The following is a 41,618-nucleotide window of genomic DNA, read 5'->3' as shown; positions in this document are numbered from 1 at the left end:
AATTTAGGGGAACGATTATTAGTAGTCACTACATTTTCATTCCCCTTTGTGTCTTCAAGTCATGATGGTTAGTAAGTTAGTGCCGGGGATGGATATTTAAGTGGCGGGGGTGGATATTTATTTATCTTTGTTGGGGAAAGGTTCAATTATTGATGATTATGTTGTATAATTGATATATTGTATTTTTATTAAATTGCAATTAATTAAAGTAAAAGATTGGAGGATTCAAAGATGATGGAAAGGTTTAAAAAACGAAACATCCACAAGTATGTATTATTAGGGATGCTTTTAGTATTGGTTATGGGCATGACAGGATGCAAGGATAAGGATGAGGAAATTGTTGCTAAGGTAGATGACCAAGTAATAACCAAGGACGATTTATATGATGTGTTAGTGGAACAAAGTGGCCAACAAGTACTTAATACTATGATATCTGAAAAAATTATCAATTTAGAGGCTAAAAAGCAGAATATCGAAGTTAGTGAAGAGGATGTTCAAGAGAAAATTGATAAGATGAAGGATAGTTATGGTGGAGAAGAAGCATTAAATCAAGCTATAGCCTATTATGGATATACTCTAGATGATTTAAAAGAGGGTATGGAAATGAACATTAAGATTAAGAAGCTTCTTGAACCTAGCATTTCTATATCAGAGGAAGAGATGAAAGATTATTTTGAAACAAACAAAGAAATGTTTAATCAAGAAGAAGAGGTAAAAGCTCGTCATATATTAGTTGAAACAGAAGGAGAGGCTAATGAAGTTTTAGAAAAGTTAAATGCTGGAGAAGATTTTTCTGAATTAGCGAAGGAATATTCCTTAGATGAGGGTAGTAAGGAATCTGGTGGAGAATTAGGTTTCTTTGGAAGAGGAAGGATGGTTAAAGAGTTTGAAGATGCTGCCTTTGCATTAAAAACAGACGAAATTAGTGAGCCCATCAAGTCAAGCCATGGATATCATATAATCCAAGTGTTGGACAAAAAGGAAGCTAAAGAAGCTAAATATGAAGACAATAAGGATAAAGTAAAGGATATAATATTAGAAGGGAAAATTCCAGAGGAATATGAAAAATGGTATCAAGAGAAATTAGAGGAATATGAAGTAAAAAACTATATCACAGGAGAATAAGGAGTGAAAAAAGTTGATAACATATGTTATCAACTTTTTTCCACTTGATTATACTTTTTCTACTCTTACACTTCTTTCCCTTGGATATTCAAGTTTATATTTGTTGTCAAAATCATCTACAGCTTTAACTACTAATCCTGAAAGTCCTACCAGAGCAATCAAGTTTGGAATTACCATAAGGGCATTAAAGGTATCTGCCAATTCCCATACAAGTTCAACCTCTAAGGTTGTACCTAAAATGAGGAGAACAGGTACTATCATCCTATAGTACTTAACAGCATCTCGCCCAAATAGATATTTTATGTTCATTTCGCCAAAATAATACCATCCTATAATAGTGGAAAAGGCAAAGAAGAATAATGATATAGCTACGAAGTAACTGCCCATATTTCCAAAATTACTAAGACCTACTTCGAAGGCCTTTTGAGTAAGCTCAGCTCCAGTTAAGCCCGTATCTATTACGCCTGTAGTCAATATAACCAATGCAGTCAAGGTACATACTACACCAGTATCCACTATAACACCTAGTATAGCCACTAATCCTTGTTGAACTGGGTCATCAACTTTTGCAACGGCGTGAGCGTGAGGAGTAGAACCCATTCCTGCTTCGTTAGAAAACAATCCCCTAGCAACACCATATCGTATAGATTCTTTCACGGTGGCACCAATAAACCCACCAGCTATTGCCTTAGGATTAAAAGCTCCATATATGATCATCTTAAAGGCAGGTATGATGTTTTCATGATGAAGAGAGACTATAACAAGAGTCCCGAGGATATAAAGAGCTGCCATAAAAGGCACGATCTTTTCTGTAAAGGAACCTATACGCTCTACGCCACCTGAAAATATCATATAAGCTAGTACTGCAACGACTATGCCTACGATAATCTTTGGTATGTGGAAAGCATTATTTACTACCAATGCCATAGAATTTGATTGAACCATATTGCCCATGAACCCTAGGGCGAGAATTATGGATACAGCGAAAAATCCTGCTAAAAATTTGTTTTTAAGGCCGTATTTTATATAGTATGCAGGTCCACCAACCAATTCTCCATTATCGGTTTTTCTAAATAGCTGACCTAGTACAGCCTCAGCAAATATGGTTGCCATGCCAAAGAATGCACTTATCCACATCCAAAATATAGCTCCAGGGCCTCCAGAAGCAATTGCAGTTGCAACACCGGCAAGATTTCCCGTTCCTACCTGGGCAGCTATTGCAGTAGCTAGAGATTGAAAAGATGACAATCCTACTTCGTCGGTTTCCTTTTCTGGTTTACTAAATATTTGTTTTACAGCGGTTTTCAGCTTTGTTAATTGTATTCCTTTAAGTTTTATCGTAAACAAAACTCCTGTACCTAACAAAGCTATAAGTAATACCGGTCCCCATAAGACCCCATTAATGCTTTTGACGAAACTTAAAGCTGTATTACTATCCATTTTGTAACCTCCTTTTATAAGATTAGATTGATTAAAGACTAGATTAATTAGTTCCATAGATAAATGCTTATGCAGTAAAAGATGATTAGCTTAAGCCATAAATAGCAATGGTATGATAATTATTATTTATAGCTATTAGCTCTTTGTTTTGTTGATTATTCTCTACTTTTTGCTCAGTTAGAGTATACAAGGTAGGTTACATAAAGTTTCAAAAAGTATCAAATAAGTATTTATAATTATTTATCAATTTTTAACTTTGTCTATTATGAAATAAAAAAAAGGAGCCCAAGGCTCCACGAGATTTACTCTCTTATACTATAAAATACCATTCCATCAATAAACTTTTTTAAATTTACCCCTCCTCTTCTATTGGACTTACCCCTTATATAATCCATATCAATTTTTACTTGTTCAAAGCTATATAGTCCATTGGAGTATTCTACGAATATCTCATTCATATAATCCTCAATGCCTATATTAGCAAGATTGGTTAATCCGACAGCTGCTGTCCTACGAATTCTTTGTTCCATGGATTTTGTCTGGTCTGTAAACTTGGATAGTAGTTCTGTAATGGTAAAATCATTCATGGTCTTATTATTTTTAATTAGATAAGAAACCACATCTACTATATCCTGGCTTCCTACCTCTCCAATAATGCCTATCTTTTGCATTATCTTATTTATTTTTATCTCTATATCTTTTTCATTATCACTGGCCTTTTCAGAGTCTATATTGCTTATGTTTACAAGCCTTTGAATCTCACCTATAGCCCTTTCCATATTAATTCTTTCAGTGACTTTTTTTATTACATTATCTATTTCCAAAGCGTTTATTGGTTTACTTATATAGTATTCAACACCGTATTCATAAGCTTTGCCGATCATATCCTTAGAGGATACTTGGGAAATCATAATGAATTGGATAGAAGGTCTTAAATTTTTTATCTCTTTAACTAAATTGATTCCATCTTTACCAGGCATCAATAGATCAACTAGTACTATATCGGGATTTAATTCCAATATTTCTCTTTCTCCAGTCATTCCATCTCGGGAAAATCCAATTAGATTGCCTAAATTTCTATCTTCTATGATTTTCCCCAGTATATTTATGACATTTATATCATCTTCAACTATGTATATTTTCATTATTTATTCACCTCCAAAGTGTCTCTAGGAATCTGTATTCGAAAGTTTGTCCCTTTCTCCAAAGCTGAATAAACCCTTATAGTTCCATCTAATCTATTTTCAACAATATCCTTTGCAATACTAAGACCTAGGCCTCTATTAACATTGCCTGTACTGTAGTCTATTTTGGTAGAAAACCCAGGAGAAAATATATAATCTAAATCTCCTTTGCTAATGCCTGTCCCATTATCTATCACGTCAAATATATGATATTGTTCATTGGAACTATGGATTAATATAATTTCTCCTTCCTTACCTCTTTCAGATACCGCATCTAATGCATTCATCAAAAGATTCCTAAGTATAGACATGAGATAGAAATGGGAAGTGGTCAAGAAATTTTCACCTGCTTCAATTTGAAGTTTTACTTTTATATTATTATTTTTGATTAGATTACCTATACTTTCCTCCAATATGTCTAGGATATCATGAAGATATATATCTTTATCATCACTACTTACTTCGGTTACTTCCTTTACGCCATGGAGAACCAAATAATAATCTTTTTTAATTTCATGAACATCTTTGGCTATATTCATAGCATCTTCTTCCCAACTATCTTGTTCCCTATTACTGCTAATTTTATCGTACAATCCATAGGCTCTAGACATAACTTTTTCGATATAGTCCATATTTTTTTCCATCAAATACATTTCGGCTTTGAGCTTTGAAGATATTATCAAAAACTTCCTATACCTGTCCACATGTTCTTTATTAATAATCAATATCCTATAGTATTTCAAAGCGTTTAATATAGTCCAGACGATAAGAGCTCTGATTATTGCTACCATGATCAGTGTCCATACTATTTTGAAGTTAAGATTAATAAGCCCTATTTGGGAGCGAATAAACATTTCCGTTCCATTAGAGAGAATATCACTTATAAGAACGGCAACGAACATTTTATTTAAGTTTGAAAGAAAGCCTCTATTTGTAAATAAATTAATAGATAGGCCAAATACTATATAGAAGAACACTTCAGGAAAAAAGGATATTAATCCTTGGGCTAGTGTACCTTCACCTACAATGAATACTAGTATCCTAAATAGGTAGACCAATATGCCTGTAATTATACCTGTTAATATGGCATTTAAATCCCTATAGAAATAATAGATAATTGAAAAGGCAATAATTCCTCCAGAAATCATAAAATCATGGGTAAATAAAGCCAAGTCTATTTGTGAAGCAATGGCTATTATAATTATAGATAAAATGTGTTTTTTATTACTTTCCATATTAACTCCTTCTTAATATCTTATACTGTGTAAACTTACACCTACTATTATACCATTTTTTATACCACTATTTTATTCTAATATATCCGTAATGAATATACACCCGTAGCTAGCTTTAAAAGCTAACTACGGGTGTATAAGTGAATTTAACCCCATTTTGGTTCATTGAAATTACTAGGATCTTTTATTCTTTTAGCTTCCTCTTCCGATACGATGTACCCCACTATGCCTTTGCTATCATAATCTTTAACTGCCTTGATAGCTTCATCTTTAGACATAGGTTCGGAAAAATTATTATCCGTTACAACAATATATCTTTGACTCATAGGCTTCTTCCTTTCATATTTATGTGTAATTAGTATATACCTAATTACTGAAAATAATTCAAAGGAAACAAATGCCTATTAACTAGTAGGCCCAGGTAGGGTTTATATAGGTATATTTTTCCTCCAAGGGTTCTATGGATTTAATAATGGCTCCACCAAGGCATATTTCCCCTTCATAAAGAACAGCTACCTGACCAGGAGTTACTGCTTTCACTGGATTATCATATTTTATGTGGATATTCCCATCTTCTAATAGATCCACAGTTACTGGTATATCCTGTTGTCTATATCTAAATTTGGCAGTACACTTTAAAGGCATTTGAGGTGCTTTTTCCAATATCCATTTTGGGGATTCGCCAATTAAGGAGGTAGAATATAGAGCTGGATGATTTTCTCCTTGAGCTACATATAGTATATTCTTCTTTAAATCTTTTCCTGCCACAAACCAAGGTTCTCCCGTTCCTATGCCACCTATACCTATTCCCCTTCTTTGACCTAGGGTATAGTGGATAAGGCCAGTATGTTTACCTATTTTGTCTCCGTCTACATTTACTATATCCCCATCTTTGGTCAGTAGATATTTGTCTAAGAATTTATCAAAATCATCTCTTTCTCCAATAAAACATATACCGGTAGAATCCTTTTTCCTAGCAGTATATAGATTGTGTTTCTCAGCTAACTCTCGGACCCGTTTTTTCTCTAAATGACCTATAGGAAACAAGGTCTTAGAAAGAGCTTTCTGATCTATTCTTGATAAAAAGTAGCTTTGATCTTTATTTTTATCTTTTCCCCTGAGTAAGTAGTAGTCTCCATCTTTTTCTTCTACCTGGGCATAATGCCCCATAGCTATATAATCTGCATCTAGTTTCAACGCATAATCTAAAAAAGCATTAAACTTAATCTCTTGATTACACATTACATCTGGATTAGGGGTTCTACCTTTTTTATATTCATCTAAGAAATATGAAAACACCCTATCCCAATATTCTTCTTCAAAGTTTATAGTATAAAAAGGAATATCCAATTGATTGGCTACCCTTCTAGCATCATCGGCATCTTCAGCGGCGGTACATACGCCGAACTCGTCTTTTTCATCCCAGTTTTTCATAAAGAGCCCTATAACTTCATATCCTGCTTCTTTGAGGAGTAGGCCAGAAACCGATGAGTCTACACCTCCACTCATACCTAATATTACTCTTTTTTTCATAAACATCTTCCTTTTCCTTTGAAAAATTTTTAAATACCATCTCTAAATATATTATCATAATTTACTGCTTATATACTAGTCATCTGTATTTTTGGATAAAAAATTTATTAGTAGCTAATATGTGCAGCTTAAATTGGAAATGCTATTTTTATACTAAATAATAATATACGGGGAGATGAAATATGAGCAATCAAAATAATAAAAAGAAAAAAGTTGGATTTCCTACAGCTTTTACGGTTCTATTTATAGTTCTAATACTGGCAGCTTTACTCACCTATATAGTCCCTGCAGGACTATACTCGAAACTCCAGTATGATGGAGAGCAAAATCTTTTTGTAATAGAAGATCATAGGGGAGAGTTGACCACCCTTCCAGCAACTCAGGAAACATTGAATAGTTTAAACATAAGGATGGATGTAGGTAAATTCATAGATGGTAGTATTAGAAAGCCTATTGCAATACCAGATACCTATGAAACTATCGAACAATCCCCTCAAGGATTGCTATCGGTTATTATGTCACCTATCGAAGGAGTAATGGATACTGTGGATATAATGGTCTTTGTACTAATATTAGGTGGGATCATTGGTTTAATCAATAAGACGGGTACCTTCGATGCTGGTATTGCAGCTTTATCCAGGAAAACCAAAGGTAGGGAATTTTTGCTAGTAATATTTGTATCCCTATTAATAGCCTTAGGAGGTACTACCTTTGGATTAGCAGAGGAGACCATAGCTTTATACCCTATATTGATGCCCATATTCCTAGCTAGTGGATATGATGCTATAGTCTGTATTGCTGCTATATACATGGGTTCTTCTATTGGTACCATGTTTTCTACCACAAACCCTTTTTCCGTAGTCATCGCATCTAATGCTGCAGGCATATCCTTCAATGAAGGATTGACCTTTCGTATCATCTCATTGATTTTGGCCATGGTCATAACCCTTATATACATCTATCGTTATGGGAAGAAGGTAAAGGAAAATCCAAAGAATTCTATCATATATGAAGACATGGATAGGATAGAAGAAAGATTTTTAAAGGATTATGATCCAGAAAATGTAATACCCTTCAACTGGAGAAGGATATTAATACTATTGGTATTCTTAGCTGCCTTTCCCATTATGATATGGGGGGTATCTACTGGTGTGTGGTGGTTTCCAGAGATGTCGGGATTGTTTTTGACTGTGGCCATCATAATCATATTTCTATCGGGATTACCTGAAAAAGAAGCGGTCAATACCTTTTTAGAAGGAGCTGCAGATCTAATAGGTGTAGTGCTGATAATCGGAGTGGCTAGGGCTATCAATATCGTAATGGATAAGGGGATGATCTCAGACACACTATTATTCTATTCATCTTCTATTATACAGAACATGAATGCAGGGGTATTTGCAGCAGTTCAGATGATATTGTTTAGTCTTTTAGGTTTCTTTGTACCTTCTTCATCAGGATTAGCCACTTTATCCATGCCTATAATGGCTCCTTTAGCCGATACAGTAGGAATATCTAGGGCAGTGGTAGTTACGGCATACAATTGGGGTCAAGGTTGGATGGCTTTTATTACCCCAACAGGGCTAATACTGGCAACTTTGGAGATGGTAGATGTAACCTATAATAAATGGTTAAAGTTCATACTGCCTTTGATGGGAATCATAGGAGTATTTGCTATATTGATGTTGGTGGTAGAGACCATTATATGATATTGGAAGAATTTGTTTTTAAAGGGGGAAAGGTTTCTAAAGATTTTCACTAATTTTTCTATTTATTAAGCTTATTAGCAACTAAAAACATATAAATTATTTCAATTTAACACATTTTAGATTAAATGTTATACTAGCAAGGCGAAGGAACCATATAGAAAGGGGGCAATGGGATGAAGGGTTATATAGGAAGGCGTATTTTTACTGGAATATTAACTATTATATTTTCCTTTTGTGTGACCTTTTTCTTAATTAGATTAGCTCCTGGAAATCCCATTAAGGTTTTGGCAGGTACTGATAAGCCAAATCCACAGCTAATAGAGCATTTAACTATTAAATATGGATTGGACAAGCCTTTACCAGTTCAATTTGCAAATTATATCAAAAATCTGTTAAAGGGGGATCTGGGTTTTTCCTATATGAGCAATGAGCCAGTAGTAAAGTTAATAAAGGGAAAGATATATCCTACACTTCTATTGGGCCTGACCTCATCTATAATAGCCCTTATAGTAGGGACTATTTTAGGGGTTCAGGCAGCACGAAGGGTAGGTTCAAAGTTTGACAAAATACTATGTGGTATTTCATATGTTTTAGATTCTACCCCTAGTTTTTGGTTAGGTTTAATATTCATACTTATATTTTCATCTACATTGAAACTACTTCCTACATCGGGAATGCGGGATTTAAGGACAGACAATGAAGGGATTTTACATATATTAGATGTTATTAAACATATGGTATTGCCTGTTGGTACCCTCTCCATACTCCAGGCTCCAATATACTTTAGGATTTCTAGATCTTCAGTTTTACATACTATGTCTGAAGATTTTATTATGACTTTTAGGGCTACGGGTATGAAGGAAAGTAGAATATTTAACAAATATGTACTAAAGAATTCTATTATTCCTACGGTTACCATGTTTAGTCTATCCTTAGCATTTACCATAAGCGGGGTAGCCATTATGGAAACGGTTTTTGCTTGGCCTGGTATGGGCAGGTTGATGATGGAAGCTATAGGCAATAGGGATTACCCCTTATTGATGGGAATATATTTGGTGATCTCCATATCTATATGCATATTTATGATAGTTGCAGATATTTTGTATGCAATTATGGATCCTAGAATTAGATTGGAATAAGGAGTTTTGACTATGGGAAAGGATTTTCAAATGGCATTAAAAAAAATAAATTCCATAAAGGAGCTTAAAATTGGACTGGTTTTATTATCTATATTGATATTGGTAGCAATTTTTGCCCCATGGATTGCCACCCATGATCCTTATGCTTTAAATGATGACCTTATTGCTAAACCTTCGTCACAGTACCTATTTGGCACTGATGGCCTTGGTAGAGATGTATTTAGCATGGTAGTCTATGGAGCTAGAACATCTATTAAAGTAGGCGTTATTGCTGCTTTGATATCTTCCGTTGTAGGGACTTTAATAGGAGGAATATCCGGCTATGTAGGAGGAAAAGTAGATAGGCTGATATCAGAGATAATGAATATGTTTTTAATGCTACCAACTTTCTTTTTAATATTGATAATTATTGCCATCTATGGCAGTAGCTTAAGAAATGTGATTATAGTTATAGGATTGACTAGCTGGACGGGGACGGCAAGATTGATGCGGGCTCAAGCCATATCTTTAAAGGAAAGAACTTTTATTAAAAGTGCCAAGACCATAGGAGAAAGCAATGGAAGAATACTGTTTAGACATATTATTCCCAATGGAATCTTCCCCATAATAGCCGATACTACTATGGCTGTATCCTCAGCCATATTATCTGAAGCTGGCCTATCCTTTTTAGGCTTAGGAGATCCTAATGTTATCAGCTGGGGACAGATAATAAGCCATGGGAAGAACTATCTCCCTCGTGGATGGTGGATATGTACTTTTTCAGGAATGGCAATTCTGTTTACAGTTCTATCCTTTTATCTAATAGGGGAAGGAATAAACCGAATACTAGATCCTAAATTAAACAAGGTATACTAGGGTGAGAAAAATGACGCTACTTAGGATAAATAATTTAAATGTAATATATAAAGTTGAAGGGAAAGAGATTAGAGCTGTTAAGGATGTATCCTTAGATGTAAATTCGAGGGATGCTATTGGAATAGTAGGAGAGTCTGGTTCAGGTAAATCCACCCTTGCCATGGCTATCCTTAGATTACTGCCCCATGGAGTATCGGAGACTACTGGTGAGATAATATTTGATGGTGTAGATATATTGAAGATGGATGAAGAACAACTAAGACAGATAAGATGGAAGGATATTGCAGTAGTATTCCAAAAATCTATGAACTCCCTAAGCCCAGTACATAAAATTGGATATCAAATGAAGGACATATATAGGGTACACAGACCAGAAGCAAGGGATGAGGAGATAGGGAAAAGGATATTGGAGCTGTTTGAACTTGTAAACCTGTCTCCTAGAGTATATGATCTTTATCCTCATGAACTATCGGGGGGTATGATGCAAAGGGTTTGTATAGCATTAAGCCTTATCTATTATCCTAGATTATTGATATTAGATGAAGCTACTACAGCTCTGGATGTGGTTACTCAAGGGCAGATACTGGAAGAGATAATGGAGTTGGAAGAAAGATTGAATTTAACTAGAATAATGATTACCCATGATGTTTCCGTAGTGGCATCTACTTGTAATAGGGTAGCAGTTATGTATGCTGGATATCTTTTGGAATCTGGCTATGTAAAGGATGTGTTGATTAAACCCAAGCATCCCTATACTCAAGGGCTACTTAGTTCCTTTCCATCTCTTACAGGGGAAAGGAAGGACCTAAGGGGAATCCCTGGCTTCCTTCCCGATCTAGGTGTTGAACATAAGGGTTGTATATTTGCTGATAGATGTAGAAAGGCCATGGAAAAATGTTTTATAGAGGAGCCAAGGATGGTGGAATTTCCTGGGCATTGGAAGGTGGCCTGTCATCTAGTTGGAGGTGGATGGGATGACTAGCTTATTGGATGTAAGGGATCTAACTAAATGGTATTTTCTCAAAAAGAAAAGCCCCATAGTTAAGGCAGTAGATGGAGTAAGCTTTACCATGAACAAAGGCCAAGTCCTAGGAATAATAGGGGAGTCTGGCTGTGGTAAATCCACCTTGGGAAAGATGTTGGTGGGCATTGAAAAACCAACAGAAGGTACTATTAGATTTAAAAATGAGATAACTGAACATATATTAAAAGAAAACCCATTGCAGTTTAGGAGAAGTTGTCAGATGATATTTCAAAATCCCTTTGATACCTTTGATCCTAGAGATAATGTTCAAAGGATTCTAAATACAGCTTTAAAGATACATGGTATAGGGAATTCAAAGAAGGAAAGGATAGACATCAGCATGAAGGCTATGGAAGATATAGGTATGAAACCAGCGAGGGATTACATATATAGATATCCCCATGAGCTTTCTGGGGGACAGCTTCAGCGAATATCCATAATTAGATCTATGCTATTAAATCCAGAGCTAATAATTGCTGATGAGCCAGTATCCATGTTAGATGTATCTGTTCGAGCGGATATTATTAATCTTCTGCTAGAATTAACCAAAGAACGTGGGGCGGCAATGATATTTATAAGCCATGATATTGCCACTACTCGTTACATATCCGATAGAGTAGGGGTGATGTATTTGGGAAGAATAGTTGAGATGGGAAATACCGATGATGTAATACATAATCCAAAACATCCCTATACTAAGGTTTTGATTTCCAACTGTGCTTCCATAAATCCTCTGGACAAAAAGAAACCAATCAGGATAAAAGGAGAGCCTCCAACTCCTGTAAATACGGGGCCCGGATGTTATTTTTATCCTAGGTGTTATAAAGCTAGGGAAAGGTGTAAAAAGGAATATCCTACTATGACAAATCTAGGGAAAGGGCATTTTGTCAGCTGTTTCTACCTAGAGCAGTAGGGTTTTACACCTTTTAACATACAATAGAACATCAGGAGGTGATAAGGGGAAGGTAAGCTGTTTACCTATATATTATAAATGAAATACTATATTAAATAAGTGGAGGGAATTAAAATGAGAAGGAAATTGTCTTTATTGCTTGTAATCGTCCTATGCTGCAGTTTGTTTGTAGGATGTGGTAAAAATGATGCAGATACTAATGATGCAAAGGATACAAGTACCAATGAAGTAGAAGAGGTAGAAGAAAAGAAAGAAGAAGGTCCTAAAGAGGGAGGAACTTTTGTCGTAGCTATGGCTAGGGAGCCTCAAACCTATAATCCTTGTGCTGTAGCTGATGACGCTGCCTATATGATAATTCAAAATGTATTTAACAAACTTGTAAAGATCAATGGTAATGAGGAAATTGTTCCAGACATTGCTAAAGACTGGGAGTTTTCAGATGATGGTAAGACTCTAACCTTCCATCTTCAAGAAAATGTTAAATGGCATGATGGAGAAGATTTTAGTTCTGAAGACGTAAAATGGACTTTTGATACGATTATAGAAGAAGAAGGCTTTGCATCATCATCTCTTACAGATGTAGAAGAGATTACATGTCCTGATGAAAATACAGTAGAATTTAAACTTTCAGAACCTAATGCTGGCATAATTGGAACTATTGCATGGTTTGGAACCTATATAATGCCAAAACATATATATGAAGGGACTGATTGGCTTGAAAATCCAGCAAATCAAAACCCTATAGGTACTGGTCCATTTAAATTTGTAGAACATAAAAAAGGCGAAACCATAACCATAGAAAAAAATGATGATTTCTGGGGAGAAGGGCCTTATTTAGATAAAGTAGTATTTACTATAATTCCAGATCAAAATACTGCTTACCAAGCATGGTTAAGTGGAGAGGTTGACGAGAACAAACTAGGAGTACCTTTAAGCGAATTAGAGCAATACGAGGATGACCCAGATTATGTAATTAAAAACAAACTATGGCCAAATAAACACTATATAAATTTCAATCTTAGAGAAGGAAATTTTGCTGATCTAAAGGTTAGACAAGCTGTGGCTTATGGTGTAGATAGGGACGAAATATTTGAAAAAGCTTTAAAGGGAGTAGGAGAAAAAGCAGAATACTTCATATCACCCCTTTATGATTGGGCATTAAACAAAGATGTAAAATTACCAGAAAGAGATGTAGAAAAAGCAAGAACATTGTTAGAAGAAGCTGGATATGAAGCTGATGAAAATGGAATATATTTCTCAACAACTATGGACTTATTCCCTGGTAATGATGATGTGGCAGAAGTAGTTAAAGAAAACTTAAAAGAAATAGGAATAGATATGGATATAAATGTCATGGATGATCCTGCTTATGATGAAAAGGTTTGGTTTGGATATGATTATGAAATAACTATGTTTGGTGGTTACCAAGGTCCAGACATATCAGCTATGGAAAGCAGATTTGCTACAGATGCTCCAATGAACATAGGTGGATATAGCAATCCTAGAGTAGATGAATTGTTTAAAGAAGCCTTAAGAGGGACTACAAATGAAGATAGAGCGCCTATGTATCAAGAAATACAGGAAATACTTGCAGAAGATCTCCCAGTAGTATTTTTAAGTGAAAAAGGAGCAAAATTAGTTGTAAAATCCTATATCAAGGGTCATCCAGCTACAGAAGCTAGTGACAAAGCATCAGAAGGCGAATACACCTATATTTGGTTAGATAAATAAATATTCATTAAAACTCCTCTAGCCTACCTTTATTTTTAAAGGTAGGCTAAATTCATGATCTTTTTTATAACAATTCTTTTCTAAGCTCTTCCCCAGACTTAGGTGAAAGGTAAGCCATTGGAATATCAAATACCGTAAAGGCACCTTTTTTTCCTTCGTTAGACAATCTGTAAACAGCTCTAGCAAAGGCAACCAACACGGAAGATGCAAACTCTGGATTGCTCTCCAAGGAAAGGCTAAATTCCATTACTTGTTTGTGATTATTTCTAGTGGTACCAGTACATATTACAGAACCACCGTGGGGCATTTTAGAATGTTTTTCTTTCAATTCCTCTTCGGTGATGAAATGTACAGTAGTATCAAAGCCAAGGAAATAATTGGGCATGGATTTTATCTCCTGTTCAATCCTATCCTTGTCCTTAAAATCATAAGGTACTACATAACAAACCCTTTTATGCCTATCTTCATTTTTCAAATAAGGAGTCTCGCCAGATCTTATCTTTTTCATAGCAGCTTCAGCGGGAATGGTGTATTGGACGGCATTCTTTACCCCTTCTATCCTTCTAATGGCGTCGGAGTGGCCTTGGCTTACTCCTTTGCCCCAGAAGGTATAGTCCTTACCATTGGGAAGTATAGCTTGGGCTAGCAGACGACTTATGGAAAAAAGCCCTGGATCCCAGCCTGCGGAGACTAAACTAACCTTATTGGATTCTATTGCAATCTTATCTACCATTTCAAAGTACTCTGGAATATTTTTGTGATTGTCGTAGCTGTCTACGGTATTAAAATGATATGCCAGGGATGGACATTGTTCTGGCAAATCCTTGGCTGAACCACCACATAAAAACATTACATCTATCTTATCTTTATAATCCAACACCTTGGATAGGTGTATGATATTTGAATCCGAATCGATAGTAGACGCACCTCTTCTACTAAATATGCCTATTAGTTCAAAATCTGGATTCTCCTTTAGAGCTAACTCTACTCCCTTACCTAGATTACCATATCCAACTATTCCTACTCGTATTTTACTATGCATATTTCCACCTCTATTTCGATTTAATTTATAAATAGTTTAGCACAATATTATCTATTTATCCAATATATAAATAGCTTTGACATCTAAAAATTAACATTATAAAATATAGGCAAGGAGGGATAGGGATGAAAAAGGTAGCTTTCTTTGCTTTTCAAGGTGAACAGATGTGTTTCATGCATATATTGTTAAATGCTATTGATATGCATGAAAAAGGAATGGAAGTCAAGATTATCATGGAAGGGGCAGCAACCAAACTGATTAAGGAACTAGAGGAAAGTGAAAACAAGGTATACAAAAAGGCTAAGGAATTAAACTTGTTTGATTCCATTTGCAAGGCTTGTTCTGCAAAGATGGGAGTATTGGAGTACAATGAAAAATGTGGTATTCCTATAAAAGGTGAATTAAATGGACATCCAGCTATGTACCCGTTTATCGAAGAGGGCTATGAGATAATTACATTGTAAAGGAATAAAAAGTCCTAGGAGATATGTCTTCAAACTGACACGCTCCCTTAATAAGGGAGCGTGTTTTTTACTGTTTTTACATTTACATTGGGATGATTTAGTTATATAATTTAATATGTTAAAAATATATTAATAATTAAAATAGTGGAGGCAATTAAATGGAAGAACTCATATTTGGTGTAATCGGTGGAACTGCTCTTCTTATGTATGGAGTAGATATGATGGGAGATGGCTTGGAAAAAGCCTCTGGTGAGACCATGAAGAAGATATTGACGGTTTTAACCGGCAAGGTTTGGAGTGCTTTTCTAGTAGGTATTTTGGTAACTGCGGTTGTCCAAAGTAGTACGGCAGTTACGGTATTAACCGTTGGCTTTGTAAACTCTGGTCTTATGAATCTTCCTCAAGCTGTGGGAATTATTTATGGGGCAAATATTGGTACTACTATAACTGCCCAACTAATGGCCTTTAGTTTTAAATTTAAACTAACGGATATTGCCCTTCCCATATTAGGGATAGGTTTTGCTATTAATAATATATTTAAAAATAAAAAATTGAAAAACATTGGACAGGCTTTAATGGGTTTTGGAATGATGTTTTTAGGATTAAAAATATTAAATGGTGGAATACCCTATATGCAACAGAGTGAATCCCTAAGATATTTCTTTACTCACTATGCATCGATTCCAATAGTAGGAATATTATTGGGAGCATTTGTAACAGCTATGGTACATAGTAGTGCTGCAACTATTGGCCTTGTAATGGTATTAAGCCAAGCGGGACTACTAGATTTACAATCAGCCATATGTATAATGCTAGGAGACAATATAGGGACATGCCTTACTGCTCAGTTGGCAAGTATGACAGGGAATATAAATGCAAGGAGAACTGCCTGGGCTCATACCTTTTATAATCTATTTGGGGTTGTATTGACAGGCATAGCTTTACCCTTATTTATGAAAATTGTAGTAGGAGTTACTTCTCGTTTTCATCCTAACGGGGATATATCCGTATATATTGCTAATTCCCATACACTATTTAATTCCATAAATGCATTAATATTTTTGCCCTTGACGGATTACTATGTTAGATTCTTAAATAGGGTAATAAGGCCTAAGGATGAAACCCATAAGGAAAAGGTATATTTAGACAAATTGCTGTTGGATACACCAGTAGCAGCATTGCAAGCTTCTCGTTCCCAATTGATAAGAGGAACTGAGATATTAAAAGAGATGATTATCGATGTAATGGATATGATATATACCGACGATATGAAGAAGATGTCGACAATAGCTGACAATGAGGATACTATAAATATTATGCAGAAGGATTTAACCAAATACATAGTTGAACTTTCCAGAAAAGAGTTGACAGAAAGTCAATCTATCATGGTACCAGCCATGATAAGTAGTATTAACAATATTGAAAGATCTGGGGATAGGGTCATAGAGATAGCTTCTTTGTATCAAAAGAAGGTAGATGGCAATTTATCCTTTACTGACGATGCCATCGGTGAATTAAAGGAAATAGAAGAGACTATAATTGAAATGTTTGACAACACCATGATAACCCTTAGGGAAAAAGACGAGGAGACTATAAGAAAAATTGTAGACCTGGAAAACAAAGTAGATGATATGAGCGAAGAATTCCAAGAAAACCATATAAGAAGGCTTAACGAAGGAGTATGCAATGTAGATTCAGGAGTACTATTCATAGATATGGTAGGACATCTGGAAAGAATAGCCGATCACATATATAAAATAGCCATGTATACCAAAGATGAACTATTTGGTCAAAAAAGAAAATATCAATAACTTTCAAAAATGGTGCCAGGCACCAAAAAAGAAAGTTATTCAATATTCTGAAAATTCAATGGTTATAATAGGCGGACGTAAAAGTCCGCCTTTATTTAAATTTCTTTTACTAAATGGTATAGTGTTTTGACTGGTACGCCAGTAGCTCCTTTAGGTAGGTATCCTTGACCATCGGAAAGATAGGAAGTTCCTGCAATATCTAGATGAACCCAAGGAGTATTGTCTACGAACTCTTCAAGGAATAGACCTGCTGTTATGGTACCAGCTCCTCTTCCACCGCTGTTTTTCAAATCTGCAAATTTCCCTTTGATATATTCTCTATATTCATCATTGTGAGGAAGTTCCCAAACTGGCTCTCCAGATATTTCACTGGCTTTTTTCACTTGTTCCATCAGATCTTCATCATTGGTAATAGCACCAGAATTTACATTGCCAAGGGCTACTACACATGCACCTGTTAGGGTGGCTATATCGATCACCTTGTTAACCTCAGCTTCCTTAACAGCATACCATAAAGCATCGGCAAGGGTTAGTCTACCCTCGGCATCGGTATTTTGCACTTCTATAGTTTTTCCAGACATGGAGCCTATAATATCTCCTGGCTTATATGCGCTACCAGAAATCATATTTTCACAAGCTGCCACTACACCTACTACATTTTTATCTAACTTAGAACTGGCAATAGCTTTCATAGCTCCTATTACGGAAGCGGAACCAGCCATATCCGAATGCATACCCACCATACCTTTTGCTGATTTAATACAGTATCCACCAGAGTCATAGGTCAGGCCTTTTCCTACCAGCCCTATTTTTTCTTCAGAGTTAGGATTCCCTTCGTATTCCATAACTATCAATTGAGGCTCCTGTTTAGAACCTTCCGAAACTGCTAAGAAGGCCTCCATGCCTAATTCTTCTATTTTTTCCCTTCCATACACATATACCTTAACTCCTAAATCTTCTAGTTCCTTCTTTGCATTATCTGCTAAAGCTTCAGGAGTCATATACATAGCTGGCTCATTTACCAAATCCCTAGCTAAGAATACTCCTTCAATTAGACCTTTTATCTCTTCAATAGCTTCAGAGGCTATTTCTTCTTTTCCTTCTAGTACATCTAGATAAACTTCTTCTATAGTAGCTTTAGTCTTTTTATTAGTCAGATATTTTTCAAAGCTGTATTCCGATTGTAGAAATCCTTCCACTATCGCCATAATAGTATCTTTATAGTCAATATTCTTAAACTGAGGTACAGCAAGGTTTAGGCTTTCTACCTTTAGTTTCATTAGCTCCTTACTTGCCTTGAAAAAAGCTTGTCTTAAGGAATTGGTATTTAGCTTATCTTCTTCTCCTAACCCTAATAGTAATAAATTTTCTTCCCTATAGGAGATATGAGAGTAGATTTCTCCAACCTCGCCATTAAACAACTCCTTTTTCCTAAGATAGGCATATAATTCTTTTGCTTCTTCAATAGAATCGGTTCCTTTAAATATAGGTAATACTTGAACTTCTCCACCTTTGCCAATTTTAATTTTCATCTAATCACTCCTTTAGACTCTCTAAATATATTGATGATTATAATCTTATCAGAATATTAGGATAATCTCAACAATATTAATGGTATAGTTTTACCTAATCAATCAAATAATAAATAGTGTAGCTTTTAATATATAGGGCAGGAAGGAGCATATAATATATGAATAATAGGATGTTGCCGGAGGAATTAAGAAAGCAAATATTGGAGTTTTTACGAGAACATAAGGAAGGATCATTGGCCACTTGTCTAGGGGATATTCCTAGATCTAGTCCTGTACTGTATTTCTTAGGGGAAGATATGGACATATATATAATATCAGCAGGAGGAGAAAAATTTAAGGCCATTGCCGAAAATCCCAATGTTTGTTTACTGGTAAATACGGATTATATCAATTACAGACAGATAAAGGGAGTCCAAATATTTGGGATAGCTACTACAAGTTTAGACAATGCAAATCTATTAGAAGAGGCAAAGAAACATTATCCCGATGCCTATCAGCTGGATTATGAAAAGGATAATATAAAGATAATAAAGATAAGACCAAGGGAGATAGTATATCTAGATTCTTTAGGAGATGGAGATAGAACAAAACAAATATTAAAAAATCAAAATGTAATATTAAAAGAGGACAATAGATTGATATATCATTAAGCATAAAAGAACCCAATATTCTAAGGGTTCTTTCATCTTATCTATTCTTTTGGGGGAGATTTTCTTTTCCAAAACTTAGCCACGAAATAGGCTATTACACCGATTACTATTGCAAAGGGAAGGATATAGACTAATAGTATGATTAAGCCTTCTAAAGCCCTTTTAAAGAAATATAAGGAATCATTAAAAGCATTCTTTACTTTAGTACTAAACTTAGTTTCTACCGTATCTTGAGTAGTCAATTTTTCTACTTCTCGAATATTTATTTCTAAAGTGCTAAAATCTACTTTATCATCTATATTCATAAGATTAGTTTTTAACTGTTCTTTTTCGTATATGACTTCACTTAGCTCTTTTTCCAGTTTAATTATATCTTCAATTTTTTCTGCCTTTGATAGGAGGGCTAAAATCCTTTCCTCCTTAACTTCTAAAACCTTTAGCCTGGATTCAGTGTCCCTATACTGTTTGGTTACATCTTCCTTATTGGTACTTTCGCTGGTGATGTTTCCAACACCCTTCAGCTCTGATTTAAAATCTAGCACCTTATCCCTAGGAACTCTAATTACATAGAAAGCATTTCTATATCTTTTGTTATTACGGTATTGACCATAATCTACACTGGAATTCTCTACATATCCACCATGTTTTTTAATGGCATTATTAAGGCTCTGGCTGGATTTTTCAAACTCTGTCGTTTCAAAATCCATATATATGGTGGTGATTACCTTCTCTGGTTCTAGAGGACTTTTTTCAGCTTTTTCAAATCCCATTTCCTCATTGGTGCCTATATCTTCGCTAGCCTCTTCAGGAGCCATGTGGTCTCTATCTTCTATAGCCACATTCCTAGGTTCTGATTGTTTAGCCCCACAGCCTACAGACAAAACCAGTACGAGCATTAAAATTACAGACAATAGGAAATACCTTCTGAGTTTTCTCACAAACATCCCTCCTTAAGCCCATTATATAGGATAAATGATATAATCTATTTACAAATTAGTTACAGTATTAAGAAACTTTTTACTTTTTTTGGACAGTTTAGGCTTTTCATCCGTTATATATATGAAAGCATTAACCGAGGATGTGATTTTGTGAATATATACATGGTATACAAAAAATACAATAGGGAATTTATTGCATATGCAAAATCTATAACCAGGAATGAAGACAGAGCCCTGGATTTGGTACAGGAAGCCTATGTATCAGCTTTGGAAAGGGAAGATATATTTATAGCCATGAACGAGTATCAGATAAAGGGCTGGTTCTTTAGGGTAATTAAGAATAAAAACATAGATAATATTAGAAGGGAAAACAGGGTTTTATTATTGGAAAAAGATGAAATATTAGGGACTGTTGAAAACTTTGAGGAAGAAATAGCTATAAAGGATTTATTAGATAAATTACCAAAAAAGAATAGAGAGGTCGTAAATCTTAGGTACAATATGTTATTAAATAGTAGAGAAATTGGAGAGATATTGGGAATACCAGCATCTACCGTCAGATCTTGGTTAAGCGCTTCCATGAAGATGTTAAAAAATAATTTGTAGGAGGTATTGAAATGTCAAAGATTAGCAATATAGGTACATTAGATGTTAGGGAAATCCAGGAGGATTTGGCTAGCAATATTACCGAAATGACAAATATAGGAATATTATTGGAAAGTGAAGAATCTCAAGCACTTTTAAAGAATTGTAAAAGGGAAAACATAGGAGTTAATATTAAAGTACCACTAGATGTAAAGGTGGTAATGCAAAATGGGAAGGTGAAGCTGGACAGGGATTATTTAGAAGGCTTTTCAAATCCAATTGCTATCATTCTAAATGGAAAATTAACTGTTGGAGAAGACGTAGATAGAAGTTTAATAGATGAGAAGATATATTCCATAATTGTAAATGGGAAGGTAATATGTCCTAATAAATTAGTAGGCACTATCCAGTCCAAGGGGACGATAAATGGGAAAATTGTTGGGTACAGGGAAGGATATATGTTAATAGATGATCTTGTTGAGATTACGGATCAATTCTTAAATAGCTTAGAGTCCGATTCTAAACTGGCAGTTAATAGATTGATGGCTATAAAGGATTTTGATATGGAACTATTCAAAGAGAAAATGTCTCAAATTCAGGTGCTATCCAATATAATTGTAACGGAGGATAATGAAAAGCTACTGTCAAAGTATATAGATGATTATTATTCTCTATCCAAGAGCCTAGTTCCAGTAGGAGCTAAATATATAGATGATGACCTATATATAGATGATCATTCCATAAAAAGATTCAAAGACAGTACACTCTATGTAGATGGGGAAGTGGAAATATATTTAGAAGAGGATATAGAGCTTGATAAATATATTAAGTCCTTAACATGCGAAAATGTAATTTGTAATGATCTAATTTTAGATGAAGTTATTAAAATATTGGAAGATAAGGATATAGAAGTAGAGGTAATAAGGGGAAAATTGATCAAAAATAATGGAAATATGGTCTTATCAGGGGAGTTGGATGATTTCGATGAAGAGATAACAATACGAAATCTAGGGAAATTAGTCCTCGAAAAAAATTTGGATTATGGAAGGTTTAGTGAAAAAGTAGCATTAATAACTAATTATGGCTTAATCCTAGCACCGGAGGACAAATTAAACATTGTAAAGAACAAGGTAAAGAAAAATTTAGGAGGTATAAAATCATTGCAGGAGAAAAAAGAAGTAGTGGAGGAAGAAGAGAATATTCTATATTCCAATATGGGAGAATTGAAACTTTAATATAATGAAAAGGGGTATTTAAAATGAATGATTACAATAATACACTTTATCATGGATATGAAGCATATAAGCTGGAACATGATTTAAAAAAATACAGATGGTATAGACCGACTAATAGAGATTTGGATTTAGGAGAGTTTGAAAATATTGAATGTAAAAGGGTTAGAAGGAGGAAATAATTGGGAAGCTGCTTAGAATTTTTTCTAAGCAGCTTATATATATTATGGCACAAAGGGAAAAAATACATTATTATAATAATATAGGCGGAATATTAGATATGAGGAGGATTAAAAATGATGTATGAACAAGATTTTATTCCTATAACGATGAATAAACAAAAGCGTATAGCCCTTGTAGCCCATGATAATAGGAAGAAGGATTTGATAGAGTGGGTTAAACTAAACAAGGACAAACTTGGAGAACATTTTCTCTGCGGTACAGGCACTACTGCAACTTTAATTTCTGAGACCGTCAAATTACCAGTTCGGGCTTATAAATCTGGTCCTTTAGGAGGAGATCAACAAATAGGTGCTCGAATAGCGGAAGGAGATATAGATTTTTTGGTATTTTTCTGGGATCCTTTAGAAGCCCAGCCCCACGATCCTGATGTTAAGGCTTTACTTAGGATTGCTGTTCTATACGATATTCCCGTTGCAAACAATCAATCAACGGCAGATTTTTTACTTACCTCTCCTTTGATGGATGAAGAATATGAGAGGAAAGTCATAGACTTCTCTAAAAGAATACATAGAAAGGTTGATGAATTATAGATATATTGACAAACCTAATTGAAGATTCAATTAGGTTTGTTTTATATTAAAATACATATAAAATACATAATGTTTTACAACCCGGGGATTTTTTTGTTATAATATAGATATATCATATTGTTAAAATAATGATTATAGACGATACTAATATGAATAGAATTTAAGAAAGCTTAGACTCAAGTTAATCTACGAAGGAGGTATGAGAATGTTAGCCTCATTAGAAATTGACGAACCGGAAGATACTAGAATTAAGGACTTGCTTGTTGCTGCTTTGCAAGCTTCTTCTGATGGGATTTTGGTTTGTGATGAAAAGGGAAATATCGTATATGTAAATCATGCCTATGAATGTACTACGGGTTTAAGAAGAGATGATATAGTGGGGGAAAACCTCAAAATCCTATTGGACAAAAAACTTTTCAATGTAGCCGCTTCTCTATCGGTATTAGAAAATCAGAAACCCATATCCATTATACATCAATACTTTACTGGAAAATCTGCCCTAACTACTGCAAATCCAATTGTTGATACCTATGGCAATCTAATGGGAGTAGTATGCAATACTCGAAACATTTCTGAACTAGTAAATTTGAGGAAAGAATTAGAAGAAACTAAAGAGCTTACCCAAAAATATTCCGATGAACTACAGAAATATAGACAAGAACAACTAAAATGTGAAGGACTTATTTATAAAAGCCAGGCTATGACAGACACCCTTAAGTTTGCTTCAAAAGCTGCAAACTTTGATAGTACCGTATTGATTACTGGAGAATCGGGAACGGGAAAGGAAGTACTGGCAAAATTTATCCATCAACACAGCTTAAGGAAGGATGGTCCCTTTATTAAAGTCAACTGTTCAGCTATACCAGCAGAACTATTTGAATCAGAGTTATTTGGATATGCTCCAGGTTCCTTTACAGGAGCCTCTTCCCAAGGAAAAACTGGTATGTTTGAATTAGCTGACGGTGGGACTATTCTATTAGACGAAATAGGGGAGTTAGACTTATCTGTCCAACCTAAGCTATTAAGGGTACTTCAAGAGATGGAAGTTCATCCTGTAGGAGCTGAAAAAACTGTAAAAATAGATGTAAGGGTATTGGCAGCTACCAATGTAAATTTAGCAGAAGAGGTGAAGAAAGGTAATTTTAGAGAAGACCTTTTCTTCAGACTAAATGTATTGCCTATTAAGATTCCTCCTTTAAGGGATAGGAAGGAAGATATTCCAGAAATGGCTGATTATTTTCTAGAAAAATTAAATAAAAAGTATAAGCGAACCATAGTCCTAACTCCTGAGGTGGAGAAGATATTGACTAATTACTCTTGGCCTGGGAATGTAAGGGAGCTGGAAAACTTAATCGAATATCTATTTATAGTGAATCCTAGTGATCAGATTACCATAGAACAACTACCTTCTTGGGTATTGACAGAGCATGTAATGGAAGAGTATGCTTGTGAGACTGAGGATTGTATACCAAGGCTTAACTATATGTTAGATATGTATGAAAAAAATATAATCACTGTTGCCTTAAGAAAACATAATTCTATAAAGGAAACGGCAGAAACCTTAGACATACATCCATCTACATTGTTTAGAAAGATAAAAAAACATAATATCGATACGGATTTACTATAATAGCGGCAGTGTTGCAGAATTGCAACGGTTGGGAAAAAGTTTGCAAAGCTGTAACATTAGTAGAATACAAGACTGTAGAGATAAAGCTAATTTATCATTGCAAAATTGCAATACTATAATTAATTCAAAAAATACAACTTTGGCTAAATCCTCCCATTTAAATAGTTGGCACGGTACTTGCTTTATATAAGGGCAAGAAGTTAAATACTAAATAAAAAGTAAAAGGGAGGATTATCAATGAAAAACGAAAAGTTTGTAGACAGAGGCGGACAATATGATTTTGATACTGAATTATTAGAAAAGGCTTTTGAGGAAGCGAGAAAGATTTACAAGGAAAGAGGATTCCAAACTAGAATGGGCTATGGTAAAGCACCTGCAGTAACAACTGTAGATATGGCTAAAGCTTGGATGTCAGATGGTCATCCATTTACATGTGAAAACAACGAAGAGGTTTGTGCCAATGCTCTAAAAGTATTAGAAGCTGCAAGAAAGTCAGGAGTTCCTATTTTCCATACAACTACTGGATATTGGGGAAAAGAACAATGGGATCTTTGTAGATGGGATGAAAAAATTCCTATGCATACACTAGAAATCGATTCAGAATGGATGGAAATCGATCCAAAGTTAAAACCAAGACCAGAGGAACCAGTTATCCACAAGAAATATGCAAGTAACTTCTTTGGTACGCATCTAGCTGAAACTCTATATAAATTGGGTGTTGACACTGTAATAGTAATGGGAGCTACCTCCTGTGCATGTGTAAGACATACAGTTATGGATTCAACAGGATATGGATTCAAGACTATAGTTCCTGAAGGAACTGTAGGTGACAGAGTGCCAGGAGTTATCGCTTGGAATATGTTTGATATGGATGCTAAATTTGCTGACGTAGAACCAGTAGAAAATGTAGTTAAATACCTAGAAGGCATTGACAGTAGCGTATACAACAAGTAATCTAAAATCAATATTTATCTAGCTTAAACTTAGGGGGACACCAAATTTAAAAATATAATAGGGTGTCCCCTAAATATAAGGAGGTAAGCAGGATGAGTCTGTTAATAAAAAATGGTACCATAATTTCCGCTGTCAATGAATATAAAGCAGATATTTTGATAGAAGGCGAGAAGATCGTAGCCATAGGTAAAGGCATGGACGATAAGGCAGATGAAATAGTAGATGCTACCGGTAAATATGTATTTCCAGGAGGCGTAGATGAACACGTTCACTATAATTCCTTTAACTCTTTAGGGTATGAAACTTCCCATGCAGCTTTAGTAGGAGGTACAACTACAGTTGGAGATTTTGTCGTTCAGCCGGTAGGAGTAGGTCTAAAGGATTCTATAATAAAATATAAAAAAGAATCTCTTGATGGTATTGCAACTCCCGATTATGTGCTTCATGGAATAATCATGGATCCATCGGAAGAATCTATTGCTGACTTAGTAAATATGCCTTCAGTTGGAGTTTCTTCCGTTAAGCTATTTATGGCCTACAAAGGTATGCCATATTATGTATCAGATGAATGGATATTTAAGGCTCTTTGTAAGAGTAAAGAAGTTGGCGTTACTATTATGGTTCATGCTGAAAATGCTGATATTATTGATGTTTTAACAAAGAAACTCATAGCAGAAGGAAAAACTGAACCAAAATATTTTGGAGATTCTAGGCCAGTATTATCTGAAGCAGAAGCAACCTCCAGGGCTATTTATATGGCAAGAATGGCTGATGCCCCATTATTTGTTGTTCATGTAACTAATCAAGAAGCCGCGGAAGCTATTAGAGATGCCTATAATAATGGTTTATCTATTTATGGAGAAACCTGTACACATTATATGATGTTAAACGATGAAAATTTATCTAAACCCAATTTTGAAGGGGCAAAATATGTATGTAATCCACCACTTAGGCCACAGTCAGATGTTGATTATATGTGGGAAGCTATTAACAAGGGATGGCTAACTAGCGTTAGTTCAGATCATTGTGCTATTATGGGTGGATTTGCAGAAGGCAAAGTAAAGGGAAAAGATGATTTTAGCAAAATACCACCAGGTTCTCCAGGTGTACAGGAACGTCTATATATGCTGTGGACATATGGAGTAGAAACAGGAAGAATCTCTCGTCAAAAATTTGTAGAGGTTTGCTGTACAACACCTGCAAAAGTTTGTGGAATATATCCACAAAAAGGTGATATTATGGTGGGCTCCGATGCAGATGTAGTAGTATTTGATCCAGATTATAGAGGTGTTATTAGCAATAAAGATAGTCTCTCAGGTTCAGATTATTGCACTTACGAGGGATATGAACAAAAAGGAATTGCAGAAAAAGTATTTCTTAGAGGAAAACTAGTAGCTGAAAATGGAAAATTTGTCGGCGAACTTGGAACAGGAAAGCAAGTTATGTCAAAACCATATGCTTATTGCTATGAAAGATTCGAAGAAAAGCAATAAAGAACATATGAAAATATAAATAAATGGACATCAGGCTAAGCAAAAATCTGATGTCCATTAATATTATACAAGTCTTGAATAGTATTCCACAACTAATTGGTCATCTATTTCTATTGGTACTTCATCTCTTTCTGGAATTCTTATTAGTTTGCCGGAAAAAGTATTTTCATCCTTTTCCAAATATGGATATCTATTTGGAAAACTGGATAGGAAATTGTCTCTAAATAACTCTATATCTCTAGAACTTTTCTTTAGTGATATCTCATCTCCAACCTTTACCCTATAGGAAGGTATATCCACTTTTTGACCATTTAGTCTAATATGGCCATGAACTACCATTTGTCTTGCTTGTCTAATGGAAGATGCAAAGCCTAATCTATATACTAAATTATCAAGTCTAGACTCTAGTATTTTTATCAAAGCATACCCCGTCTGATCCTGGGACTTTTTAGCTTCCCTTACATATCCAACGAATTGCCTTTCCATCACACCATAGTAAGCTCTTAATCTTTGCTTTTCCAGCAATTGCATTCCATAATTAGATAGTTTTTTATCTGCTCTTGAAGTGCCTACCCTTGCTCTATCCATAGCTTTTGGGTGGCCACATACATTTAGTCCTAGTCTCCTACACTCCTTAAACCTAGGATTCATCATCTTTGCCAAAATTATCATCTCCATCTAAATTTATTGCCGCGATAATTTTAAGCCAATAATAATATAGCATAAAATACAGCAATTGTAAATGAGAATTATTATCATTTATAAAAACATTTATATACCTACAGGCGGTATAAAATCCATTATATCTGTTTTTTTTTCAATAAAAAGGGAATATATGAATATAGATGAAGCTTCTGAATATTTTGCAAAATCTACTGTGGAGGTGGTTTAATTTGTCTAATTTTATGAAGAAATATTTTATGCCTCAAAAGATGATGAGGACAGTAATCATTGCTTTAATTCCTTTGATTCTAGCCTCTATCTATTTTTTTGGCTGGCGTTCCTTTGTATTGCTTCTGTGGGTAAGCTTATTTGGAGTAGGAACCGAATATTTATTTGAAAAACGATATGGTAGAAAGGTTTCTGAAGCTATATTTGTTACCTGCATACTGTATGTATTAACCTTGCCAGCTAGGACACCATTGTGGGTAGCAGCTGTTGGAATCGTATTTGGAGTACTGTTTGGGAAGGCAGTATTTGGTGGCTTTGGGAAAAATGTATTTAATCCAGCATTAGTTGCTAGAGCTTTTGTATACGTATCCTTTCCTGAGCCATTAACCATCCAGTGGTCTAAAGTAGCAACAGGTTTTCCAGGAGGATTTGCTACATATATTACGGAAGGTATAGACACCATATCTCAAGCTACACCAATGCTTATGTTCCGTGATACAGGCCAGATGGAATCTCTATGGAAGCTGATAATAGGAAATGTACCAGGCTCTTTAGGGGAAACTAGCGCTATATTGATAATACTTGCTGCCATATATTTAATCTACAAAAAAGTAGCAGCTTGGCAGACCATGGCTGGGGTGTTGATAGGTTTTACTGGATTAAGTAGCATACTGTATTTAGCGGGAAATATTCAAATCCCCAATCCGCTATTTGGTATTCTATCTGGTGGTTTCCTCTTTGGAATGGTATTTATGGCTACTGATCCCATATCCTCACCTAAGACTAAAGAGGGAAAATGGATATATGGCATACTCATAGGGGTGGTTACAGTCATAATTAGAGGCTACGCTCTCTTTGCAGGCGGTATGATGTTTGCTATACTCATTGGAAATACCTTTGCTCCAATAATAGATGAAGGGGTAAGGTATGTGAAAAAATCTAAGAAGGAATCGAAGGATAAAGGAGGGGTAGTAGCATGAAAAAATCCTTTAGCTTTCCCATTATTTTTATGGTAATAATTACAGCTTTTTTTACATTTATATTAGCTTTTTTAAACTACAAGACTACTGATGTAATAGCTTATAATCAAGAAACTGATTTGAGAAGAACTATACTGTATGTTTTCGATATAGATTCTCCTTCTGATGATCCAAAAGTTATTGAAGATATCTTTAATCAGTATATCCAAGAGGAAGAATTTGAGGGACAAACTATATATGTAGTTCGGGAAGGTGGAGAAATAACAGGCTATGCCTTTCCCATAGGGGGTACGGGCCTTTGGGGAACTGTAGATGGCTATGCTGCCATATCTTCTGATTATAATAAGCTTTTAGGGCTAGACTTTGTCTCCCATAGCGAAACTCCAGGATTAGGAGGAAGAATTTCTGAAGAGCCTTTCAAACAGCAGTTTAGAGGGTTAGATTTAACCGATGCAAAGGATGGGGAATATGTAGTGTATAGACCTGCCCCTGATGGAAATATAGATGCCATAGCTGGTGCTACCCTAACATCTAAATCGGTAAGTAGATTTCTTAACGAAGATATAGACAATTTCATAAAGTTAAAAAAGGGGGAGAGATAGATGGCAAATCCAAAGAAGATCATCAAAGATGGCCTTTGGGATGACAACCCTATATTTAGGCAGGTTATAGGTATATGTTCTGCATTAGCGGTTACCAATTTGATGATGAACTCCTTGATAATGGGATTGGGTTTGATGTTTGTTACAGCTTTTTCTGAACTTACAGTATCCTTGATACGAAAATTTACTCCAAAGCATATAAGGATGATGGTTCAGGTACTTATTATATCAGTATATGTAATCATATTGGATATATTTCTCAAGGCTTATTATCCTGAAATGAGCAAAGCCTTAGGACCCTATGTAGGGTTAATAATCACTAACTGTATAATAATGGGTCGATGTGAGGCCTTTGCCCAAAATAATCCTCCATTGCCATCCTTTTTAGATGGCTTAGCATCAGGAGCAGGATATACATTTGTTCTACTCTTAGTAGCCTTCTTTAGGGAACTATTAGGTTTTGGAACTATTTTTGGATATCAGGTATTAGGAGATAGTTGGACTAATTGGACTATAATGATAATGCCACCAGGGGCTTTCTTTATATTGGCAGTTATCATATGGGTAGCTAGAAGCCTATCTCCAGAAGAGGAGAAAGAAGGGGGGACTATATAAATGATAGAGATTAATCCTTTTGTCATATTTTTTGCAGCTATTTTTACAAATAATATGATCCTTAGCAATTTTTTAGGGATGTGTTCTTTTATTGCAGTATCAAAGGAAATACCAACATCCTTAGGTTTAGGGCAGGCAGTTACTTTTGTATTGACCTTTACAACAATACTAAATTATTTAATATTTCATCATATTTTAGTTCCCTTAGGGCTAGAATATTTACGATTTATAGTGTTTATAGTGAGCATTGCAGCCTTTGTCCAACTACTAGAGATGATAGTAGAAAGATATTTTCCCAATTTATACTATGCTCTAGGTATATTTTTGCCTTTAATTACGGTAAATTGTGCTATATTAGGAGTATCCCTATTTATGGTGATTAGAGAATATACTTTCCTTCAATCCCTTGGATTTGGGATAGGTTCAGGAATTGGATGGACCTTGGCCATAGTGGCTATGGCTGGTATTAGGCAGAGGTTAAGGGAAGACAGTATCCCCAAAGGATTACAAGGACCAGGGATAACTTTGATCATAACTGGCTTGATGGCTTTGGCTTTCATAGGCTTTTCTGGCATAGTACAGATTCAATAGGAGGGATAATATATGGAAAGTATAATTATAACAACAGCGGTAGTAACAGCCTTTAGTGGTATATTAGCCTTCCTTCTCACCTTGGCCGATCGGACCATAGGTAATTATGGTGAGATGAAATTGACCATAAATGATGATAAGGAATATATAGTAGAAGGGGGGGACTCCCTACTGGCTACTTTAATAAGCCAAGAGATATTTATCCCTTCCGCCTGTGGAGGTAAGGGAACTTGTGGATACTGTAAGGTTAAGGTGCTAGATGGGGGAGGACCAGTGCTTCCTACGGAATTGCCTTGGCTTACAGAGGAAGAACTAGAAGAAAATATAAGACTTTCTTGCCAGTGCAAGGTAAAGGAGGACATAAGGATAGAAATTCCCGAGGATTTATTTAATGTAAGGCAATATGAAGCCACAGTAGAATCCATTGAGGATATGACTCCTACTATAAAGAAATTGCGATTGAGGTTTAAAGAAGGAGAAGAGATGAACTTTAAACCAGGTCAGTATATTCAACTTAAAGCTCCTATATATGAAGGCAATGATGAAGAAGTATATAGAGCTTACTCCATAGCATCTCCACCTTCACACAAAGACTATATAGATCTGATAATCGGCTATGTACCTGGAGGAATATGCACTACCTATGTTCATAAATTCCTTAAGGAAGGGGATACAGTGGAGATCAATGGTCCTTACGGAGATTTTTATTACCGAGATGAATATGATAACGATATGATATTGGTAGCCGTAGGAACTGGTATGGCTCCTATCCTATCCATACTGTATCACATGAGGGATAATGATATAAATAGAAAGGCCAAGTTTTATTTTGGGGCCAGAACACCAGAGGATCTATTCCTACTAGATGTAATGGAAGATTTCGAAAAAAACCTATACGATTTTGAATTTATACCTACTCTATCTAGAGCATTAGATGAGCACAATTGGACCGGAGAACGGGGAAGGGTAAATGTAGTGTTAGACAAACATATTAAAGCCCCTGAAGACAAAGAAGCCTATCTATGTGGAAGCCCAGGGATGATAGATTCAGTAGTAGGAGTATTAAGAGAAAAGGGCATATTAGAAGAGCAAATATACTACGACAAATTTTAAATATAAATACAATAACTATCTTTTTTGGTGCCAGGCACCGAAAAAGATAGTTATTTGCCTATTTTTGGGCAGTTTTATATTTCCTTTTTCTATTCCAATTATTAAAATTGATGATATAATATGCTTAGAGACTCTAAATAATAAGTGAAGGTGATTAAATGAAAAGACGAAACAAAAAAGATATGATTCTTAATGGGAATATGTATAGTACATTGATTTTGCTGTCTATACCCATCATGATTAACAATTTAATTCAAACTCTATATAATCTGGCAGATGGAATTTGGGTAAGTAAATTGGGCTCGGTACAATTTGCTGCTACATCTTTTGTTTGGCCGGTAAATTTTTTGTTTATTTCCATAGGTTTTGGTCTATCCATCGCAGGTACCTCTATATTATCCCAACTATTAGGGGGAGATAAATATAAGGAGGCAAATGAGTATGCCGAACAGATAATAGTCATATCCATGATAACCTCCATTGTATTTGCAATTGTAGGATACATAGTAAGTCCATTTGTAATAAAGCTTATGGGAGCAACAGGAGACTTGGCTAAATATAGCAACATATATTTAAGGATAACTTTCTTGGATATGCCCTTTATGTTTTTATTTTTCAATTTTAATTCTATTATGACTGCCCAAGGAAATACATTGACTCCTACCATATTAAGTGGGATCAGTGCATTGCTCAATGTAGTACTGGATCCTATATTTATATTTACATTGGATATGGGTATAGCAGGGGCTGCTGTTGCTACCTTATTATCAAGGATTGTGCTAGCTGTGGCAGGAATATTGGTGTTATTCCGCTCCGAAACTTTGATAAGGCCAAATTTTAAAAGCTTTAAATTTAACAAAGACAGGATTAGTAAAATCATTAATGTAGCATTACCATCATCTGTTGGCCAATCAGGATCGGCCTTAGGCTTTATGGTACTTAATGGTTTCATAGCCTCTTATGGTACATCTACTATGGCGGCCTATGGAATGGTAAATAGGATAACCTCCTTGGTAATGCAACCAGCTTCTGGTATCGGAGCAGCCTTAACATCCATAGTAGGGCAAAACATAGGAGCCAATCAGATGGATAGGGTAAAGGAAGCCTTTAGAAAAGCTTTAATCTTTACGGTTACTTTGGGAACCATTGGTTGTATGCTTATGTTGTGGAAAGATAAGGGGATTATCAATTTTTTCATGCGTTCCAAGGACGATATGGAGGTTATAAATCAGGGAATTGAATACTTAAGATATAGTGCTCTATTTACCCCGTTAATGGGTATATTTAGTGTACTTCAAGGTCTATTTCAGGGTTCAGGCCATACTAAATATTCCATGTCCATGGAGATAGGAAGGCTTTGGTTTGTGAGACTTCCTATGATCCTTATATTTAAACATTTTACCAATATTGGACCTACCGGGATATGGATTTCCATGAGTATTAGTAATTTAATAGTATGTATATATGGATATTTAATCTATAGAAGGGATACTTGGCAACAAAAAGTAGTGGATATGGAAACTACTATATAAATACCTAATCAAAATGATAAACCCCTCTTTAATACTTTATTAAATAGGGGTTTTATTAGATATAATATATATGATTAAACTATACTGAATTCTCAAACTTTTTATATCTACATAAATAGGGGAAGCTTTTGCATACTAAATATGATAGAATTTTATATAGAGTTAATTATAAGAAGAGGTGTATTTATGATAGAATTAGGCAAAATGCAAACTTTAGAAGTAAAAAGAAGTACTTCAGTAGGAGTGTTTTTAAATACCAAAGATAGTAGGAGAGAAGATAAAGATGTACTACTACCTAAAAAAGAAGTGCCAAAGGGAACTAAAGTAGGGGATGAAATAGAGGTATTCATCTATAGGGATTTTAAAGATAGAATGATTGCCACTACTAAAAAGCCAAAGGTGACATTAGGAAATGTAGGGCTTTTAAAAGTAGTAGATATAACCAAAATAGGTGCTTTTTTAGATTGGGGACTAGAGAAGGATTTGTTTTTACCCTTTAAAGAGCAGACTATGAAATTGGAGAAGGGTAGAGAATATCTAATAGGACTGTATATAGATAAGAGCGATAGGCTATGTGGAACTATGAAAATAAAGGATTTTTTAGAAAGTGATTCTCCTTATAAGGAAGATGATTGGGTAAAAGGTACTATATACAGCATAAACGATGAGTTTGGTGCTTTTGTGGCAGTAGACAACAAGTATGAAGGGTTGATACCCAAAAGGGAACTAATAGGTGTATATACCCCTGGTGAAGTAGTAGACCTAAGGGTTATCAATGTAAAAGAAGATGGAAAATTAGATCTTAGCTTAAGGGATAAACTATATATAGAAATCGAAGTAGATGCAGAGACTATCCTAAACAAGGCAGAAGAAAATGGCGGAGTACTATATTTAAACGATGATAGTAGTCCAAAAACAATACGTAAAGAGTTAAATATGAGCAAAGCTGCCTTTAAAAGAGCTTTAGGAAGGCTATTGAAAGAGAGAAAGATAGAGTTTATTGAAAACGGAATAAAACTAAAATAATTAGGAAACTTTGCTCCTTTAAGAAATATACTAGTTATAACGAATTTTTTAAAGGAGTGATGGTATGAAACATGTTTCTATGGTGGATCATTATGATGGTTCCAGTCTTGAGGACAAGGTAAATGAGTGGATCTTGGAAAATGAGGAAAATATACTAGAGATAATCGACATAGAGTATACTCAGCATGGGAATGTATATTTGGCTATAATCACCTATGAAGAAAGGGATGAACAATAGAAGATAATAGGGGGTGATGTTTATTGTTTGGATGATAATATTTGCAGCGACTTTTATTATTGAAATGTTCACTGTAAGTCTTGTAAGTATATGGTTTTCCGTTGGTGCATTAGTAGCAATACTTTTGGAATATAGTGGATTGATGTTTTCTACTCAGATAATTGGATTTATAATTACATCTGGTTTAACCTTCTTAGTATTCAGGCCAGCTTTAATGAAACATATAAAAACCCCTAAGATAAGGACCAATATAGATAGTATTATTGGCAAAACAGGGGAGGTTGTCAAGGATATAACACCTTTATCCTATGGTCAGGTAAAGGTTAGTGGCCAAATTTGGACTGCTAAATCTTTGGATGATCGGGATATTAAAAGTGGAACTTTAGTAGAGGTTGTTCAAATTGAAGGTGTTAAACTTATAGTTAAGAAAATGAAAGGGGGAAATGTTCAATGTTCTGGTTCTTCTTAGTAATCTTTGTAATAATCCTTATAGGAATAGTAGTAAATATTAGGGTGGTACCCCAGGCTACAGCTTTTGTCATAGAGAGACTAGGGGCTTATAAAACTACTTGGGATGTAGGCTTACATGTTAAGACACCCTTCATTGAGAGGATAGTCTGCCAGGTAAGTTTAAAAGAGCAGGTAGTAGATTTTCCGCCTCAGCCGGTTATTACTAAGGATAATGTAACTATGCAGATAGACACGGTAGTATACTTTAGTATTACTGATCCTAAACTGTACACCTATGGAGTAAACAATCCCTTAATGGCCATAGAAAATTTAACTGCCACTACTCTTAGGAATATAATAGGTGACTTGGAATTAGATGAAACCTTAACATCAAGGGATGTAATCAATACGGAATTGAGATCTGTATTAGACGAAGCAACAGACCCTTGGGGAATTAGAATTAGTAGGGTAGAATTAAAGAACATAATTCCTCCAGCAGAAATACAAGATGCCATGGAAAAGCAGATGAAGGCAGAAAGGGAAAGACGTGAAAAGATCCTTAGGGCAGAAGGTGAAAAAACGTCAGCAGTTCTTATAGCGGAAGGAAACAAGGAGGCATCTATATTAAATGCAGAAGCAGAAAAAGAAGCAGCCATATTGAGAGCAGAGGCCAAAAAGGAAGCAGCTATTAGGGAAGCAGAAGGTCAAGCTCAGGCTATATTAAAGGTACAAGAAGCTACAGCTGAAGGCCTTAGGATGCTTAAAAATGCAGAAGTAGATGACAAAGTAGTATCCTTGAAGAGCTTAGAGGCCTTTACTAAAGTAGCAGATGGTAAGGCAACTAAGATCATCATACCTAGCGAGATACAAAACATGGCAGGATTAATCACATCCATAAAGGAAATTGCCGATGATGATGATTAGATAATCATAAAAAAACTACATTTGGAATTCCAAATGTAGCTTTTTTATGATTAAAATTATAAAATAAAATATTTCGAGTATCTAAGGACTTTATTATTTAATCTATTGATGATATAATATTCAAGACTAATATATAATTAAGGTGGGATGTCCATGAAAAAACAGGATAGAAAAGAATTAATTTTAAATGGGAACATGTACAAGGTAATCATTACATTGTCACTACCTATTATGCTAAATAATTTCATTCAAACTCTATACAATCTTGCTGATGCCATGTGGGTTAGTAAGCTAGGCTCTGTTCAATTTGCCGCCACTTCCTTTGTATGGCCAGTAATTTTTTTATTTATTTCTTTGGGAATAGGTATTTCCGTTGCAGGAACATCTATATTATCCCAATTAGTAGGGGCGTCGGAGTATGAGGAGGCTAATAAATACGCATCTCAGCTTATGGCTATATCCATGGTTTTTTCAATAATCTTTGCATTATTGGGCTACTTTTTAAGTCCATATATTGTAGGATGGATGGGTGGTACTGGAGATTTAGCTAAATATAGCAATATATATTTGAGGATTAGCTTTTTAGGATTTCCCTTTGTATTCTTGTTTTTTAACTTTAACTCCATCATGAATGCCCAAGGAAACACCTTGGCTCCAACTATTTTAAGTGCCATTTCCGCTATAGTAAATGTAATACTAGATCCTATTTTCATATTTACCCTAGATATGGGAGTAGCAGGAGCTGCCATTGCAACGGTTTTATCTCAGGCCTTATTAGTATTTGCAGGAATATACATACTTAAAAATCACTCCCCCATGATCAAATTGGAGTTTAAAGGCTTTAAATTTGACAAGATAATGCTAAAAAAGATAGTAGAAATAGGGTTTCCGGCTACTATAGGTCAATCAGGCGCTGCCCTAGGTTTTACGGTGTTAAATAGTTTTATTGCCTCTTATGGTACGTCTACTTTAGCAGCATTTGCAATGGTTAATAGAGTAACTTCATTGGTAATGCAACCTCCCATGGGTATTGGAGCAGCTTTAACTTCTATAGTTGGTCAAAATATAGGTGCAAATCAGTTTGATAGGGTAATGGAAGCTTTTAAAAAATCTACCATAATAGTATTGTCTATTTCCATAGTTGGCACAGGATTTTTGATTTGGAAAGATAAGAGTATTATAGATTTTTTCATGCGATCAAAGGATGATATGGAAGTAATAAACCAAGGAATTACTTATCTTAGATATATTTCTGTATCCATGCCTTTCATGGGAATGTTCAGTATATTTCAAGGATTATTCCAAGGCTCAGGCCATACAAAATACTCTATGGCAATGGCAATAGGCCGTCTTTGGTTTATTAGAATACCTATGATATTAGTATTTAAACATTTAATGGGGATCGGACCAGAAGGAATATGGTTTTCCATGAGTTTTAGCAATTTTTTAATATGTGTCTATGGATATACAGTATATAGGAGAGGTAAATGGAAGACAAAGGTCATAAGAGGAGAATACCAATAGATATATAATAAATATCTATGATATTTTCATAGGTATTTATTTTGTTAATAGGTAGAAAATAAAACTATACTAGGTGTATAATAGTAGAAGAATTAACAATATAAATATACGAGGAGTGTTAGTATGATAAAAAGAATTAAAATCAATTTAGACGTAGTAGAAGCAATGCTATACTATTGGCAAGCTACCAGCGAAAAAGAAAAGGTAGGGGAGTCTTATATACTTAGCATAGGGGATTTTCCAGAAATGGAATACCTATATGGTGAAGGATTTGACAAGGAATCCGTAAGAAAAGTTCTTAGTGCTATTTCCAATAGGGAAGTACTAAATAGTGAAAGTAAAAAGGATAGAAAGTATTGGAATAACAATATGTGGATGTTAGAGGATTTAGAATTCACCAATATGATGGTTACTCCCCTTAAGACATTAAACCTAAACAATCTAATGGATAAGTTAAATGGTATAAATGAAGCTTTTGAATACGAACAGATAGAGGTAATATTTGTTCCTGGTCATTTAGATGAATATGTTATAGATGAAAACAAACTTGTAGTCAACTTCTTTAGAGTGATGCCAGACCTATATGAAGAAGGAAAGGTAACCATAGCAGGTAAGGACTTGAAGGATTATTTAGAAGAAAAGTTAGTAGAATTGGTTAGCAAGTAGTCCTTGCAAATAGGATAGTATTAATATATAATTGAGTTTAAATAATTATATTGGATTTAAATTCTATGCTAGGGAGTAGTAGTTAAAATCGATTATCTACAGAGAGCTAGGGCCGGTGAGAGCCTAGCGATATAGATATTAACGAATGGACCCTATAGAAGCAGTGGGAAAATCCTGTGATGAGTATCACTAGCCGGAAGCCAACCGTTATCTATGGACAGGACATGTTAGTGTCCCATTAAGAGTGATGCTTTTGTGCATAATTTAGGTGGTACCGTGAATTATACCTTCGCCCTAAAATTTTAGGGTGAAGGTATTTTTATTATATAAAATTATAGGAGGGAAAAGAATATGAAAAAGTTTAATGGTTATTTTGGAGAATATGGTGGTGCTTATGTACCAGAAAATCTAAAGGAAGTGTTAAAAGAGTTAGAAGAGAACTTCTATCAGTATATTGATGATGAGGATTTCCAACAGGAGCTAAACTATTATTATAAAGACTATGTAGGTAGGGAAAGTCCATTATACTATGCCCAAGGATTGACTAAATATGTTGGTGGCGCCAAAATATATTTAAAACGCGAGGATATTAATCATACTGGAGCCCACAAAATAAACAACGCATTAGGACAAGCGTTATTAGCTAGAAGGATGGGTAAAAACAGGATAATAGCAGAAACTGGAGCAGGACAACATGGAGTAGCTACTGCCACGGTATGTGCATTGTTTGGGATGGACTGTACTGTATACATGGGGGCTGTAGATGTAAAAAGACAAGAGCATAATGTATTTAGAATGGAATTATTAGGAGCTAATGTAGTCCCAGTAAAAGAAGGTAATGCCACATTGAAAGATGCTGTTGATAAGGCATTGGAGGACTTTATATCAAATGCTCAGGATACGTTTTATCTATTAGGCTCTGCTGTTGGACCTCATCCTTATCCACTTATGGTAAGGGAGTTTCAAAGTATAATAGGCAAAGAAGCTAGAATGCAGATGTTAGAAGCGGAAGATAGGCTTCCAGATTACCTAATTGCATGTGTAGGGGGAGGGAGCAACGCTATAGGTTTATTTCATCCTTTTGCTGATGATGAAGAAGTAAATTTTATAGGAGTTGAACCAGCAGGAAAGGGGATCCATTCAGATTGCCATGCTGCTTCTATTTCCAAAGGAAAACCTGGGTTAATTCATGGATTCAAATGCTATATATTAGACGATATGAAAACTAATATCCATTCCATAGCTGCAGGATTAGATTATCCTGGCATAGGACCAGAGCATAGTTATTATAAGGATATAGGAAGGGCAGAGTATGTGTCTATTAGCGACGAGGAGGCTTTAGATGCCTTTTACAAACTATCTAAATTAGAGGGAATAATACCTGCTTTGGAAAGTGCCCATGGAGTAGCTTATGGTATGAAATTAGCATCTACTTTGCCCAAAGATAAAATTATCATAATAAATTTGTCAGGAAGGGGAGATAAGGATATTAACCAGATAATAGATATGGGAAAAAGCTTCTGAAGAGAAAAATAGATAGCATCTACTAGGGATATATAAGTAGATGCTTTTTATTTTTAGAAACTAATAATATTAGTTGAATATAGTAGTATTATAAATATGGCAATTGGGGCTATATATTTAATTAGAATATTATATAGCCTATATCCACCAAAGGAATACATGCCATCGCTAGATATTTCCTTAAAGGCATTCTTACTACCCCATACCCATCCGACAAAGATACAGGTGAGTATACCTCCTACAGGTAAGAATATATAGGATGCTATATAATCAAATAGATCAAATAAATTTAGACCAAATACTTTTACGCTGCTCCAAGCCCCAAAGGACAATGTACTAGGTACTGATAGTATGAATAGTCCTATAGAGATCAACAGGGTAGCCTTTTTCCTATTTAGATTTAACTCCTCTGTTAAGGAGGCTACAGAAACCTCTAATAAAGAAATAGTTGAGGTTATGGCTGCAATACCTATGAGTAAGAAGAACAATGTTTCAAAAAATGAACCAAGGGGCATTTCTTGAAAAACAGCTGGTAATGTAATAAATATAAGGGAAGGACCAGCTCCTGGTTCAAAGCCATAGGCAAATACAGCAGGAAATATAACCATTCCAGCCATAAGGGCAACTATTGTATCTGCTGCTATTATTTTTAATGATAAATTGACTAAATTTTCTTCCTTTTTTATATAACTGCCATAGGTGAGAATTATCCCCATACCTAAGCTTAAAGAATAAAAAGAGTGGCCTAAAGCTTCCAATATAGATTCCGTAGTCAATTGAGAAAAATCCGGCTTAAAAAGGAAATCTAATCCTTCTTTTGCACCATCTAGGGTTACAGATCTAAAAATTAATATGACCAATGTAAAAAACAATATAGGCATCAATATTTTGCTGTATTTTTCTATTCCATCTTGAATACCAGATATTACTACAAAAGCAGTTATACATATGACTAAAATATTAAAAAATAGTACTACAGGTGTATTGCCTGCAAGATTCTCAAAGTATAAGGTTAAATTTTCTGGAGGTACAGCCATTAATTTTCCCGTTATGGAACTAAAGAAATATGAAAATACCCATCCAGCTATCATAGAATAGAAGGATAATATTATAAAGGAGGTAGCTATAGCAAGAACCCCTGTATAATGCCATTTTCCTGAAGGACTTATGGCTTTAAATGCTCCAGAAGGATTTCGTTGTGCTCTTCTGCCTAAAGATAATTCTGAAACCATAACAACGGTACCAACTAGAATAATACATATTAAATAAACTAAAATAAATGCAGCCCCTCCATTTTGACCAACAATATAAGGAAACTTCCAAATGTTACCTAACCCAATAGCTGAACCAGCAGCAGCAGCTATTACTCCAAATTTTGAACTGAAATTTTCTCTTTTCATAAAACAGATCTCCTTTCATGATGATATGCAGAATATTTTGATATATCTGGTTATTAAACTTGCGTTCTCACCCCCTCTGATGTAATTAATAAAAAAAACTTTCGTCTCTATGAACACCTATAGATATTCATAGGGACGAAAGTTTTTCGTGGTACCACCCTATTTTACGATTAAAAAATCGCCTTTAATCAGGTCGAAGTAAATACATAATTACTTGAACCCTATCCATATATGGGTGGAAACCCTCCTCATTTACTAAACATACTTTCAAATCGGAAGCTAAGGAGTGATCATTATATACATTTCTAACGCTAAATCTCACCAATTATTAGCTCTCTGTAGATAGAATTTATGTATTTTTATCTCCCTCATTGCCTTAAAGTATTAAGTTAATAAGCATTTCATATATATTACTACTAAGATAATAATTTGTCAATAGTATTTAACAAAAAAGTATTATTATTCTATGATAATGTCATATTAAATTCATTCTGATAAAATGTCATATATGAGAGAGGAGATATTTAATATGACTCAAAAAGAAATAACTAGA

41 protein-coding genes and 2 other annotated features are annotated in these 41,618 nt (G+C 34.9%); of the genes, 31 read left to right on the top strand and 10 right to left on the bottom strand.

The window, feature by feature from the left end; genetic code table 11:
• The first annotated feature begins 231 nt into the window (after positions 1-231).
• Positions 232-1,125: a foldase protein PrsA gene (locus C3E88_RS09070; RefSeq protein WP_236909859.1), complete on the top strand. Its 894-nt coding sequence runs from the start codon at positions 232-234 to the stop codon at positions 1,123-1,125.
• 48 nt (positions 1,126-1,173) lie between these two features.
• On the opposite strand, the gene C3E88_RS09065 is transcribed toward C3E88_RS09070, so the two are convergent.
• The 5 genes from C3E88_RS09065 to mnmA form a co-directional block, all read right to left on the bottom strand.
• On the bottom strand, positions 1,174-2,565 hold the full coding sequence (locus C3E88_RS09065; RefSeq protein WP_236909858.1) for an alanine/glycine:cation symporter family protein: 1,392 nt from the start codon (positions 2,563-2,565) through the stop codon (positions 1,174-1,176).
• Between the two features lie 302 nt (positions 2,566-2,867).
• On the bottom strand, positions 2,868-3,710 hold the full coding sequence (locus tag C3E88_RS09060) for a response regulator (protein WP_236909857.1): 843 nt from the start codon (positions 3,708-3,710) through the stop codon (positions 2,868-2,870).
• Complete coding sequence (locus C3E88_RS09055) at positions 3,710-4,984, bottom strand: sensor histidine kinase (RefSeq protein ID WP_236909856.1); 1,275 nt, start codon at positions 4,982-4,984, stop codon at positions 3,710-3,712. The genes C3E88_RS09060 and C3E88_RS09055 overlap by 1 nt, the downstream gene beginning before the upstream one ends.
• A gap of 146 nt (positions 4,985-5,130) precedes the next feature.
• A complete protein-coding gene (locus tag C3E88_RS09050; RefSeq protein ID WP_236909855.1) occupies positions 5,131-5,310 on the bottom strand; it encodes a hypothetical protein in 180 nt (59 codons plus the stop codon).
• 82 nt (positions 5,311-5,392) lie between these two features.
• Positions 5,393-6,517, bottom strand: a complete 1,125-nt coding sequence (mnmA, locus tag C3E88_RS09045) for a tRNA 2-thiouridine(34) synthase MnmA (RefSeq protein WP_236909854.1) — start codon at positions 6,515-6,517, stop codon at positions 5,393-5,395.
• 182 nt (positions 6,518-6,699) lie between these two features.
• Here mnmA and C3E88_RS09040 point away from each other — a divergent pair, with 182 nt between their 5' ends.
• The 6 genes from C3E88_RS09040 (at position 6,700) to C3E88_RS09015 (ending at position 13,885) form a co-directional block, all read left to right on the top strand.
• Positions 6,700-8,223: a YfcC family protein gene (locus tag C3E88_RS09040; protein ID WP_236909853.1), complete on the top strand. Its 1,524-nt coding sequence runs from the start codon at positions 6,700-6,702 to the stop codon at positions 8,221-8,223.
• A 173-nt stretch (positions 8,224-8,396) separates the two neighbouring features.
• Positions 8,397-9,362, top strand: coding sequence for an ABC transporter permease (locus C3E88_RS09035; RefSeq protein WP_236909852.1), 966 nt, complete (start codon positions 8,397-8,399; stop codon positions 9,360-9,362).
• A 12-nt stretch (positions 9,363-9,374) separates the two neighbouring features.
• Complete coding sequence (locus C3E88_RS09030) at positions 9,375-10,217, top strand: ABC transporter permease (protein WP_236909851.1); 843 nt, start codon at positions 9,375-9,377, stop codon at positions 10,215-10,217.
• A gap of 10 nt (positions 10,218-10,227) precedes the next feature.
• Complete coding sequence (locus C3E88_RS09025) at positions 10,228-11,199, top strand: ABC transporter ATP-binding protein (protein WP_236909850.1); 972 nt, start codon at positions 10,228-10,230, stop codon at positions 11,197-11,199.
• Positions 11,192-12,154, top strand: coding sequence for an ABC transporter ATP-binding protein (locus C3E88_RS09020; protein WP_236909849.1), 963 nt, complete (start codon positions 11,192-11,194; stop codon positions 12,152-12,154). Before C3E88_RS09025 ends, C3E88_RS09020 begins: the two co-directional genes overlap by 8 nt.
• A gap of 114 nt (positions 12,155-12,268) precedes the next feature.
• Positions 12,269-13,885 (top strand): ABC transporter substrate-binding protein, encoded by a 1,617-nt coding sequence (locus tag C3E88_RS09015; protein ID WP_236909848.1) that lies wholly within the window; start codon positions 12,269-12,271, stop codon positions 13,883-13,885.
• Between the two features lie 64 nt (positions 13,886-13,949).
• Here C3E88_RS09015 and C3E88_RS09010 read toward each other — a convergent pair whose 3' ends face one another.
• Complete coding sequence (locus tag C3E88_RS09010) at positions 13,950-14,927, bottom strand: diaminopimelate dehydrogenase (protein ID WP_236909847.1); 978 nt, start codon at positions 14,925-14,927, stop codon at positions 13,950-13,952.
• A gap of 125 nt (positions 14,928-15,052) precedes the next feature.
• On the opposite strand from C3E88_RS09010, the gene C3E88_RS09005 reads away from it, so the two are divergent.
• Positions 15,053-15,391 carry a hypothetical protein gene (locus tag C3E88_RS09005; RefSeq protein ID WP_236909846.1) on the top strand — a complete coding sequence of 113 codons (339 nt, stop codon included), beginning with the start codon at positions 15,053-15,055 and terminating at the stop codon, positions 15,389-15,391.
• A gap of 158 nt (positions 15,392-15,549) precedes the next feature.
• Positions 15,550-17,202: a Na/Pi cotransporter family protein gene (locus tag C3E88_RS09000; protein WP_236909845.1), complete on the top strand. Its 1,653-nt coding sequence runs from the start codon at positions 15,550-15,552 to the stop codon at positions 17,200-17,202.
• 95 nt (positions 17,203-17,297) lie between these two features.
• Here C3E88_RS09000 and C3E88_RS08995 read toward each other — a convergent pair whose 3' ends face one another.
• The gene (locus tag C3E88_RS08995; protein ID WP_236909844.1) at positions 17,298-18,734 is read right to left on the bottom strand and encodes a leucyl aminopeptidase; all 1,437 of its coding nucleotides are present in this window, start codon (positions 18,732-18,734) and stop codon (positions 17,298-17,300) included.
• A gap of 158 nt (positions 18,735-18,892) precedes the next feature.
• On the opposite strand from C3E88_RS08995, the gene C3E88_RS08990 reads away from it, so the two are divergent.
• Positions 18,893-19,384: a pyridoxamine 5'-phosphate oxidase family protein gene (locus C3E88_RS08990; protein ID WP_236909843.1), complete on the top strand. Its 492-nt coding sequence runs from the start codon at positions 18,893-18,895 to the stop codon at positions 19,382-19,384.
• Between the two features lie 41 nt (positions 19,385-19,425).
• On the opposite strand, the gene C3E88_RS08985 is transcribed toward C3E88_RS08990, so the two are convergent.
• Positions 19,426-20,322, bottom strand: a complete 897-nt coding sequence (locus C3E88_RS08985) for a DUF4349 domain-containing protein (protein WP_236909842.1) — start codon at positions 20,320-20,322, stop codon at positions 19,426-19,428.
• A 150-nt stretch (positions 20,323-20,472) separates the two neighbouring features.
• On the opposite strand from C3E88_RS08985, the gene C3E88_RS08980 reads away from it, so the two are divergent.
• The 7 genes from C3E88_RS08980 to hydA all read left to right on the top strand — a co-directional run bounded on the left by C3E88_RS08980 (position 20,473) and on the right by hydA (position 26,989).
• The gene (locus C3E88_RS08980; protein WP_236909841.1) at positions 20,473-20,928 is read left to right on the top strand and encodes an RNA polymerase sigma factor; all 456 of its coding nucleotides are present in this window, start codon (positions 20,473-20,475) and stop codon (positions 20,926-20,928) included.
• 11 nt (positions 20,929-20,939) lie between these two features.
• Positions 20,940-22,142 carry a hypothetical protein gene (locus C3E88_RS08975; RefSeq protein WP_236909840.1) on the top strand — a complete coding sequence of 401 codons (1,203 nt, stop codon included), beginning with the start codon at positions 20,940-20,942 and terminating at the stop codon, positions 22,140-22,142.
• Positions 22,143-22,165: 23 nt separating this feature from the next.
• Positions 22,166-22,321, top strand: coding sequence for a hypothetical protein (locus C3E88_RS08970; protein ID WP_236909839.1), 156 nt, complete (start codon positions 22,166-22,168; stop codon positions 22,319-22,321).
• Positions 22,322-22,438: 117 nt separating this feature from the next.
• Positions 22,439-22,912, top strand: coding sequence for a methylglyoxal synthase (locus C3E88_RS08965; RefSeq protein ID WP_236909861.1), 474 nt, complete (start codon positions 22,439-22,441; stop codon positions 22,910-22,912).
• A 205-nt stretch (positions 22,913-23,117) separates the two neighbouring features.
• Positions 23,118-24,542, top strand: coding sequence for a sigma-54 interaction domain-containing protein (locus C3E88_RS08960; RefSeq protein WP_236909838.1), 1,425 nt, complete (start codon positions 23,118-23,120; stop codon positions 24,540-24,542).
• Positions 24,543-24,779: 237 nt separating this feature from the next.
• On the top strand, positions 24,780-25,496 hold the full coding sequence (locus C3E88_RS08955; protein WP_236909837.1) for an isochorismatase family protein: 717 nt from the start codon (positions 24,780-24,782) through the stop codon (positions 25,494-25,496).
• Positions 25,497-25,588: 92 nt separating this feature from the next.
• Positions 25,589-26,989, top strand: a complete 1,401-nt coding sequence (hydA, locus tag C3E88_RS08950; protein ID WP_236909836.1) for a dihydropyrimidinase — start codon at positions 25,589-25,591, stop codon at positions 26,987-26,989.
• A 63-nt stretch (positions 26,990-27,052) separates the two neighbouring features.
• Here hydA and rpsD read toward each other — a convergent pair whose 3' ends face one another.
• A complete protein-coding gene (gene rpsD, locus C3E88_RS08945) occupies positions 27,053-27,652 on the bottom strand; it encodes a 30S ribosomal protein S4 (protein WP_236909860.1) in 600 nt (199 codons plus the stop codon).
• Between the two features lie 79 nt (positions 27,653-27,731).
• On the opposite strand from rpsD, the gene C3E88_RS08940 reads away from it, so the two are divergent.
• The 14 genes from C3E88_RS08940 to trpB all read left to right on the top strand — a co-directional run bounded on the left by C3E88_RS08940 (position 27,732) and on the right by trpB (position 39,665).
• Positions 27,732-27,881 carry a hypothetical protein gene (locus C3E88_RS08940; RefSeq protein WP_236909835.1) on the top strand — a complete coding sequence of 50 codons (150 nt, stop codon included), beginning with the start codon at positions 27,732-27,734 and terminating at the stop codon, positions 27,879-27,881.
• A gap of 1 nt (position 27,882) precedes the next feature.
• Positions 27,883-28,860: an RnfABCDGE type electron transport complex subunit D gene (locus C3E88_RS08935; protein WP_236909834.1), complete on the top strand. Its 978-nt coding sequence runs from the start codon at positions 27,883-27,885 to the stop codon at positions 28,858-28,860.
• Complete coding sequence (locus C3E88_RS08930; RefSeq protein ID WP_236909833.1) at positions 28,857-29,462, top strand: FMN-binding protein; 606 nt, start codon at positions 28,857-28,859, stop codon at positions 29,460-29,462. Before C3E88_RS08935 ends, C3E88_RS08930 begins: the two co-directional genes overlap by 4 nt.
• Positions 29,463-30,077 (top strand): NADH:ubiquinone reductase (Na(+)-transporting) subunit D, encoded by a 615-nt coding sequence (locus C3E88_RS08925; protein WP_236909832.1) that lies wholly within the window; start codon positions 29,463-29,465, stop codon positions 30,075-30,077. It begins immediately after the preceding gene.
• On the top strand, positions 30,078-30,668 hold the full coding sequence (locus tag C3E88_RS08920; RefSeq protein ID WP_236909831.1) for an NADH:ubiquinone reductase (Na(+)-transporting) subunit E: 591 nt from the start codon (positions 30,078-30,080) through the stop codon (positions 30,666-30,668). It abuts the gene before it with no gap.
• Between the two features lie 12 nt (positions 30,669-30,680).
• Complete coding sequence (locus C3E88_RS08915; protein WP_236909830.1) at positions 30,681-31,781, top strand: NADH:ubiquinone reductase (Na(+)-transporting) subunit F; 1,101 nt, start codon at positions 30,681-30,683, stop codon at positions 31,779-31,781.
• A gap of 158 nt (positions 31,782-31,939) precedes the next feature.
• Positions 31,940-33,313 carry an MATE family efflux transporter gene (locus C3E88_RS08910; protein WP_236909829.1) on the top strand — a complete coding sequence of 458 codons (1,374 nt, stop codon included), beginning with the start codon at positions 31,940-31,942 and terminating at the stop codon, positions 33,311-33,313.
• Between the two features lie 186 nt (positions 33,314-33,499).
• Positions 33,500-34,339 carry a CvfB family protein gene (locus C3E88_RS08905; protein ID WP_236909828.1) on the top strand — a complete coding sequence of 280 codons (840 nt, stop codon included), beginning with the start codon at positions 33,500-33,502 and terminating at the stop codon, positions 34,337-34,339.
• Between the two features lie 64 nt (positions 34,340-34,403).
• Positions 34,404-34,577 (top strand): hypothetical protein, encoded by a 174-nt coding sequence (locus C3E88_RS08900; protein WP_236909827.1) that lies wholly within the window; start codon positions 34,404-34,406, stop codon positions 34,575-34,577.
• A gap of 16 nt (positions 34,578-34,593) precedes the next feature.
• Positions 34,594-35,046 (top strand): NfeD family protein, encoded by a 453-nt coding sequence (locus C3E88_RS08895; RefSeq protein WP_236909826.1) that lies wholly within the window; start codon positions 34,594-34,596, stop codon positions 35,044-35,046.
• The gene (locus C3E88_RS08890) at positions 35,028-35,951 is read left to right on the top strand and encodes an SPFH domain-containing protein (protein ID WP_236909825.1); all 924 of its coding nucleotides are present in this window, start codon (positions 35,028-35,030) and stop codon (positions 35,949-35,951) included. Before C3E88_RS08895 ends, C3E88_RS08890 begins: the two co-directional genes overlap by 19 nt.
• Before the next feature lie 153 nt (positions 35,952-36,104).
• A complete protein-coding gene (locus tag C3E88_RS08885; protein WP_236909824.1) occupies positions 36,105-37,475 on the top strand; it encodes an MATE family efflux transporter in 1,371 nt (456 codons plus the stop codon).
• Between the two features lie 123 nt (positions 37,476-37,598).
• Positions 37,599-38,141, top strand: coding sequence for a TDE2712 family protein (locus C3E88_RS08880; RefSeq protein ID WP_236909823.1), 543 nt, complete (start codon positions 37,599-37,601; stop codon positions 38,139-38,141).
• A 56-nt stretch (positions 38,142-38,197) separates the two neighbouring features.
• Positions 38,198-38,441, top strand: a binding site (T-box leader).
• 51 nt (positions 38,442-38,492) lie between these two features.
• The gene (gene trpB, locus C3E88_RS08875) at positions 38,493-39,665 is read left to right on the top strand and encodes a tryptophan synthase subunit beta (RefSeq protein ID WP_236909822.1); all 1,173 of its coding nucleotides are present in this window, start codon (positions 38,493-38,495) and stop codon (positions 39,663-39,665) included.
• Positions 39,666-39,718: 53 nt separating this feature from the next.
• Here trpB and C3E88_RS08870 read toward each other — a convergent pair whose 3' ends face one another.
• Complete coding sequence (locus tag C3E88_RS08870; RefSeq protein WP_236909821.1) at positions 39,719-41,065, bottom strand: sodium-dependent transporter; 1,347 nt, start codon at positions 41,063-41,065, stop codon at positions 39,719-39,721.
• A 128-nt stretch (positions 41,066-41,193) separates the two neighbouring features.
• Positions 41,194-41,446 (bottom strand) — a binding site (T-box leader).
• Between the last annotated feature and the right edge of the window lie 172 nt (positions 41,447-41,618).

The organism is Clostridium sp. Cult3 (genome assembly GCF_021655115.1).
Classification (GTDB): Bacteria; Bacillota; Clostridia; order Tissierellales; family Tepidimicrobiaceae; genus PPXY01.
The sequence above is the reverse complement of the archived record's forward strand: the minus strand, read 5'-3'. Positions and strand labels throughout refer to the sequence as shown.

Excerpts from the sequence above, each read along its gene's own strand:
- C3E88_RS08870 (WP_236909821.1), bottom strand. The coding sequence starts at position 41,065 with ATGAAAAGAGAAAATTTCAGTTCAAAATTTGGAGTAATAGCTGCTGCT.
- C3E88_RS08975 (WP_236909840.1), top strand. The coding sequence starts at position 20,940 with ATGTCAAAGATTAGCAATATAGGTACATTAGATGTTAGGGAAATCCAG.
- C3E88_RS09070 (WP_236909859.1), top strand. The coding sequence starts at position 232 with ATGATGGAAAGGTTTAAAAAACGAAACATCCACAAGTATGTATTATTA.
- C3E88_RS09005 (WP_236909846.1), top strand. The coding sequence starts at position 15,053 with ATGAAAAAGGTAGCTTTCTTTGCTTTTCAAGGTGAACAGATGTGTTTC.
- C3E88_RS08960 (WP_236909838.1), top strand. The coding sequence starts at position 23,118 with ATGTTAGCCTCATTAGAAATTGACGAACCGGAAGATACTAGAATTAAG.
- C3E88_RS08955 (WP_236909837.1), top strand. The coding sequence starts at position 24,780 with ATGAAAAACGAAAAGTTTGTAGACAGAGGCGGACAATATGATTTTGAT.
- C3E88_RS09065 (WP_236909858.1), bottom strand. The coding sequence starts at position 2,565 with ATGGATAGTAATACAGCTTTAAGTTTCGTCAAAAGCATTAATGGGGTC.
- C3E88_RS09010 (WP_236909847.1), bottom strand. The coding sequence starts at position 14,927 with ATGCATAGTAAAATACGAGTAGGAATAGTTGGATATGGTAATCTAGGT.
- C3E88_RS08910 (WP_236909829.1), top strand. The coding sequence starts at position 31,940 with ATGAAAAGACGAAACAAAAAAGATATGATTCTTAATGGGAATATGTAT.
- C3E88_RS08925 (WP_236909832.1), top strand. The coding sequence starts at position 29,463 with ATGGCAAATCCAAAGAAGATCATCAAAGATGGCCTTTGGGATGACAAC.
- C3E88_RS08965 (WP_236909861.1), top strand. The coding sequence starts at position 22,439 with ATGTATGAACAAGATTTTATTCCTATAACGATGAATAAACAAAAGCGT.
- C3E88_RS08900 (WP_236909827.1), top strand. The coding sequence starts at position 34,404 with ATGAAACATGTTTCTATGGTGGATCATTATGATGGTTCCAGTCTTGAG.
- C3E88_RS09035 (WP_236909852.1), top strand. The coding sequence starts at position 8,397 with ATGAAGGGTTATATAGGAAGGCGTATTTTTACTGGAATATTAACTATT.
- C3E88_RS09060 (WP_236909857.1), bottom strand. The coding sequence starts at position 3,710 with ATGAAAATATACATAGTTGAAGATGATATAAATGTCATAAATATACTG.
- C3E88_RS08915 (WP_236909830.1), top strand. The coding sequence starts at position 30,681 with ATGGAAAGTATAATTATAACAACAGCGGTAGTAACAGCCTTTAGTGGT.
- C3E88_RS09025 (WP_236909850.1), top strand. The coding sequence starts at position 10,228 with ATGACGCTACTTAGGATAAATAATTTAAATGTAATATATAAAGTTGAA.
- C3E88_RS09040 (WP_236909853.1), top strand. The coding sequence starts at position 6,700 with ATGAGCAATCAAAATAATAAAAAGAAAAAAGTTGGATTTCCTACAGCT.
- C3E88_RS09000 (WP_236909845.1), top strand. The coding sequence starts at position 15,550 with ATGGAAGAACTCATATTTGGTGTAATCGGTGGAACTGCTCTTCTTATG.
- C3E88_RS08895 (WP_236909826.1), top strand. The coding sequence starts at position 34,594 with ATGTTTATTGTTTGGATGATAATATTTGCAGCGACTTTTATTATTGAA.
- C3E88_RS08880 (WP_236909823.1), top strand. The coding sequence starts at position 37,599 with ATGATAAAAAGAATTAAAATCAATTTAGACGTAGTAGAAGCAATGCTA.
- C3E88_RS08890 (WP_236909825.1), top strand. The coding sequence starts at position 35,028 with ATGTTCTGGTTCTTCTTAGTAATCTTTGTAATAATCCTTATAGGAATA.
- C3E88_RS08905 (WP_236909828.1), top strand. The coding sequence starts at position 33,500 with ATGATAGAATTAGGCAAAATGCAAACTTTAGAAGTAAAAAGAAGTACT.
- trpB (WP_236909822.1), top strand. The coding sequence starts at position 38,493 with ATGAAAAAGTTTAATGGTTATTTTGGAGAATATGGTGGTGCTTATGTA.
- C3E88_RS09050 (WP_236909855.1), bottom strand. The coding sequence starts at position 5,310 with ATGAGTCAAAGATATATTGTTGTAACGGATAATAATTTTTCCGAACCT.
- mnmA (WP_236909854.1), bottom strand. The coding sequence starts at position 6,517 with ATGAAAAAAAGAGTAATATTAGGTATGAGTGGAGGTGTAGACTCATCG.
- C3E88_RS08885 (WP_236909824.1), top strand. The coding sequence starts at position 36,105 with ATGAAAAAACAGGATAGAAAAGAATTAATTTTAAATGGGAACATGTAC.
- C3E88_RS08970 (WP_236909839.1), top strand. The coding sequence starts at position 22,166 with ATGAATGATTACAATAATACACTTTATCATGGATATGAAGCATATAAG.
- C3E88_RS09055 (WP_236909856.1), bottom strand. The coding sequence starts at position 4,984 with ATGGAAAGTAATAAAAAACACATTTTATCTATAATTATAATAGCCATT.
- C3E88_RS08920 (WP_236909831.1), top strand. The coding sequence starts at position 30,078 with ATGATAGAGATTAATCCTTTTGTCATATTTTTTGCAGCTATTTTTACA.
- C3E88_RS09020 (WP_236909849.1), top strand. The coding sequence starts at position 11,192 with ATGACTAGCTTATTGGATGTAAGGGATCTAACTAAATGGTATTTTCTC.
- C3E88_RS09030 (WP_236909851.1), top strand. The coding sequence starts at position 9,375 with ATGGGAAAGGATTTTCAAATGGCATTAAAAAAAATAAATTCCATAAAG.
- C3E88_RS08930 (WP_236909833.1), top strand. The coding sequence starts at position 28,857 with ATGAAAAAATCCTTTAGCTTTCCCATTATTTTTATGGTAATAATTACA.
- C3E88_RS08995 (WP_236909844.1), bottom strand. The coding sequence starts at position 18,734 with ATGAAAATTAAAATTGGCAAAGGTGGAGAAGTTCAAGTATTACCTATA.
- C3E88_RS08990 (WP_236909843.1), top strand. The coding sequence starts at position 18,893 with ATGAATAATAGGATGTTGCCGGAGGAATTAAGAAAGCAAATATTGGAG.
- C3E88_RS09015 (WP_236909848.1), top strand. The coding sequence starts at position 12,269 with ATGAGAAGGAAATTGTCTTTATTGCTTGTAATCGTCCTATGCTGCAGT.
- C3E88_RS08940 (WP_236909835.1), top strand. The coding sequence starts at position 27,732 with ATGAGAATTATTATCATTTATAAAAACATTTATATACCTACAGGCGGT.
- hydA (WP_236909836.1), top strand. The coding sequence starts at position 25,589 with ATGAGTCTGTTAATAAAAAATGGTACCATAATTTCCGCTGTCAATGAA.